Origin of the sequence: Streptomyces sp. NPDC058665, from assembly GCF_042714995.1 — a bacterium.
Classification (GTDB): Bacteria; Actinomycetota; Actinomycetes; order Streptomycetales; family Streptomycetaceae; genus Streptomyces.
Genome location: NZ_JBHXRX010000044.1, coordinates 1 through 57,671 on the forward strand (window position 1 = coordinate 1; position 57,671 = coordinate 57,671).

General features: G+C 69.7%; 44 protein-coding genes and 1 pseudogene. 18 read left to right on the forward strand and 27 right to left on the reverse strand.

Going from position 1 to position 57,671, the window contains the following annotated elements; genetic code table 11:
• Window positions 1-262 precede the first annotated feature (262 nt).
• A complete protein-coding gene (locus ACFWV8_RS25885; protein ID WP_384208070.1) occupies window positions 263-574 on the reverse strand; it encodes a hypothetical protein in 312 nt (103 codons plus the stop codon).
• A 283-nt stretch (window positions 575-857) separates the two neighbouring features.
• On the opposite strand from ACFWV8_RS25885, the gene ACFWV8_RS25890 reads away from it, so the two are divergent.
• The gene (locus ACFWV8_RS25890; RefSeq protein WP_384208076.1) at window positions 858-3,353 is read left to right on the forward strand and encodes a Helicase associated domain protein; all 2,496 of its coding nucleotides are present in this window, start codon (window positions 858-860) and stop codon (window positions 3,351-3,353) included.
• A 43-nt stretch (window positions 3,354-3,396) separates the two neighbouring features.
• Here ACFWV8_RS25890 and ACFWV8_RS25895 read toward each other — a convergent pair whose 3' ends face one another.
• The 5 genes from ACFWV8_RS25895 to ACFWV8_RS25915 all read right to left on the reverse strand — a co-directional run bounded on the left by ACFWV8_RS25895 (window position 3,397) and on the right by ACFWV8_RS25915 (window position 13,882).
• The gene (locus ACFWV8_RS25895; RefSeq protein ID WP_384208083.1) at window positions 3,397-3,798 is read right to left on the reverse strand and encodes a hypothetical protein; all 402 of its coding nucleotides are present in this window, start codon (window positions 3,796-3,798) and stop codon (window positions 3,397-3,399) included.
• A gap of 731 nt (window positions 3,799-4,529) precedes the next feature.
• Window positions 4,530-4,988 (reverse strand): hypothetical protein, encoded by a 459-nt coding sequence (locus ACFWV8_RS25900; protein ID WP_384208087.1) that lies wholly within the window; start codon window positions 4,986-4,988, stop codon window positions 4,530-4,532.
• A 778-nt stretch (window positions 4,989-5,766) separates the two neighbouring features.
• Window positions 5,767-12,132, reverse strand: a complete 6,366-nt coding sequence (locus ACFWV8_RS25905) for an SDR family NAD(P)-dependent oxidoreductase (protein ID WP_384208093.1) — start codon at window positions 12,130-12,132, stop codon at window positions 5,767-5,769.
• Between the two features lie 134 nt (window positions 12,133-12,266).
• On the reverse strand, window positions 12,267-13,592 hold the full coding sequence (locus ACFWV8_RS25910) for a beta-ketoacyl synthase N-terminal-like domain-containing protein (RefSeq protein WP_384208099.1): 1,326 nt from the start codon (window positions 13,590-13,592) through the stop codon (window positions 12,267-12,269).
• Window positions 13,593-13,672: 80 nt separating this feature from the next.
• Window positions 13,673-13,882: a DUF5988 family protein gene (locus ACFWV8_RS25915; RefSeq protein ID WP_384208102.1), complete on the reverse strand. Its 210-nt coding sequence runs from the start codon at window positions 13,880-13,882 to the stop codon at window positions 13,673-13,675.
• Window positions 13,883-15,133: 1,251 nt separating this feature from the next.
• Between ACFWV8_RS25915 and ACFWV8_RS25920 the strand changes: the two genes are divergently transcribed.
• Window positions 15,134-15,718, forward strand: coding sequence for an IPT/TIG domain-containing protein (locus ACFWV8_RS25920; protein WP_384208106.1), 585 nt, complete (start codon window positions 15,134-15,136; stop codon window positions 15,716-15,718).
• A 296-nt stretch (window positions 15,719-16,014) separates the two neighbouring features.
• On the opposite strand, the gene ACFWV8_RS25925 is transcribed toward ACFWV8_RS25920, so the two are convergent.
• Window positions 16,015-16,491, reverse strand: coding sequence for an ATP-binding protein (locus ACFWV8_RS25925; protein WP_384208111.1), 477 nt, complete (start codon window positions 16,489-16,491; stop codon window positions 16,015-16,017).
• Window positions 16,492-18,003: 1,512 nt separating this feature from the next.
• On the opposite strand from ACFWV8_RS25925, the gene ACFWV8_RS25930 reads away from it, so the two are divergent.
• From ACFWV8_RS25930 to ACFWV8_RS25950, 5 genes and pseudogenes are all read left to right on the forward strand, one after another.
• On the forward strand, window positions 18,004-19,125 hold the full coding sequence (locus ACFWV8_RS25930) for a bifunctional DNA primase/polymerase (RefSeq protein WP_384208115.1): 1,122 nt from the start codon (window positions 18,004-18,006) through the stop codon (window positions 19,123-19,125).
• Window positions 19,122-20,642, forward strand: coding sequence for a phage/plasmid primase, P4 family (locus ACFWV8_RS25935; RefSeq protein ID WP_384208119.1), 1,521 nt, complete (start codon window positions 19,122-19,124; stop codon window positions 20,640-20,642). Before ACFWV8_RS25930 ends, ACFWV8_RS25935 begins: the two co-directional genes overlap by 4 nt.
• Window positions 20,639-21,042: pseudogene (locus tag ACFWV8_RS25940) on the forward strand (DUF6009 family protein). The gene ACFWV8_RS25935 and the pseudogene ACFWV8_RS25940 overlap by 4 nt, the downstream one beginning before the upstream one ends.
• A 1,223-nt stretch (window positions 21,043-22,265) precedes the next feature.
• A complete protein-coding gene (locus ACFWV8_RS25945) occupies window positions 22,266-23,009 on the forward strand; it encodes an IPT/TIG domain-containing protein (RefSeq protein WP_384208122.1) in 744 nt (247 codons plus the stop codon).
• 212 nt (window positions 23,010-23,221) lie between these two features.
• The gene (locus tag ACFWV8_RS25950; protein ID WP_384208125.1) at window positions 23,222-23,620 is read left to right on the forward strand and encodes a DUF6221 family protein; all 399 of its coding nucleotides are present in this window, start codon (window positions 23,222-23,224) and stop codon (window positions 23,618-23,620) included.
• A 211-nt stretch (window positions 23,621-23,831) separates the two neighbouring features.
• On the opposite strand, the gene ACFWV8_RS25955 is transcribed toward ACFWV8_RS25950, so the two are convergent.
• From ACFWV8_RS25955 to ACFWV8_RS26030, 16 genes are all read right to left on the reverse strand, one after another.
• Window positions 23,832-25,349, reverse strand: a complete 1,518-nt coding sequence (locus tag ACFWV8_RS25955) for a GMC family oxidoreductase (protein WP_384208128.1) — start codon at window positions 25,347-25,349, stop codon at window positions 23,832-23,834.
• Window positions 25,346-26,857 (reverse strand): aldehyde dehydrogenase family protein, encoded by a 1,512-nt coding sequence (locus tag ACFWV8_RS25960; RefSeq protein WP_384208131.1) that lies wholly within the window; start codon window positions 26,855-26,857, stop codon window positions 25,346-25,348. Before ACFWV8_RS25960 ends, ACFWV8_RS25955 begins: the two co-directional genes overlap by 4 nt.
• Before the next feature lie 50 nt (window positions 26,858-26,907).
• Window positions 26,908-28,341, reverse strand: coding sequence for an aldehyde dehydrogenase family protein (locus ACFWV8_RS25965; protein WP_384208135.1), 1,434 nt, complete (start codon window positions 28,339-28,341; stop codon window positions 26,908-26,910).
• Complete coding sequence (locus tag ACFWV8_RS25970; RefSeq protein WP_384208138.1) at window positions 28,338-29,219, reverse strand: NAD(P)-dependent oxidoreductase; 882 nt, start codon at window positions 29,217-29,219, stop codon at window positions 28,338-28,340. Before ACFWV8_RS25970 ends, ACFWV8_RS25965 begins: the two co-directional genes overlap by 4 nt.
• Entirely contained in the window at window positions 29,216-29,602 is a 387-nt protein-coding gene (locus ACFWV8_RS25975) for a carboxymuconolactone decarboxylase family protein (protein WP_384208141.1), read from the reverse strand. The genes ACFWV8_RS25970 and ACFWV8_RS25975 overlap by 4 nt, the downstream gene beginning before the upstream one ends.
• A 29-nt stretch (window positions 29,603-29,631) precedes the next feature.
• Entirely contained in the window at window positions 29,632-30,519 is an 888-nt protein-coding gene (locus ACFWV8_RS25980; RefSeq protein ID WP_384208288.1) for an MBL fold metallo-hydrolase, read from the reverse strand.
• A gap of 14 nt (window positions 30,520-30,533) precedes the next feature.
• Window positions 30,534-31,682, reverse strand: a complete 1,149-nt coding sequence (locus ACFWV8_RS25985) for an FAD-dependent monooxygenase (protein WP_384208144.1) — start codon at window positions 31,680-31,682, stop codon at window positions 30,534-30,536.
• Window positions 31,683-31,708: 26 nt separating this feature from the next.
• A complete protein-coding gene (locus ACFWV8_RS25990; RefSeq protein ID WP_384208147.1) occupies window positions 31,709-32,233 on the reverse strand; it encodes a YbhB/YbcL family Raf kinase inhibitor-like protein in 525 nt (174 codons plus the stop codon).
• Between the two features lie 16 nt (window positions 32,234-32,249).
• Complete coding sequence (locus ACFWV8_RS25995) at window positions 32,250-32,942, reverse strand: cupin domain-containing protein (RefSeq protein ID WP_384208150.1); 693 nt, start codon at window positions 32,940-32,942, stop codon at window positions 32,250-32,252.
• A 26-nt stretch (window positions 32,943-32,968) separates the two neighbouring features.
• Complete coding sequence (locus ACFWV8_RS26000) at window positions 32,969-33,862, reverse strand: amidohydrolase family protein (protein WP_384208153.1); 894 nt, start codon at window positions 33,860-33,862, stop codon at window positions 32,969-32,971.
• Between the two features lie 3 nt (window positions 33,863-33,865).
• The gene (locus ACFWV8_RS26005; protein ID WP_384208156.1) at window positions 33,866-34,945 is read right to left on the reverse strand and encodes an ABC transporter permease; all 1,080 of its coding nucleotides are present in this window, start codon (window positions 34,943-34,945) and stop codon (window positions 33,866-33,868) included.
• 1 nt (window position 34,946) lies between these two features.
• Window positions 34,947-36,062: an ABC transporter permease gene (locus tag ACFWV8_RS26010; RefSeq protein WP_384208159.1), complete on the reverse strand. Its 1,116-nt coding sequence runs from the start codon at window positions 36,060-36,062 to the stop codon at window positions 34,947-34,949.
• Window positions 36,062-37,630, reverse strand: a complete 1,569-nt coding sequence (locus tag ACFWV8_RS26015; RefSeq protein WP_384208162.1) for an ABC transporter ATP-binding protein — start codon at window positions 37,628-37,630, stop codon at window positions 36,062-36,064. Before ACFWV8_RS26015 ends, ACFWV8_RS26010 begins: the two co-directional genes overlap by 1 nt.
• A 4-nt stretch (window positions 37,631-37,634) precedes the next feature.
• A complete protein-coding gene (locus ACFWV8_RS26020) occupies window positions 37,635-38,630 on the reverse strand; it encodes a BMP family protein (protein ID WP_384208165.1) in 996 nt (331 codons plus the stop codon).
• Between the two features lie 349 nt (window positions 38,631-38,979).
• Window positions 38,980-39,696: a GntR family transcriptional regulator gene (locus ACFWV8_RS26025; RefSeq protein ID WP_384208168.1), complete on the reverse strand. Its 717-nt coding sequence runs from the start codon at window positions 39,694-39,696 to the stop codon at window positions 38,980-38,982.
• A gap of 410 nt (window positions 39,697-40,106) precedes the next feature.
• Window positions 40,107-40,652, reverse strand: a complete 546-nt coding sequence (locus ACFWV8_RS26030; protein WP_384208170.1) for an HIT family protein — start codon at window positions 40,650-40,652, stop codon at window positions 40,107-40,109.
• A 78-nt stretch (window positions 40,653-40,730) separates the two neighbouring features.
• Here ACFWV8_RS26030 and ACFWV8_RS26035 point away from each other — a divergent pair, with 78 nt between their 5' ends.
• Window positions 40,731-41,900: a pentapeptide repeat-containing protein gene (locus ACFWV8_RS26035; RefSeq protein ID WP_384208173.1), complete on the forward strand. Its 1,170-nt coding sequence runs from the start codon at window positions 40,731-40,733 to the stop codon at window positions 41,898-41,900.
• A 428-nt stretch (window positions 41,901-42,328) separates the two neighbouring features.
• Here ACFWV8_RS26035 and rraA read toward each other — a convergent pair whose 3' ends face one another.
• Genes rraA through ACFWV8_RS26050 form a run of 3 tightly spaced genes read right to left on the reverse strand, consistent with a single transcriptional unit; the run spans window position 42,329 to window position 44,723 of the window.
• Window positions 42,329-42,805, reverse strand: coding sequence for a ribonuclease E activity regulator RraA (gene rraA / locus ACFWV8_RS26040; RefSeq protein ID WP_384208176.1), 477 nt, complete (start codon window positions 42,803-42,805; stop codon window positions 42,329-42,331).
• A 23-nt stretch (window positions 42,806-42,828) separates the two neighbouring features.
• A complete protein-coding gene (locus ACFWV8_RS26045) occupies window positions 42,829-44,010 on the reverse strand; it encodes an MFS transporter (RefSeq protein ID WP_384208179.1) in 1,182 nt (393 codons plus the stop codon).
• Window positions 44,011-44,027: 17 nt separating this feature from the next.
• Window positions 44,028-44,723: a GntR family transcriptional regulator gene (locus ACFWV8_RS26050; RefSeq protein ID WP_384208184.1), complete on the reverse strand. Its 696-nt coding sequence runs from the start codon at window positions 44,721-44,723 to the stop codon at window positions 44,028-44,030.
• A 285-nt stretch (window positions 44,724-45,008) separates the two neighbouring features.
• Between ACFWV8_RS26050 and ACFWV8_RS26055 the strand changes: the two genes are divergently transcribed.
• The 10 genes from ACFWV8_RS26055 to acnA all read left to right on the forward strand — a co-directional run bounded on the left by ACFWV8_RS26055 (window position 45,009) and on the right by acnA (window position 57,184).
• Window positions 45,009-46,175, forward strand: a complete 1,167-nt coding sequence (locus tag ACFWV8_RS26055) for an ABC transporter substrate-binding protein (protein ID WP_384208189.1) — start codon at window positions 45,009-45,011, stop codon at window positions 46,173-46,175.
• A gap of 47 nt (window positions 46,176-46,222) precedes the next feature.
• Window positions 46,223-47,998, forward strand: a complete 1,776-nt coding sequence (locus tag ACFWV8_RS26060; protein ID WP_384208195.1) for an ABC transporter permease — start codon at window positions 46,223-46,225, stop codon at window positions 47,996-47,998.
• Window positions 47,991-49,121, forward strand: coding sequence for an ABC transporter ATP-binding protein (locus tag ACFWV8_RS26065; RefSeq protein WP_384208200.1), 1,131 nt, complete (start codon window positions 47,991-47,993; stop codon window positions 49,119-49,121). Before ACFWV8_RS26060 ends, ACFWV8_RS26065 begins: the two co-directional genes overlap by 8 nt.
• Window positions 49,122-49,262: 141 nt before the next feature.
• Complete coding sequence (locus ACFWV8_RS26070) at window positions 49,263-50,360, forward strand: isocitrate/isopropylmalate dehydrogenase family protein (RefSeq protein WP_384208208.1); 1,098 nt, start codon at window positions 49,263-49,265, stop codon at window positions 50,358-50,360.
• A gap of 25 nt (window positions 50,361-50,385) precedes the next feature.
• The gene (locus tag ACFWV8_RS26075; RefSeq protein WP_384208214.1) at window positions 50,386-51,075 is read left to right on the forward strand and encodes a hypothetical protein; all 690 of its coding nucleotides are present in this window, start codon (window positions 50,386-50,388) and stop codon (window positions 51,073-51,075) included.
• The gene (gene otnK, locus ACFWV8_RS26080; protein WP_384208220.1) at window positions 51,072-52,355 is read left to right on the forward strand and encodes a 3-oxo-tetronate kinase; all 1,284 of its coding nucleotides are present in this window, start codon (window positions 51,072-51,074) and stop codon (window positions 52,353-52,355) included. Before ACFWV8_RS26075 ends, otnK begins: the two co-directional genes overlap by 4 nt.
• Window positions 52,352-53,002, forward strand: coding sequence for a 3-oxo-tetronate 4-phosphate decarboxylase (gene otnC, locus ACFWV8_RS26085; protein WP_384208227.1), 651 nt, complete (start codon window positions 52,352-52,354; stop codon window positions 53,000-53,002). The genes otnK and otnC overlap by 4 nt, the downstream gene beginning before the upstream one ends.
• On the forward strand, window positions 52,999-54,063 hold the full coding sequence (locus tag ACFWV8_RS26090; protein WP_384208232.1) for an Ldh family oxidoreductase: 1,065 nt from the start codon (window positions 52,999-53,001) through the stop codon (window positions 54,061-54,063). Before otnC ends, ACFWV8_RS26090 begins: the two co-directional genes overlap by 4 nt.
• A complete protein-coding gene (locus tag ACFWV8_RS26095; protein ID WP_384208237.1) occupies window positions 54,063-54,422 on the forward strand; it encodes a putative quinol monooxygenase in 360 nt (119 codons plus the stop codon). The genes ACFWV8_RS26090 and ACFWV8_RS26095 overlap by 1 nt, the downstream gene beginning before the upstream one ends.
• Window positions 54,419-57,184 carry an aconitate hydratase AcnA gene (gene acnA / locus ACFWV8_RS26100; protein ID WP_384208244.1) on the forward strand — a complete coding sequence of 922 codons (2,766 nt, stop codon included), beginning with the start codon at window positions 54,419-54,421 and terminating at the stop codon, window positions 57,182-57,184. The genes ACFWV8_RS26095 and acnA overlap by 4 nt, the downstream gene beginning before the upstream one ends.
• 104 nt (window positions 57,185-57,288) lie before the next feature.
• Here acnA and ACFWV8_RS26105 read toward each other — a convergent pair whose 3' ends face one another.
• On the reverse strand, window positions 57,289-57,561 hold the full coding sequence (locus tag ACFWV8_RS26105) for a DUF1876 domain-containing protein (RefSeq protein WP_384208250.1): 273 nt from the start codon (window positions 57,559-57,561) through the stop codon (window positions 57,289-57,291).
• Window positions 57,562-57,671: the final 110 nt, after the last annotated feature.

The following is a 57,671-nucleotide window of genomic DNA, read 5'->3' on the forward strand; positions in this document are numbered from 1 at the left end:
CCGACATATACACAAATAGTTTCGTCGGCCGCGTCAGAGGTGTATACGCGCTTCCCCGTGAACCCCGTTGCTTCGCAACGGGGTTGCCCCCGCTTCGCGGGGGCCGGCCCTTCGGGCCGTCAGATCCCGCGCTTCGCTTGGGATCTGGGGAAGGGACTGCGGGCGCTGCGCGCCCTTAAGGGCAGGTCCGCTTCGCTCCCCTGCCTGGGTCTTTCCGGCTTCGCCTCCAAGCCCGAACGGCCCGCTGCGCGGGCCTGGCTGGCTACTGGGTCGGCCGGTCCTTGTGACGGCGGTGGCCCGCAAGGACCGGCCACGAGTTGTGCTGCGGGTGGCCGCCGTCGCCCTCAACGACAAGCCGGTCCGTCCCGGGCTCCTCGGCTCCTTCGACCACCGTGACGTCGATCTCCCCATCACCGGTGGTGTCGAACTGGTAGACGTCCGCCTTGCCGTAGCCGGTCGTGTCTGTCATCCAGACATCAGGTTTTCCGTCACCGTTGGTGTCGGCACTGAGGACGACATGGTGCTCGTCCCCCTGGGTCGGAATCGCTTCTTCGGTACCCTCACTGGTTTCCATGACAGGCCGGTTGCCCCCGAAGGGTGGTTCGAAACCGTGTCGTACCGGGGGTTGCGTGAACTGGGTGCTTCAAAATATATGTGCGATAGATTCTGGAATGGGACACGGACGCCTGAAGAGGGAACGGTGGCCTATTTTCCGACCCTGCTGTATCACCTCCAGCTCACGCGGCGCACGGGCTGCCAGGCGGAATGCGTTGCCTTGTAATTCGTAACTGCCTCTGTTTCTCCGGACATTCGAGGTGACCTGTGAACATAAGTGCCAGAAGGAAGTGGGAGTGGAAGTGACGGCCAGAGAGCTGAGGCCTCATCAGCGTGAAGCGGTCGACGCGGTGCGCGGTTCGCTCGAATTCCCTGCAAGATCACGTGTGCCCGAGCGGGGCCTGCGTACACAAGTGATCATGGCGACCGGGTCCGGGAAGACACTCGTAGCGGTCCGCAGCGCGGAGGAGCTCCGTGCGGGCCGGGTGCTGGTGCTGGTGCCCTCGCTGGACCTGCTGGCCCAGACCGAGGCCGCGTGGCGGGAGGGGGGCCGCCGGGGGCCGATGATCGGGGTCTCCTCGCTGGGAGGTGAGGAGGCGGGTTTCCCGAACACTACGGACGTGGACGAGCTCGTGGAGTGGACCCGTGGCCTGGACAAGGTCACGGTCTACGCCACGTACGCGTCACTCGGGCTCGGCACTCTGGAGCGGGCACACGCCGCGGGGCTGGCGGCCTGGGACCTGATCGTCGTGGACGAAGCCCACCGCGTTTCGGGCCGGATCGGGAAGCCCTGGGCGGTCGTCCACGACAACCAGAAGATCCCGTCCCTGCGCCGCCTCTACATGACGGCCACACCCCGGCTGTGGCAGCTCGGGGACGAGGACGGGGCCGGCGCACCCGGCGAGCTGGTCGCGAGCATGGATGACGACCCCGAGGGCCCCTTCGGCAGCAGGGCGTTCACTTTGACGCTCTCGGCGGCCATCGACAGGGGAATCTGTGCCCCCTACCAGGTCGTATGTGTGGACGTCACCGACACCGCGCTCCAGGCCGCGCGGCTCCTGGGCGCCGAAGGCCGGTCAGCAGAGGTCCGCGGGGCGCGGCTCGCCGCTCTGCAGACCGCCCTGGTGAAGGCGTCCGCTGAGGAGGGTTTCCGGCGCACGCTGGTCTTCCATCACATGGTGAAGGAGGCGGAGGCTTTCGCGGCCGGCCTCCCCGACGTCGCCGCTCAACTGCACGCCAATGACCCCGAGCTGTACCCAAAGACCATCTGGGCCAACTGGCTCTGCGGCGACCACAAGCCGCTCCACCGCCGCCGCGTCCTGGACGAGTTCTCCAGGGGAATCGCTGCTGACGGCACGGTCGTGGAGAAGACGTTCCTCGGGTCCGTTCGCGTGCTCGGCGAAGGCATCGATACATCCCGCTGTGACTCCGTGTACTGGGCGGACGTCCGCGGCTCCATGCCCGACCTGGTCCAGGCCGTCGGCCGGGCACTCCGAACACAGCCCGGCGAGGGCAAGATGGCCTCGCTCGTGGTGCCGGTGCTGCTCGGACCCGGCGAGACGCCGGACAACATGCTCACCAGCCGAGCGTACGGCGGACTCGCCAAGCTCCTCGAGGCCCTGCGGGCCCACGATGCCAGAATCGTGGAAACCCTCGCGGAGCAGCAAGCCCCCAGCCGCTACAAGCCCGTCAACAAGGACGACAGCAGGAAGAGCACGGGCGGCACCGGGGGCGTCAGCGCCCCCGCCAAGGCCCTGCTGAAGTTCTCCACACCCCGCGACCCCGCCGCCCTCGCCGCGTTCATCAACCTCCGCGTCCTCAACCCCGAACACCAACACTGGCGGCGCGGCATCGAAGCCGCCGCCATCTACAACCGGCTCCACGGCGACCTGAAAGTGCCGTTCACCTACCGCGTGCCCGAGAGCGGGGACAAAGGCGAAGGCCAGGGGTGGCCGGCCTCCCTCGCCGCGTTTCCGCTGGGGCAATGGACCGCCGACGCCCGACGCTTCTACGCCCGCGGCGACATGGACGAAGACCGCATCACCCAGCTGGAGAAGCTGGGCATGATCTGGTCCCACTACGACGTCGCCTGGGAGGAAGGCCTGTCCGCAGCACGCGGATGGGCCGCCGAACACGGCCACCTCCTGACGCCGCTGGACGCCACGCACCAGGGATACCGGGTCGGTATCTGGTTGAAGAACGCGCGGGCCGCTGCCCGGAAGGCGCAGGAGAACGAGCAACGGCGTGCCGAGGGCCTGCCGGTTCAGTCGTCGGCCGGGGCGCTGTCGGACGAGCGGCACGAGCAGCTGGAGAACATCGACCCGTCCTGGTGCCCGAGCTGGCCGGTGACATGGCAGCGGTGCTTCCACCTGGTCCGGATGCATCTGGACGCCGGTGAGGCGCTGCCCACCGAGGCGGGCGACGTCGTGCGCCAGGGCGAGGATCTCGGGCGGTGGGTACGCTCGGTCCGGCTCGACTGGGATCAGCTCACCGCCGTGCAGCAGTGGATGTGCGAGCAGGTCCTCGGGATCGAACCCGCCAGCGAGGACGAGAAGCCGAAACCGCGCCGTACGCAGGCCGACAAATGGGCCATGAACTACCAGGCCGCCAAGCAGTTCTACGAGCGCGAGGGACACCTCCAGGTCCCGAGAAAACACCTCGAGCGGATCGTCGGCGAAGACCAGGAGGAACGTGAGCACAAGCTGGGGGCCTGGATCGGGAACCAGCGCAGCCGCGCCGCGACACTGACACCGGAACGGGTGGAACTACTGTCCGCGATCGGAATGCGGTGGTCCTGATGGTAGGCATCGTCGTCACCACGGCCGCCGCGCTCGCGGCCGGCTATCTGTCGGACTGGGGCGGCGCTGCGGGGAACGGGTAATCCGGGTCCTCGATGTACGGCGGGAGGTGGTGGCCGATCGGGTGCTGGGGCGTGTTGGTGACGTTGTCGATGGTGGCGGCGCCGCAGCTGACGTTTTTCAGGTCGAAGAGACCGTAGAGGTCGTGGTCGATGACCTGGGGGTAGGACCGGTCGGTGCGCTCGCAGCCGTCACGCGGGGAGTCGATGGGGTCGCCCGCGGCGCGGATGACCCCGGCGGTGTAGGAGTCTCCCAGGGCAACCCACTGGTAGTCCGCCGCGGCGGCGGCGGATTGAGCCCCGGCGAACTGCGCGGGGACAAGAGTGCCTGCGGCGAGGGCCGCGGCCGAGCCGGGCAGGGCCAGATGAGTGCGGAAGCGGGCCACGAATCCTCCATGGATACGGTATTGACGTCGTCTTGACCCTAAAGAGAGCGTCACTAAAAGCACTAGATCCAATACAGAAAGTCACATCCGAAGGGACAGATCTCTGTGGGTGACAGGGGTTCAGTGTCCCGACCACTCGCCTCCCGCAGGCGACCGCTCTGGTGCGGAACTTGCACAGCGCAAGAAGGTTCCTGATCGACGGCAGAATCCCGGCCGGACAGACGTCCTCGCGATGGCTGTCTTGTTCTCGATCACCAGCCTGCTCGACAGTGCGCGGGCGTTCAGGCGGTACCCGTGCTCGCGGCGGCGGTAACTTCGTGAGACCGAGGCCGACACGGCAGTGCCGTCATTTCTCTTCGGCATTTCCGAGCACGTTGATCACCTTCCGGAAACCGTCGACAAGCGCTGTCCCCAGTCATCAACGAAGCCAGCCACCGCGACCGGCCGGCCCCGGGCATCGCCGATTCGCCCCGGGTTCTGAGCGGGAGCAGGACCGGGCGACCCTGGGGAGCAGCTCGGTACGGCGTGTCAGGTGCAGGATTTCGCCTGCCGGCGCCACGGTGAGTGTCCGGCTGAGGCTGCGGGACGTTCGGGCAGCATCTTCTGCTTCTGCCGGTGCCGTCTGGCGGCTCTGACCGCGTAGTTCATCCGGCGCCGGGCGGCGGCCAGGGCGCGGATCCGGTCGGTGAACCCGGGTCCGGCAGGGGCGGTCCAGGGCTTCCGCCGCGTTTTTATCGGCGGTCGGCAGAGAGTGGAGGGATGTTGCCGGATGCTCGCAGCAGGCACCGTGCCGTGGCGTGGTCGCGGCCGGTGGTGTCGGCGGCGGTGGTGACGGACAGGTCGGCCAGGTGGTGCAGGACGGTCAGGTGGTAGTGGAGGGGCGACGCCGTTCGCAGTGGCAGGCGCGAGGTGCGACGGGCGATGTGTTCGGCGACGTGGTCCCAGGCGGTCGCGGTGGGGTTGGGGCTGCTCAGCAGGGTGGACCAGTGGACGGCGAGGCGGCCGAACGCGCCGCGTACGAGGTCGTCGCCGCCGGCGGGAGTGTGCGCGGCGGCGTAGGCGCGGTAGGCGCGCTCGTGGAGGGCGTGGAAGGCGCGGAACTCGGCGGGCAGGGTGATGTCAGGCCCGGTATCGGAAAGCGGGTACGGCCGTGGGCGGAGGGACGGTGGTGGGGCGATGGTTGCGGTCATCCGAACGCTCCGGGGTGGACGGTGCGGGTGGTCGGGCCCGGCGGGTGAATGCGTGCTGAGGGTGGGTTTGATGACGCGGTAGCCGCGTGCGGGTTCCACGGAGGGCGCGCTTCGGCGGAGTCTTCGCCGCAGGACAGGGTCGTGCTGCGGGTGGCCGTCCACGACGGCGTCCGTTCGCCGTTGAGGATGCGGGAGATGGACTCGACGCGGTTGCCGGGGGCGGAGTCTCGTACGTCTCGCCGCCGGCGCGCTGGAGGCGGGACAGGGCGCTGGTGAATGCGTGAGCGTTCTGCCGCCCTTTCGGGGTCATACGGGCAATCCTTCGTACATGCTTACGTCAGAGAAGGCGGTCGGTCCGGAAGGGCGCGGCGTCCGAGGAGGCGGAACACGGCCCCCTGAAGGCGTCTGCGGCGCGGCGGACAGCGAAGCGGGGTTCGGGGATGCCGCGCCGGCAGCGGGGGCAGGAGCTCTCCGGGGTGGTCAGCGCGAGGATCGCGACTCCCGGGACCGCTTCCGCGTCTCAGGGCAAAGATCAGGACAACACCGGCAACTGGCGTGGCAGTCAGCGGCCTTGCCGGGAAATTGGCCCGTTCCTCACGCGGCCTATGGGTTTCGGTCCCGCGTGTCGGAGGATCACCGCGTCGCGCCGACGCGGTGTGGCATCCGTACGGATGCCACACCGCTGCCTGGTCCCGGCTCATTGTTCCTGCCGCTTCGGGTGAGGGCCGGGGAGAGCGGGCCTCGAGAAGCGGATACCCACGCGTTCGTCCTGGCACGGTCACCCGCTTGAGATCGAGGGGTCGGCGCTCCGCAGTTCCAGGCCCATGCACTCGGCGAGGCCTGCGGCGAGTGCCGACAGCGTCGGGTGCTGCCAGACGAAGTTGCTGGCGAGTTCGACCCCGAGGTCGGATTCCAGACGGACCCGCAGTTCCATGGACAGCAGTGAGTCGAAACCCAGTGCTTTCAGGGGAGTCTGCGGGTCAAGGGTGGTGCTGCCCAGCCGGAGCACCCTGCGGATGTGATCGGCCAGGTAGGTCTCCAGAGCGGTGCGCCGGGCGGTGCCTGGCGCGAGACTCGTGAGACGGGCGTGGATGTCACGGGATTCTTCCGGTGGGTCCGCGGTGTGTCCGTCTCCCGGGGTGAGGAGGCTGAAGAAGGAGGACTGCTGCCCGGCGTGCGGGATCCAGGTGCTCGGTGCGCCGGGAATCACTCCGGTCTGGACGCGCCCGTGCGCGAGGAGCGAACGGAGCGCGCTCAGCCCCTTGTCGGTGGGGATGGTTTCGTAGCCCCGGCCGCTGAAGCCGGTCGCGACGCCGGTCTCGCCCCACGGTCCCCAGTTGACGGCGAGCGTGGGCTTGCCTTCGCGGCTCCGCCAGGCGGCGAAGGCGTCGAGCCAGGAGTTGGCTGCGGCGTACACGCCCTGCCCGGGGTTGCCCAGCAGCGAGGCCATCGAGGAGAAGACGACGAACCAGTCCAGGGTGTGCGCGGCTGTGGCGTTGTGCAGCCTCCACGCGCCGGTGACCTTGGGGTCCCACACCCGCGTGAGCTGGGAGTCGTCGACAGTGGTGATCGCGGCGTCCGCGAGGACCATGGCGCAGTGGATGACACCGCGCAAGGGTGTCTGATCCGCGGTGGCGGTTGTCACCAGGCGCTCGGCGGTGCCCGGCTCGGCGATGTCGCCCAGTACGACGGTGATCCGGGTGCCGCCGGCCGTGAGCTCCCTGATCGCGCGTTCGGCGTCGGGTGAGGGAGGGGTGCGGCCGTTGAGGACGATATGACTCGCGCCTTGTCCGGCCAGCCAGTGCGCGGTTGCCAGGCCGAGACCGCGCAGGCCGCCGGTGACGATGTAGGCGCCGTCGGCGTGGACGACCGGCGGCCCGTCGGGAAGGACCGCGGTGGTCTCGCCCCGGTCCGGGAGGGTGAGGACCAGCTTGCCGATGTGGCCCGCGCGGGCCATCAGGCGGAAGGCGTCGGTGGCTTGGGAGAGCGGATACGTGGTGCAGGGCAGCGGCTTCAGACGGCCTTCGGTGAACTCGGTGAGGACCTCACGCAGGACGGCCGCGAACGTATCGGGCCGGGTCCGCTGGAGTTCGATGAGATCAACGGTGCTCATGGTGATGTTGTGCCGGAAGGGAGCCAGCCCGACGGGGGCGTCGGACAGGATGTCGCGCACGCCCAGTTCGACGAAGCGGCCGAAGGGGCGCAGCGTCTCCAGCCCCGCGCGGATCGCCGCGCCGGAGAGCGAGTTGAGGACGACGTCGACGCCTTCGCCCGAAGTGGCGTCGCGGGTCTGCTCGGTGAAGTCCAGCGACCGGGAGTCCATCACCCGGCTGACCCCGTTGTCCCGCAGGTAGCGTCGCTTCTTCTCGCTGCCCGCGGTTGCCAGCACCTCGGCGCCGAGCAGCCGGGCGACGGCGATCGCGGCCAGCCCGGTGCCGCCGCTGGCCGAGTGGATCAGGACTCTTTCCCCGGCGCTCAGCCGGCCGACGTGGCGCAAGGCGTACCAGGCGGTGAGGAAGGCCGTGGGCAGTCCCGCCGCCGCGACGGGATCGAGCCCGTCCGGGACGGCGGCGACCGCGGTCGCGGGCACGGTGACGAACGAGGCGAAGGCGCCGCCCTCGAGGTGAACGGCGAGCACCGGGTCGCCGGCGCGCAGATGCGTGACGCCGGGGCCGACCGCGGTGACCACACCCGCGCACTCGAAGCCGATCCGGTACCGGATGTCGTGCTCGCCCGGCAGGAGGCCCATGGCCGTGAGGACGTCGCGGAAGTTGAGGCCCGCCGCCCGTACGCGCAGTTCTACTTCTCCCGGTCCTGGTGGCCGGCGCCCGGTCGCGGCGAGTTCGAGGCTGCCGAGGTCTCCGGGCCGGCCGGTCCGGAGGCTGAATCCGTCCACGCCGTGGCGCACGGTGCGGGTGGCGGCCGTGGCCTGTTCGGAGGCCTTCGGCGGGGCGTGATCGAGCCGTGCGACGTACCGGGTGGCATCTCGGAGGGCGACCTCGTCCTCATGGCCGTCGGCGAGCAGTTCCTCGGCCAGGCTCCGCAGGCCCGGATCGCCGTGACCGGTGTCCACCAGCGTGGCGCGCATCCGCGGGTGCTCGAACGCCAGGACGCGGATCACGCCGCGCAGGGCGCTCTGTCCCGGGTCCGCCTTCTCGCCGTCCGCTACCGCGCGCGCGTTCCGCGTGACCGCGTACAGGCGGGGGGATCCGCCGGTGCGGGCGACCGCCTGGGCGATACCGAGGATGCGCCGGGCGCGCCGCTGGGCGCCGGCGGTGGGGTCGTCCGCGGTGGGAGAGGTGCCGCAGAGCATCACCACGGAACGCGCGGGCGAGGGGCCGGCCAGGCGTGCGCCGACGCGGTCGCCGAAGGGACCGAGCTGCTCGTCGTCCAACGGCGGGTCCCACACATCGGTCCGGGCCCCGGCCTCCCGCAGGATCGCGGCCAGTGCCCCGGCGTCTCCGCCGCCCTCCCCGATGACGAGCCAGTCTCCCGGCGGGATCTGCCGGGAACCCTTTGGGCGCGGGGCCGGGTGCCAGCCCGCCTCAAGGAACCACTGGTCGGCGTTGTCGTCCTGACGGGGGTTTCGGAGTGCGAACCTCACGCCGTCGACAGCCATGACCGGTGTGCCCGACTCGTCCAGGAGGCGGGCGTGGCCCACGACGCTCTCGGCCGTGGTTTCGACGATCCGTGCGTGGCAGTACACAGCTGTCGCGGGATCGCCCAGGATCCGTACCGCCCGCATCCCGACGGGGAGGATCAGTCCCTGGTGTGCCCGGCCGGCTGTCCCGGCGGGTCCCGCCACCAGGAGTTGCAGGCAGAGGTCGACCAGGACGGGGTGAACGCGCAGGGACTGGTCCCCGGTCAGTGCGGGCGGCGGGACCTCTACACGGGCCCAGAAGGTCTCACGCCTGCGGGAGGTGTGCAGGCCGGTGATTCCGGTGAACGCCGGACCGTGCTCCAGTCCCCGGGAACGAAGGCCTGCGTAGAGGGTCGCGGGATCGAGGGGTACGTGGTGCCTGCGGGCGAGGGCGGCGAGGGACGGCGCACGGGTGTGTGCGGGTACGGAGAGGCGGCGCAGCACGGCGGAGGCGTACGTGACCCACTGTCCGTCGTCACCGCGTCCGAAGATCTCACAGGTGGCGTGATCCGGGGTGGTCATGGTGACGTTCGTGCGCAGATCGGTGTGCTCGGTCAGTCGCAGCATCTCCTGGAACGAGACGTCGGTGACCTCCACCTCGGCCGGGGAGGCGTCGAACACCTCGCAGGCGGTGGTCAGGGCGATGGCGTAGTGGGCGGCGCCGGGCAGTACCGGGGTGCCGTGGACCCGGTGGTCGGTCAGCCAGGGCATCGCCGTGGTGCCGGCGTCTCCTTGCCAGCAGTGACGCGGTTGCCCGCCGGGTACCTCGGTGCGGCTGCCCGGCAGTGCGGTGGCCGGGCGGGCGGTGTTCTGCTCCTCCGGGCCGCCCGGGCGGGCGGCATCCGCCCAGTGGCGCTTGCGGTCGAAGGTGATGGTGGGGACGTTCGCGAGGTCGGCCCCCGTGTACAGCGGTGACCAGTCGACGTTCACACCCGCGCAGTGCAGGGCCGCGAGCTGGGTGCGGAACGTGGTGGACTCGTCCTCGTCCCGGCGCAGCGTGGGCAGCACGACCGGTTCGCCGTCCAGGCCGCTCAGGTTCTGGGTGACGGTGCGGGTGACCACGGGATGTGGGGAGACCTCGACGTACACCAGGTTCCGGTCCGCGGCGGCCGTGGCCACCGCGGAGGAGAAGCGGACAGGGTTGCGCAGATTGGCGCACCAGTAGGCGGCGTCGAATTCCGGCGTCTCGTGCGGGTTCTCCAGCACGGTGGAGTAGAAGGGGATCCTGGGGCGCTGAGGCGTCAGGCGGGACAGGGCGGCGAGGAGTTCGGGAAGCAGCGGATCCACCTGTGGGCTGTGGGAGGCGACGTCCACCGCGATGGGCAGGGTCGGGATGCCGCGGGCCTGCCAGGCGGCGACGAGCCGTTCGACCTGGGCGGTGTCGCCGGCCACGACGGTGGAGTCCGGCGCGGCCAGGACGGCCACGGAGACGGACTCGGCGCCGTTCGCGGCGAGTTCGGCTTTCACCGCGGCCTGGTCCAGCCCTACGGTCGCCATGGCACCGGCTCCCGCGATCCGGGTGAGCAGCGCGGAGCGCCGGCAGATCACCTTGACGCCGTCTTCGAGCGACAGCGCCCCGGCGACGACGGCGGCCGCGACCTCTCCCATGGAGTGGCCGATGACACCGGCCGTCTCGACACCGTGGGCACGCCAGGTGGCGGCCAGCGCGATCTGCAGGGCGAACAGCACCGGCTGTACCTTGGCGCATTCCGTCACCTGTTCGCCGGCTCGTACCACGTCCAGTACCGAGAACGCGGCCTCGGCGGAGACGAGTTGATCGACTTCTGCCAGGGCCGCCGCGAAGGCCGGCTCCTGCCGCAGCAGTCCGCGTCCCATGCCCGGCCACTGCGAGCCCTGTCCGGAGAACACCCACACCGGCTGCCGGGAGACGGTGACACTCGCCGGCCCCGACACCACGGCCGGGTGTGCCTGGCCCGCTGCGAACGACCTCAGCGCGCCGACCGCGTCGTGCGTGGAACGGGCCACGACTCCCAGACGTCCCCGCCCCGGGCTGCGCCGCAGGGCCAGGGTGTGCGCGATGTCGCGCAGCGGCACCTTCGCGCCGTCGCCCTCCAGCCAGTCGGCCAGGCGCAGCGCCGCGGCCGGCAGCACGGCCGGGGATCCGGCGGGGACCAGGACCACCTCGGGTGCGTCCGGCGGGGTCTGTCGCTGACGTGGCAGGGGCGCGCTGCTGTCGAGGGGCGGTTGTTCCAGGATGACGTGGGCGTTGGTGCCGGAAAATCCGAAGGAGGAGACCGCGGCCAGTCGTGTCGCCGCTCGCACGGGCCACGGGGTCAGCTCGGTGGGTACGAAGAAGCGGGTCTTCTCCGCGGCGATGGCCGGATTCCAGCGGGTGAAGTTCACGTTGGGGGGGATGAGCCCGTGCTGGAGGCACAGAACGGTCTTGATCAGTCCGGTGATCCCGGCGGCGGGCTCCAGGTGGCCGAGATTGGTCTTCACCGACCCCAGAGCACACCGGCCGTGGCCGGTGCCGTACACCTGCGCCAGGCTGGCGAACTCGACCGGGTCGCCGACCGGGGTTCCGGTTCCGTGAGCCTCGATCAGCCCCATGTCCCGGGGGTCGGTCCCGGCGTACGAGAGGGCCTTCTCGAACAGGTCCCGCTGGGCGGTGGGAGAGGGAGCGGCCAGGCCGTCGGACCGGCCGTCCTGGTTCACCGCGGAGCCGCGGACCACGGCGAGTACGCGATCGCCGTCCCGTACGGCGTCGGCCAGGCGTTTGACGACGACGGCGCCGCAGCCTTCACCGCGGACGAAGCCGTCGGCGGCGGCGTCGAAGGTGTGGCAGCGTCCCGTCGGTGACAGCATTCCCATCCGGTCGAAGGACCGGGTGGTTCTGGCGCGGAGCATGAGCGTGACGCCGGCGGCGAGGGCGAGATCGCATTCGTTCTTCAGCAGTGCCTGGCAGGCCTGGTGAAAGGCGACGAGCGAGGACGAGCAGGCCGTGTCGAGTGCCACGCTGGGGCCGTGCAGGTCCAGGAGGTAGGAGATGCGGCCTGCGGCGACGCAGTGCCCGTTCGTCAGGATGGAGCCCTCCAGCTCCTGGGGCTGTCCGGCGAGCCGGTCCATGTAGTCGTGGTAACTCAGGCCGGCGAAGACCCCCGTCGGCGAGCCGGCCAGCTGATGCGGCGGCAGCCCGGCATGTTCCAACGCCTCCCAGACCACTTCCAGCAGCAGCCGGTGCTGGGGGTCGAGTACGTCCGCCTCACGACCGGAGACACCGAAGAAGTCCGCGTCGAAACTGGACACATCGGTCAGATAGCCGCCTCGCCGGGGCGGTGTGTTCCCGTCGGGAGGCCGTTCGGCGCCGTCGTGTGCCCAGAGTGCCTCGCGTCCCGGCGGCGGATTCCCGACCGCCTCCCGCCCCTCCACCAGCAGCTGCCACAGGGCTGCCGGGGAGTCGATGTCGCCGGGAAGACGGCAGCCCATGCCGATCACGGCGAGAGATTCCGTCGCCTGGCTGGAGGAATGCCTGTTTCGGCCCACGGGGGGTTCTCCTTGTTCGGTTCAGATACTCGGACGGGCGGGAGCATGCGGCCGAGTCGGTGATCCGGCGTCGCCGGTGCCGGCGGGGCCGGGCCGGCACCGGGGCGAGTCGAGAGCTGCTGGGGCGGCGGGCGTCAGGCGTCCGGGCTGCCCAGGAGGATCGCGCTCTTCACCCCGCCGACCTGGTAGTTGAAACTCAGTGCGTAGTCGAAGTCGAGAGGACGGGTGAGTACGCCGGGAACGGGATCGAAGGTGAGGTTGTCCGCGGGCTGCTCGCAGTTCGCGGTGGGGCACACCTCGCCGCGCTCCATCATGAGCAGCGTCAGAGCCACACCCAGACATCCCGCGGGCGCGCCGTTGTGTCCGAAGCAGCCTTCCTGAGAGGTCATCAGCAGGTCGCGTGCCGCGGATCCGTACAGTTCCTTGATGGCGTTCGCCTCGAAGGTGGTGACCACCACGTTGCCGTCGCTGCCGCCGTGGACATAGGGCACCTGGCCGATCTCCCAGCGGTCCCCGAGGCACCGGCGGACAGCGGCCACCAGTTCGCTGCCTGTCTCTTCGGACGCCAGGGGGTTGGCCAGCCCGTCCCGGGTCGTGGCCTGGGCGAGCACCTGACCGTACAGGTGGGCGCCGCGCCGGGCCGCGTGCTCCCGGCTCTCGATGATGAGGGTCGCTGATCCCTCGCCGTGGTTGATGCAGTCGGCACGCCGGTCGTACGGGCGCATGAGGGAGTCGAAGGACGGCAGCAGTTCGGGCATGTCGTCGGAGCGGATGGTGTCGTACGTCTTCTGCGCGCCCCGCAGCAGGCGCTGGATGTTGCGGATCAGTTTGACGCTGAAGATGTCCACGCCGGTCACGACGGCGATGTCGACCTCACCGCCGGCGATCATCCGCCGGGCGTTGCCGATCTGCACCGCGGACGACGCGCAGCCGCACGACACCGTGAAGTTGGGGCCTCTCGAGCGGGCCAGCGCCCCTTGGACCAGGGCGACGTCGGAGGGAGTGACGGCCTGTTCCGCCGCGACGAACAGCTCCAGCGCCTCCGCCACGGAGAGGGCTTCGGGGTCGGCCTGCAGCACGGCGAGATAGCTGTCGATGTTCGCGTCCACGCCGCCGCGCCCGGCCAGGATCGCCGCGTCGGTCAACTCGCCCGACTGAAGGTCCAGCTGGGCGTCCGAGCACGCCTCCGCCATGGACACCAGGCCGAACCTGTGTGCCGCGGTGTAGTGGCGGGAGAAGAAGGGAGGGATACCGGGGAGGCGTTCGTCGAACATCGCCTCCGACAGGTGTACGGAGCCGTAGTAGGCGTTGTCCCGCAGGAGGCAGGAGGCTCCTCTGGAGGCGACGTCCCACACATCGTCCGCGGTGAAGACGGGCCGCCCGTCGCCCGGGAGGCAGAACCCGATACCGGTGACCACGGCGTCCCGGGCTCGCCGGCCGGGGCCGCCCGACCCGCTCATGACGCACCTGCGCGCGGCGAAAAAGTCATCATTTTGACCCCTTCCGGATCGATCGATGGCCGGGAAGATTCGAGCAGGTTCTATTCGGCGATGTATGTGCGGTACGACCAGTGGTAGACCGGAAGAAGTTCGCCATCGCATTCGGCGTAGTCGTTCGAGAACTCAAAGTGCTCGTAGCCGTTCCCGCGGAGCACTTTCACCCGTGTTTCGCTTTCCAGTGATTCCACTTCCCAGGTCGGCGGGGAGCCGTCAGGACCCCCGCTGAGCATGACGCGAATCGGCTTCTGCATAGATTTCTCCAACCTGGGTGAATCGGCGCCGGCAGATCGGCAGGAGCGCCGGTCCGACAACTTCCACTCAGGATTTCTCGATCGGAATGGGAAATTCCGCCACCGGGGAACAGCGGGTTCCACAAGACCGCTGCTGGTCCGTGAACTCCCTCGCGTGGGCCGTCAGGGTCCGCGGAGTCGTAGCCGGCCCGGTGGCGGCACGTGCACCATCAGCGGTCGGACCTTCGCGCGAGGCAGCGTGTTGACCAGCACGTTTTCAGAGTGCGATGCCAGTAACCGGGCGCATACGGCCGGCAGAGTCAACGGCCGCCGGGCCGAGAGAGGACGGGCCCCCGATGAGGGAATGACGGTACGGGAAGCTCGCACGGTGCCCCCTGGGTGAGGTAATGCGAGCCACCTATTCCTGACCGAGGGGCGTCAATGCGACGAATGATTTCGATGCCGACCGTGACGGACCGGCCAGCTCTTCGGTGGATCGTCGATTGCCGCTCCCCCCGGAGAGGAGGGCGGCCCACCGGATTGGATTCAGATCGGTTATCCCATGGAGAGTTGTGCTCCCGCAATGAACCCGTCGGCAGTTCACCCATATGGCTCATTTTGCCGAATGAGGGAAATCCCTGTCGTGATCCTTATTGGAACTCACGGGATCGCCGCTCTCCGCATCGGGCTCGCGGCGATTTGGCGGCCGGGATGTCCTGGCGGAATAAATGGCGCGCGTGTCATTGGACGTTCACCCGATGGCCGGCCGCGAGGCGGGCTGCGGCCTGGGCCAAACGGGTGACCGGTCGTCACGGGGGTTGATGCCGGTTCCGTTCGTTGGGGTTACTGGAGTCGTTCAGCCGGTGGGTCGCCCAACCCTCTCCGGGGAGCCCGGCAGCCGGCCCACCCGTTTCGGCCTTCCCTTCTGGCAGGCCCCGGCGAGGAGAGCCACCGCCGCTGATCCCTCCGGAGAGCCACCACCTGGTGGGCGCCGCCGGCACCGGCCGGTACAGCGGCCCGCCTCGCCCGAGGCCGGGTGGTGGTGCCCGCGTCGCGGCTGATGCCGTCGCCACGGGTCTCCGTCGAGCCCTTCGTTCGAGGGACCGCCATCGCACACCACCGCCCTGCCGGTTTCCCGGGAGCCGAGCGGTTCTTCTCCCTCCCTCGGAACCCCACGGCGGGGACGAGGGAAATCCGCCGCCGGCCTCGGCCGGTCCCCGCACGGACCGAAACGGTCCGTCGTTCGCAGTCACTGTCACAGGAGGATCCATCATGTCCACACCCGTCATCTCGTCCGACCAGTCCCGGTCGGCCGCCCCGCTGCCCTTCCCCTTCGGCCCGCTGCTCCTCGCGGCCCTGCCCGGTTCCGGACCGGTCGCGGGCGGCAATACGGTTCAGCTCCTCGGGCTCGGCCTCGGCGGAGCCACCGGTGTCATGTTCGGCACCACGCCGGGCACCATCGTTTCGCAGGACCTGCTGGGACTGACTGTCACGGTGCTGGCACCCGCGCACGCCGCGGGTGTCGTGCCGGTCACCGTGACCAACAGCAGTGGCACAAGCAACTCGGTGCCCTACACCTACCTGGGCGCGCCCACGCCCACGCCTCCCACCGCCGTCAGCATCAACCCGGCCTCGGGCCCGGTCATCGGCGGCACCCCGTTCGTGATCACCGGCGCCAATCTGACCGGTGGCACCGTCACCTTCAACGGAGTCGCGGCCACCGTGGTGGGCGCCGACCCGACCGGGACCCTGCTGATCGGGATCGCCCCGGCCGGTGCCGCCACGGGCAACGTCCCTGTCGTGGTCACGACCGCGTACGGCTCCGCCACCGTCCCGGGCGGTTACACCTACCTCTGACCCGCGACACCTTCGCTCCGCCGCCACGTCGCACGCCGACTGGCCGGGGCTGAACAGCGCCGGTCCGCGGATTCCTTCCGCGGACCGGCGCCTGCTGGAATGAGGAGCGCTTCGGGTGGACCGGCCCGCTCGGCGGCAAAGTCGCCGAGGACGTGACGGCGCACCGCCTGGTGTGGAGCGCGCGCGGACCGCGTCCGGCCGCTTCGGATCGGCCGGCCCCGTGTCGTGTGACAACCCGCCTCTTCGAGCACGGGCAAAATGTACGGCTGGGTCACCGACCGGCGTCTGGAAGGTTTTCACCCGGTCAGTGAGATCCGGGCCCAGAATGTGCGGCCGCCGCCGTATTCCAGGCGGGTCCCCATGGCCTGGACCGACTGCGCGATCAGCACCAGTCCGCGGCCGTGCTCGTTGGCGCAGTCGACGTCATGCGGATGGGGAACGGACGCTGCTCCGCCCTCGTCCTGGACCTCCACGAGGAGCCAGCCATCGGTCTTCCGCAGGCGACTGGTGATCGAGATACTGCCCGTGTGAACGATGGCATTGGTCATCAGCTCCGAGAGCACGAGTAAGGCCGCGCCTCGGGCACTCTCGTTCGTGATGCCCTCGGAATCCATCCACAGCCGGGTCAGGTGGCGGCAGACCGGCACCGCTCGCTCCAGGGTCGGCACGCGGAACGAGGCCGGCTGTCTCGCAGGCCAGCCGTAGGCCAGATCCCTGGCCGACGCTGTCTTCGGCCACTGTTCGATCTCTCGGGGGGACAGCGCGAGCTGCACCCCCGACCGTGTAGTCGCCAGCATGGCTCTTCCTCTCGTCCTGAGCCGTGCTCAGGTGACGGGGAGGCGGGTTCGCGCTCCCGGAGGGGTGTGGCACAAGCCGTCGGCCGCGGCTCTTCCGGCACACCGATGTGCTCGCACGACGGGGACACCCTGTCGGGAGCGAGGCGGTGGAGGGTACGAAGCGGAGTGTTCGCCGCCCGTCGAGGCACGATGGGCCGGCGTACGAAGCGGTGGGGCGGGCCGCGCGCCCACCGCGGCGGCGGTCCCGGTCCGGGCCCGTCTCGACGGCTGACCGCCGGACGGCGGACGGCGGACGGCGGACGGCGGACGGCGGACGGCGGACGGCGGGTCACGGTCGCAGGGACAGTGCGGGCGCCGGGCCGAAGACACGGCCGTCCCGGCGGTGTCGGCATCTGGAGAGCAGCGTGAGCTGCTGGATATCCCCGCCGCTCGGTGTGTCGCCGCGTTGGCCGGAGCGGTCTCACCGTTGAGCACGGGAGTTCGGGGCCGGATGGTGGCCGTCGGGATTCTCGCCGGCTTCGGAGCCGGGGCAGAGACGACGACTGCGGATCGCCATGGGTGGGAAGCTCGCATGGTGCCCCCAAAAGAGGTCACATGGCCGCCGCGCCAGTCGGCACCGTACCGGCGCCGACTGGCGGATCCAAACCCCTCCCACGGGGGTGCCCATCGCGGCAGTCCCCACCCGGCGGCTCTCCAGGCTCTACCTCACGCCTGGGTAGCTACGGGATAAACGAGCGGCCGCTCCCCCGGAGAGGGTGGGCGGCCCACCGGTTTGGATAGTGAGAATTGTCTTCCCGTCGCGCATATGGCGGCAATAGAAATGACAGCCCATCACCCGTATGGCGCAGTTGTAACAATAAGCTTCCGCCCCTCCGGACGGGAGTTTGCCATCAGATGCCGGTATGAAGTGAACCGGCGTGCGCCCGTTCGCGGAGACGGAAAGAATCGGTTCCGCAGAGTTCACGCCTCGGCGAATCTCTTCGTCTGAATAGCCGTTTCCGAGAGGTGCCGGTACCGGCACCATCCGATTCGGTTGAGGAGTGCACCCTCACGCAGGGGAAGATCATCATAAAGTCGCGAACCGCCTGTCCACGATCGAGGCCGGACGGCTCCGCCGTGCACTGTGAGCAGGCGTGTTGTGCAACTCGCACTGCACGCAGGTGCGTTGCACAACCGACCGGGTGACTCCGATCGCCGCATTGCCGTGATCGTTTGACGCCCAGTTATGAAGTAGTGCAGCCTCACCGAAGTAATTGAAGTCACATGCCGGCGAGGGGCTTGGTCGTGGAGCTGACAAGAAGCGTCAGGATGCCCGTCTTCGTGTGGGGCGAAATCTCGCCAGCGGTGTCCGAATGTGGAATTGCCGCAGCCATTCTCCGGTGCGCCAGGTTAACGGACGGCCGGTGGCTCCTGTGCGATTTATGGGCGTCGACCCATCCCGACTAAAGATGGAATTTGAGTCGCTTCAGTCGCTGAAAGGAGTTGCGCATGGTTCCTGAGCTGCAGCTTTATGACAGCAAGTCAGGCCGGACCGCAGCGTCTCAACCCGCACCGCCGCCGGGCACTCTGCCGATCGCGCTGTGGTGCGCTCGGCAGGGCCGGCCGGTGCATCCGCTCGCCCCGCGCCGTAAGACACCCCCGGCCAATTGCCGCGACTGCCGACGTCCGGGCCACAGCCACCACCAGTGCCCGTGCATCCGGGGCGGCCACTGGTGCCACGGCTTCCATGCCGCGACCGTCGATGCCGACCGTCTCCGGGGCTGGTGGGCGCAACAGCCCGGCTTCGGGGTGGGCATCGCGTGCGGGCCGGCCGGTCTGGTCGTCGTGGATGTCGACGCCCACAAGACGCCGCTGCCCGACCGGGACCGGCTGCTGCCCGGTATTCCGATTCCGCCGTCGGTGTCCCTGCGGGGACTCGAGCACGGATTTCACAGCCTCGCACTCCTGGCGGCGCTGCGCGGCGCGGAAGACCCGGCCCGGGACGTCTCGACACTGCGGGTGCGCACTCCGTCCGGAGGGCCGCACATCTGGTACGCCGCAGGCCCGGGGCAGGCGTGGCGGTGTTCATCGGGCTCAAGTCCGGGCCGGGCGCCGGCCTGGCAAGTGGATGTGCGCGCCCATCGCGGCTACATCATCGCGCCCGGGACGAGGACAACCACCGGAGTCTGTCGGGCCCTTGGACCGGTACGCCGCCCGGCGGCGCTGCCGTCGTGGATCGCCGTGGAACTCGCCCGGACCGGCCACCGTCCGGCGCCACCCGCTCGTCGGAACGTCGCCCCGCGTGTGCCGCAGCGCGCCGGGGAGGCCGTCCCGGCGGTGGGCGGTGGCTCCCGCCTCGAGCAAGCGACTCTCGCCACCGTTCTGGCACCTGTCCTCGCCTGCGCCGCCGTGGCGGAGGGGGCAGGCTTCAACGACAAGCTCAACCGAGCCGCCTACACCGTGGGTGGCCTGGTCGCCGCGGGACATCTCGTGGCGGCGGAAGCAGAAGCGGCCCTCTTGGCAGCAGCGGTTCACATGCGCCCGGAGAAGGAAGACCGCGCGCGGCGAATCGTTCAGTCCGGGATGAATGCGGGCAGCCGCCGCCCTCTGAGGCTGGGAGACGGTGGGTGAATCACACACCGCGCCACGACGAAGGGCTGTTCGACCCTCAGGAGGTCGCGCGCAGGATTCTGCGCGATTCCCCGGCCGGCGTCGTCCCGGCGCAGCCCGCCAGGAAAGACGTGCAAGCGCTCACGCGGGCGACGGAGCACGGTCTGATTCCCGACAGCCTCAGCGACCGGGGCAACGCCAAACTGTTCGTCGCCCTGTACGGCCGGGACTTCAGACATGTGCCGGGCCTGGGCTGGTACCGGTGGTCGGGCTACCGGTGGGAGACCGACGAGGACGACACCGTGCTGTGGGCGGCCGGCGAGCTGGCCGAGAGGCTGGCGGAGACCGACCCGCACGGCCGGCACGCCGGGTCGGAGCTGCGCCGGTACCGGCGACGGGCTCTGTCGACGTCCGGAATGAAGGCCATACTGATGCAGGCCAAAGCTGCTCCGGGGATGGCTCTCAGCCCTTCACTGCTGGACGGGGACCCCTACGTGCTGTGCACACCGGAGGGAGTGGTCGACCTCAACACCGGTCTGGTCACCGCGCCGGATCCGGAGAGGCATTACCACTCGCGCGCCACGAGCGTCGAAGCGCGGCAGATGAGAACACCGCGCTGGCATCAGTTCCTTACCGACACCTTCGGCGACGACGCCGACGGCCGTCAGATGATCGACTTCCTGCACGAACTGCTGGGCTACTCGATCACCGGGGATGTCGGCGCGCAGATCATGCCGTTCCTGTACGGACAGGGGAAGAACGGCAAGAGCGTCCTTCTGGACGTCATGGTCAAACTCCTGGGTGACTATGCGGATTCCGCCCCGCCCGGATTTCTGATGGCGCGGCCGTTCGAAGGACACCCCACGGACCTCGCCGAGCTCCATGGCCGACGCATCATCGTCTGCTCCGAACTCAAGCCCGGCGACCGCTTCGACGAGTCCCGTGTCAAACTGCTGACCGGCGGGGACCGGATCAAGGCCCGCAGGATGCGGCAGGACTTCTTCAGTTTCACCCCCACCCACAAACTGTGGCTGCTGGGCAACCACCGCCCCGAGGTCGGCACGGGCGGCTACGCGTTCTGGCGCCGGATGAAGCTGATCCCTTTCCAGCGGATCGTCGCGGACGACCGGAAGGTCGACAACCTCGCCGGCGTCCTGGTCACGGAGGAAGGACCCGGCATCCTGTACTGGCTCGTCACCGGTGCCCGCCGATATCTCAACGGTCCCCGCGACCTGACGGGCCCCGCGCGGGTACGCACCGCCACCGACACGTACGCGGAGACCGAGGACCACATGGGCCGGTTCCTGGGCGAGTGCTGCACATTGGACCCCGCCATGCGCGCGGAACAGGCCCAGCTCTACAGCTACTACCGGAAGTGGTGCCAGCTGGAGAGCGCCCAACCGGTCTCCTCACGGGCGTTCGCCGCACGAGTACGTGAGACCGTCGGCATCGCCACACCCAAGAACATGATCCTTTCGAATCAACGCAAGTTCTACCCCGGTATCGGGCTGAACCCGGAATCGGGAGAGAACGCATGAGCGCCTTCATCGAGCCCGGCCAACTCGCTCACGAGAGCGACCTTGTCCGGCTCGAGGACACCGACGAACTGGAGTACGTCCGCCAGAGCCTCGACCGGCTCCCCACCCGCTTCGGGAAGCCCGCCTACCACCGCCACGGCCGCATGGTCGGCTATGCCGTCCTTGGCTCCACGGCCCGCTCCTCACGTGCCTCCGGCACCTTCCCGCGCCGCGTCTTCTGGCTTCTGCCCCACGACCGTGACGGGCAGCCCGACGGCCTCTGCGCCTCCGGCGCCCCGTCCGAGGCCGTCGACCCCCGCACCCTCGCCCCTCGCGTCAAGGGGTACAGAACGCAGCGCTCCGAGGGCGGGCCCCGTCCGACGCCATGCGTGAGCTCGGTATGACCCTTTCCAAGGCCTGACCGCAGCCCTCGGGAGGGCAGCGACCGAAGCCCACCGAGGAGTCAGTGACTCAGCCGCTCCTGTCGCGGGGCGACAGGACCGCAGGCCGGAGCGGTGATCGCGCGGAGGAGAGCGACGCAAGCGACGAAGCCCTGGACTATGACGCCATCCTGCGCGCCTGCGTGCGCGTCATAGACAGGGATCTTTGGTCGCTTCGGTCGCTGTCCGGTTCCCCGTACGGCTCCTGAACTCGCGTTTCTCGGACCACGCAGAGGGAGCGGCCCCCACTCGCCGGATCGCTTCGGCCCCTGTGCCGCGACGCCGGCCGGCCGCCGCGAGCGGTCCCCGGCAATCGGAAGGGCCGCCGTGGCGGCGAGGCGGCGAGATGTGCGGGGACGACGGAGCACGCGGTGGTACGTGACATGCCCCGGCTCACCGCGGGCGCTCTGCCATCCAGGTGACTTCCCGTCAGGGTTCTTGCTGGCGCATTCACCCCGGTGGACTACTGGTTAATCAAACCGGTGGGCCGCCCGTCTTCTCCGGGGGAGTGACAGTCGGCCTGCCTGTTCGCCCTGGTCCCGGGGCCCGGTCACGGCACAGCCGTGGTGGCCTGCGGCGGACTCCCCCACCAGAGGATGTGGACCGTCAGCGCCGTTCCTGGGCGCGGGCGGGTGCGGCGGCTCACGCAATCTCATGTGAGAGGCGCCATGCCAACTGTCCATGCTCTCCGGTCTGTACTCGTCGTCGCCGCTCTGGCGGCGGGGTTGGTCGCATTCCCGGCCGACGCGCACGCCGAGATCCCCGTACGGCGGGGCTGGGCACCGCTGTCACCCGCACCCCGTTGGCTCCGGCTTTCTGGATTCTGGAAGTCGACGGGACGCGAATGTTCCGGGGACCGACGGCCGGTTCAACCTGATCGCGGTCACCATCCGCGGAGGCAACGCCGTAGCCCCTTGGCCAGGCGGCGATATCGCGACTCGGGGCGGTGCGCTCCCACTGTCGTTCAGCACCGGTGCCGGCAACGCCGCCGTCACTCCGGCGCGGTCCTGCCGGCCGGGGACGTCAGCCGCACCCCCCGGACAACCACCCCCTCGCGCAGGGGTCCTGGCCGGGCGGGCTGACTGCCCTGCGGACAATCCGGCCCGGCCTACGCGCGAACCACGCGCTCACGGCGAACAGCCGCCTGTGCGCCGCTGGTTCTCCCTTCCCATCCACTACATCCTCATGAAGAAGGAGGCAGTCAATGCCTATCTCCCCCAACCAGGGATCCACCGGTGGCGGGACCACGGTCACCATCACCGGCACCGGTCTGAGCGGTGCCACGGCCGTGCACTTCGGTTCCAAGCTGGCCACCATCACCGCCAACACCGCCACCTCGGTCACGGTCACCGCCCCTTCCGGGAGCGGCACGGTCAACGTGACCGTGACCACCCCCGGCGGGACCAGCAACCCGCTGGCGTTCTTCTACGTCGGCGCGCCGTTCAAGGCCACCTTGAGCCCCGTCTCCGGCGTCACGGCGGGCGGAAACACCGTCACCATCACCGGCACCGGCCTGTCCACCGCCACCTCGGTGAGTTTCGGGACTCTCTCCGCGACTCCGTCCGTGGCCAGCGACAGCCAGCTGTCCGTCACCGTGCCCGCCGGCCTGGCGGCCGGATCGGTCGGCGTCAGCGTCACCACCGCGGGCGGCACCAACAACGGTCTGTCCTACACCTACGTCGACGGCCCGACCATCGGTGCCCCGGCTCCCGACTCCGGCCCGGTGTCCGGCGGAACCGCCGTGACCATCCCCGGCACCAGTCTCACCACCACGCAGTCGGTCACCTTCGGCGGTGTCCCGGCGCCGTTCGTGGTGATCAACGACACCACCGTCTCGGCGGTCTCCCCGCCGGGGGCTCTCGGTGCGGTGGATGTGGTCGTCACCACGAGCGGCGGCCTGGCCACCGAGGTCGGCGGCTTCACCTACATCGCCGGCCCCGGTATCTGATCCGACCCCGCAGACCGCCCGCCCGGGTGAGCGTTTCCCCCCCTCGCCGCCCGGGCGGGCTCCCGGGCCAGACGTCACGCAGACGAGCGCCGGCCGAGAACTCGCACCGCCCTGATGTTCGGCCCCGCTCCGGCCGCGTTCACCGGCGCCGTTCCACCTGACATCCGACGGGGCGCCACCCCTGCCCGTGACCATAGAGGAGCAGTTCCCGCATGAGAGAAAACGCCAAGTTGGTAGCTTTTTTGATGGCAGGCCTGGATATGGAAGCGCAGATCGCGAAGGGTGCGGGCGGAGACTTCTGGCGATGTCCGTCCGGGCTGCAGGGCGAAGTGCACGACCGCACGGGCGCCGTCGTGTTCAGTGTGCGCGAGCTCGGCTACGACCAGCACATCGCCCGCCAGAACCCGGCCCGTACACTCCGCCGCCTGGAGAGGAGCCGCGTCCTCCTCGACGAGTACGCGAAAGTAGCCGACATGGACACCGACCGCCCGGGAAACGACTTCCCGTCCGGACACGCCGTCGGGCTCGGATTCGCCGTCCGGCAGATGGCCGCGGAACACGCCGACCGTCTCGGCTACCAAGCCAAGTGGCTGCCCGGATTCATCCCATAGACCGGGCCAGGACATGAAAACCCTGACACCGTACCGGAGTTGACCGTCTCTCCCGGCCGGCGGGGCAGCACGCCGGTCCGGCAAGCAGCATGGCTCCTCGCCGCGACCCCGCGGGTGCGGCGCCGCACCCACGACACGGGCCGTCGAGCGCCGGTCCCCCGGAACAGGCTCGGAACGTCCCGTGCAGGAACGTCGCGACCGCAGGCCACCCTCATCCGGCTCCGATCAGGTCGGCCGCCTTCTCCGCGATCATCACGGCGGCAGCGTTGGTGTTGGTCGAGACGATCGTGGGCATCACCGACGCGTCGGCGACGTACAGGCCCTCCACGCCGTGCACTCGCAGCCTCGGGTCGACCACGGCCGTGGAGTCGACGCCCATCCGGCAGGTGCCCGCCGCGTGCCCGTAGGACTGCACCGCCTCGCGGACGAATGCTTCCACCGCCGCGTCGGACGCGCCCAGCAGGGCGTGCGGCCCGGCGCGCCAGGCGTCGAACGCCGGCATCATGCTCAGGTCGAGGGCCTGGCGCACTCCGGCGACCAGGGCACGCAGGTCATCGGGCTCACGCAGATAGCCGAAGTCGAGCACCGGTGCGACCGTCGGGTCGGCGCTGCGCAGGGTCAGCGTGCCGACGCTGGAAGGCCGCATGTGCCCGACGCCGAAGGTGAATCCGTTCTCAGGGACTCGCTGCCAGGGGTTCGCGAACGGCGCGTGGATGAACACGACCTGGAGGTCGACCGAGGCCCGTCCCGGTTCGCTGTCCAGCAGCAGGGTGACCTCACCGAGATTCCCCGACGGCGCCGGCAGCGGCCGCGCGGCCTCCACCGTCAACCCCGCCAAAATGATGTGATCGAGCAACCGCGCACCGACACCCGGACTGTCCGCCCGGACCCGCACCCCGACATCGGTGAGATGCTCGGCAGGACCGATCCCCGAAGCCATCAACAGATGCGGGGTGCCGATGGCGCCGGCGGCGAGCACCGTGCGCTGGGCCCGGACCTGGACCGGACGGCCGGCGCTGACCAGGTTGATCCCGAGGCAGCGCTCTTTGTCGAGGTCGATCCCCGTGACGAGCGCCGAGGTCATCAGGTCGAGGTTCGGACGCGCCAGTGCCGGGTCCAGGTATGCCGACGCGGTGGTCTGTCGGACGCCGTCGACGATCAGCAGGTCGTGACTGGCGGCACCCCGCAGTCGCGCGCCGTTGAGGTCCTTGACGACCGGGAATCCTGCCTGCTCGACCGCGTCGAGGTAGGCCCGCGAGAGCGGGTGCAGCGTCGGCGAAGGACCTGGACGCAGCGGTCCGGAGCCACCTCTGTGCGTCGGGTCGTCGCCGTGGTGCACCGAGGTCTCGCAGCGCTTGAAGTAGGGCAGCACGGACTCGTAGTCCCAGCCGGTGCAACCTTCGTGGGCCCAGGTGTCGAAGTCCGAGCGGTCGCCACGCAGGAAGGCCATCGCGTTGATGCTGCCCGTGCCGCCGACGATCCGGCCGCGCGGGATGTCATGGACGTGTCCCGTCTCGGCCTGGGCCTCGGACTCGTAAGCCCAGTCGACGTCGGTGCCACGCAGGCAGGGCCAGATCGGGGTCCGGGTGATCCGGTCGCTGGTGTCCTCGACGCCGGCCTCGACGAGGAGCACCCGTGTCGACGGGTTCTCGCTCAGCCGGGCGGCCAGCACGCAGCCGGCGGTCCCTGCCCCCACCACGACGACGTCGTAGTCGAGGATCGCGCTCACAGCGCGACCACGACGGTCTTCGTCTCGAGGTACTCATCGAGAGTCTCGCGGCAGGTCTCCCGGCCCCAGCCGGACTCCTTGGTGCCCCCGAAGGGCAGCGCGGAGTCGGCGGCCTGGTAGCAGTTCACCCAGACCTGGCCGGACTCGATCGCGGCAGCCATGCGGTGCGCGCGCGAGATGTCCTTGGTCCACACCGCGGCACCGAGTCCGAAGCGGGTGTTGTTCGCGAGGGCGAGCACCTCCTCCTCGGTGTCGAAGGCGACCGCGGAGACGACGGGACCGAAGATCTCCTCGTGCATGATGCGCGCTTCGGGGGCGGCATTGATGAGCACGGTCGGTTCGACGAAGTAGCCGCCGTCGTATCCCTGGCCGGTGGGCGCCTTGCCACCGGTGACCACCTCGGCGCCCTCGTCGATGCCGATCTTGATGTAGTCCAGGACCCGGTCCCGGTGCTCGGCCGAGATCAGCGGGCCCATCTGAGTGCCCTCGGCGGTGCCGCGTCCCAGCCGGATGGAGGCGGCGTGCTCGCCGAGGCGGCGTACCACCTCGTCGAAGACGCCGCGCTGCACGTAGAGACGGGAGCCGGCGATGCAGCTCTCCCCCTGCGTCGCGAAGGCCGCGGCGGCCGCGCCGGCGACGACGGCGTCGAGGTCGGCGTCGTCGAAGACGATGTTCGGCGACTTCCCGCCGAGCTCGAGCGAGACCCGCTTGAGGTTGTCGGCGGCCGCGCGGACGATGTCCTTGCCCGTCGGCACCGAGCCGGTGAAGGTGACCTTGTCCACGCCCCGGTGCCGCGAGAGCGCGGCGCCGGCGACCTCGCCGAGGCCGGTGACGTAGTTGATCACTCCCGGCGGGAAGCCCGCCTCCATGGTCAGCTGGGTCAGCGCCGCGATGGACAGCGGGGTCTGCTCGGCCGGCTTGACGACGATCGTGCAGCCGGTGGCCAGGGCGGGTGCCAGCTTCTTGACCGCCATCAGGAGAGGCAGGTTCCACGGCACGATCGCGGCGACGACGCCGACAGGCTCCTTCAGCGTGTAGGCGTGGAAGGTGCCGCCGTGGCCGGCCGGGTAGGAGACCGGTATGGTGTCGCCGGTGATCTTGGTGGCCCAGCCGGCGTAGTACCGCAGTACGTCGGCCGAGAAGGGGATGTCGAAGTAGCGCATCTCGTCCATGGGCTTGCCGCTGTCGACCGAGTCGATCGCCGAGAGTCGCTCGGCATCGCGCTCGACGAGATCGGCCAGCTTCCAGAGCAGCCGGCCGCGTACCTGCGGCGTCATCGTGCGCCACGGCCCCGCGGGGGCGAATGCGGCACGTGCCGCGGCCACCGCGGCGTCGACATCGGCCGGCTGCGCGGCAGGCACTTGGGCGATCACCCGGCCGTCGGCCGGGTCGTGGACGTCGAAGGTCTCACCGCCTTGGGCGGTGACCCATGCGCCACCGATGAACATCCGGGTGGCGGCGTCGATGTCCGCCTCGAGCTGGGGGGCGAAGAGGGAAATGGCAGCCATGACCGTTCCTGGTTGATGGGACGAACCGAACAAGGGCGAGGGCGAGTTGGTCAGGCTGGGGTGAGCCGGACGCTGATGCTCTTGACGTGGGAGTAGTGCAGCAGCGCCTCGATGCCCTTCTCCCGGCCGTAGCCGCTGAGCTTGTGGCCGCCGAAGGGCATCTGCACCGACTGGGTCGACCAGGAGTTGACGTAGACCTGGCCGGCCTCGATCGACTCCGCGACCCGGAAGGCACGGGAGATGTCCGCGGTGAAGACGCCACCGACGAGACCGAAGTCGGAGTCGTTCGCGATCGCGACCGCCTCGTCCTCGGTGTCGAACGGGATCACCGCGAGCACAGGCCCGAAGACCTCCTCACGGGCTACCGTCATGTCGTTGGTGACGCCGGTATAGACGGTCGGTTCGACGTAGAAACCGCCCTCCCGGCCCGGCACCGTGGCGACATGGCCACCGGTCACGGGGGTCGCGCCCTCCTCGGCGGCGACCCTGAAATAGCGCCGCACCGTCTCGTACTGGTCGCGGGTGATCATCGGACCGAGGTTCTCCCCAGGCCGTACGGCGGCAGCGACCCGGGCGACCGCCCCGACGAACGTGTCGTGCACGGAACGCTCGACCAGCAGGCGGGTGCCGGAGGAGCACACCTGTCCGGCGTTGGTGACGAACGCACGCACGGTCTCGCTCGCCGCGAACTCCAGGTCGGCATCGGCGAAGACGATGTTGGCCGACTTGCCGCCGAGCTCGAGAGTGAGCGGCAGTACCCGGTCGGCGGCGATCCGCCCGATCTCCTGGCCGACCCGCACGGAACCGGTGAAGGCCACCTTGCGGACCAGGGGGTGTTCGACGATCGCGGTGCCGACCTCGCTGCCGCGGCCGAGTACGACGTTGAACACCCCGTCGGGCAGGCCCACCTCGGTGGCGATCCGGGCCAGCTCGAGCGTCGTACGCGACGTGGATTCGGCCGGCTTGGCGACGATGGTGTTGCCGGCGGCCAGCGCCGGTGCACACGCCCGTGCCGCCTGATTGATCGGCAGGTTCCACGGAGTGATCACCCCGATCACTCCGAACGGCTCACGACGGGTGTAGACGTGCAGATCAGGCTGGATGTCGAGGACGTCACCGGCCGGCAGGTTGACCAGACCGGCGTAGAACTCGAAGTAGTCGGCGCTGCCTCGGACCTCGGCCGCCGACAGCACCAGCGGCTTGCCGGTGTCGGCGGACTCGAGTTCGGCAAGCCGGCCGACATCGGCGCGCAGCCGGTCCGCGACGGCCGTGAGCAGCCGGCCGCGGTCCATCGAGGCGAACCGGCGCCAGCCGGGGGCCGCCGCGGCAGCCGCGCGGACGGCCAGGTCGACATCGGCCGCGGTGCCGAGGCCGGTCTCGGGTCCGGCGCCACCGGTGGCGGGGTTCTCGCCGGGTCGCGAGGTGGCCGCGGCCACCGTCTTCCCGTCGATCCAGTGCGTCAGCACCGCATCGTTCTCGCTCAACGCTGTGCTCCGATCAGCTCGTACATCTGGGTATGGTCGGTCTCCGCGGAGACCGCGGCGGCGATCCGGCTCCACTGTCGGGCCACCTCGTGGGCGACCTCGGCCTCCTGGTGGAGGTCGTCGGCCAGGTCGACGGCGATGCCGACGTCCTTGGCCATCAGATGGAGAGCGAAGCCGGACCCGAAGGTGCCGCTCGTCATGAACTGGATGACCTTGTTCTCACTGGTGTTGGAGCGGCCCGAGGAACTGTTCAACACCTCGGTCATGGTCTCCGGGGCGATCCCGAACCGCTCCCCCAGCTGGAGCGCCTCGACCGTGACCGAGATGGTCGCGGCCGAAACGAGATTGTTCAGCGCCTTGGCGGCGTGGCCCGAACCGACCGGTCCGACCACGATCACCGTGGACGCGAGCGGCTCGAAGACCGGCACCAGCCGGTCGAGATCGGACCGCTCCCCTCCGGCCATCACGGCCAGCTTCCCGGCGACGGCACCGCGAACCCCACCGGAAACGGGCGCGTCCACGAAGCGCAGGCCTGCTGCGGTCAGCCGGGCGGCCAGCGCCCGGGTACGCGTCGGTACCGAGGAACTCATGTCCACGACGAGCGTTCCGGGTCGCAGTACGGCGGCGACACCGTCGGTCTCAAGCACGGCCTCGACGACCGCGCTGTTGGGGACCATCAGCACCAGCGCGTCGACCTCGCCGAACGACGACGGACCCGTCGCGGCGGCGGTACCGGGGTGCTCCTGAACGAAGCCGGCGACCGCCTGTTCGTCGAGATCGCCGACGACGAGGGCGAAGCCGGCCCGGTGCAGCAGGGAGGCCATCGGCGTACCCATCTTCCCCAGGCCGATGAAGCCCAGGGTTCGCAGTTCGCTCATTTCGACTCGGTGTCCATCTGGGCGATGACCTCGGCGGCGAGACGGAAGGCCTCGAGAGCAGCGGGACCGCCGCAGTAGAAGGCGGTCTGCATGAGGACCTCCTTGATCTGCTCGACGGTGACGCCGTTGTTGATCGCGCCACGGACGTGCGCCTGGAACTCGTGGCCGCGGTTAAGGGCGGTGATCATCGCGAGGTTGACGAGGCTGCGCTCCTGCAGCGTCAGGCCGGGGCGGTTCCAGATGTCTCCCCAGCAGTACTGGGTGACGTACTCCTGCAGGTCGCGGGAGAAGTCGGTGGCCGCGGCCAACGAAGCATCCACGTGCGCGTCGCCGAGCACCTTCCGGCGCATGACGATGCCCTGGTCGTACAGGTCCTGGTTCATGGGTCCCTTCCGGGGGTGGGTACGGAATTTCAGATCCGGGCCAGGTCGGCCCAGTCGGTGATGACGAACACGCCGGCGTCAGCGGCGACGCGGCAGGCGGAGTGGCCGCCGAAGTGACCGGGGAAGACGAGCAGGTTGCGCTCGCTCGCCTCGGCCAGGAGCCGGCGCCGCTGGGCGCGCGCCTGGACCGGGTCCTCGCAGAAGCAGCTGTTCACGTCCGGTGCGGCGACCTGCACCGGTGAGTGCAGGATGTCGCCGACGAACAACGCACCCTGCCCTCGCGACTCGATCCGCAGGATCGCGCAGCCCGGCGTGTGGCCCGGCGTGGCCTCGAGCACCAGGTCGTCGTCCAGCCGGTGGCGACCGCTCCAGAGGCGGACGAGGCCCGCCTCGTGGACCGGAGCGACGCTGTCCTCGTAGACGTTCTGGTTGCCGTCGCCGGGTTCCCTCGGGTGCAGCAAGGGGTTCCAGAACTCGAAGTCCTCCGAGGTCATCAGGTACTCCGCGTTGGGGAACGTCGGGACCCAGGAACGGCCGTCGAGGCGGGTGTTCCAGCCGACGTGGTCGACGTGGAGGTGCGTGTTGACGACCACATCGATGTCGTCCGGCGCGACCCCGGCCGCGGCAAGGTTCTCCAGGTACCCGGTGCGGTGGTGACCGTACACGGAGGCGTACGGCCGTTCCTTGTCGTTGCCGGCACCCGTGTCGAGGAGGATCAGGCGCCCCTGGCTGCGGATCAGCCAGGAGTGCAGCACCGAACGCAAGGTGCCCGTGCCCGCGTCGAAGAAGTCCGGCGAGAGCCAGTCGGCGTTGTCGTGCCAGTAGGACGGGTCGCTGTCCGGGAACATCTTCGCCGGGACCGCGGGGCTCGGCCCGGCGTACTCCTGGATTCGGATGATCTCGACATCGCCGATCATCACGGTGTCCGTGGTCACGGCCGCGCCCCTTCCGGCACCGGATACAGAGCGAGTACGTCGGGTCCCGCGGCGGAGAGTTCGAAGTTGGCGGTCTCCATCACTTCGGCGGAGAAGCCGTTGCCCTTCGCCATCGTGCGGGTCTCGGCCATGAAGGCACTGCGGGCCTGCGCGGCATCCGACATCGGGCGCTCGCGTTCCTCCCAGACGGCAAGGGCCTCGGTGATGTCGTCGTACCGGTCGAGCGTGTGCGCCAGCTCGACGGCATTGACGATGCCGACGCTGGCGCCCTGACCGAGTGCCGGGCACATCGCGTGGGCGGCATCACCGACGAGGACGACGCGGTTGTCGGACCACGGCGTCACCTTGTTGGTCTGGTAGGCGTCGTGACGTCCGCCGGTGGCCGCACCGGCGAGCTCGATCGCGCCGGCCAGATGCGGGAAACGCTCGGACCACACCTCGACGTCGATCGGAATCCGTGAGGCACGCTCATTGGCGGTCGAGGCCATCATGCCCATGTAGATCGTGTCCGGCCCGGTCGGGATGAACAGGATCCGCATGGCATCCGGCTCGAGGGTCCAGAAGTCGATGACCCGGTCCCACTCCTCGCCCTTGAACTCGTCGGGCCGCGGGATCAGCACCCGGCAGACGCCGTCCTGGTACTTCTTCCGCTCCTGCACCAGGGCGGGCAGCGAATTACGGACAGCCGAGCCGGCACCGTCGGTGGCGACCACCAGGTCCGCCTCGAGCCGGCTCCCGTCCTCGAGCACCAATACGCCGGCCGGCTCGGCGGCTACCGCCTTCGAACCAGCCACGATCTCGACACCGGCCTCACGGGCGGCATCGGTCAGCAGGGCGTGCAGCTCGGGGCGGGTGATCGCCCAGTACGGGAAGCCCGGGATCTCCTCGGACACGAGTTCACCGCCCAGGCTGGTGTTGTAGGAGCCGGGCAGGACACCCCGCTCGCGGATCGTCGCGGCGACGCCGATCACCTCGAGCGCGAGCATCGCGTTGCGCCACAACAGGATGCCGGCGCCGAAATCGCGCAGCTCGTCGTTCTGTTCGTGCAGGCGGACGCTCCATCCCTTGCGGGCGAGGGCGATGCTGACGGTCAGCCCGGCGAAACCGGCGCCGGCGACTTCAGCGTGACGGGCCTGGTCACTCATGGTTCTCCCCTCGGACGCGATCGTGCTCATTCGGAATCCACCCAGCCCGTGAGGCTGCCGCGGGCAAGAGTGTGGAAGTGCAGGTTGAAACCGAGCACGGTCGGCGTCAGGTCGGCCGGGATCTCCAGCTGCGCCACGTCGACGGCGTGCACGATGAAGACATAGCGGTGGCGTCCGGAGCCCGCCGGCGGGTTGGGGCCGACGTACTGCGGGAGGCGGACGTCGTTGGGCAGCGTCACCGCGCCGGCGGGCATGTCGGCGGATCCGGGGGCACCCGCACCGGTCGGCAGCTCGGTGGTCGTCACCGGGATGTTGAAGACCGCCCAGTGCATGAAGCCGATGCCGGTCGGGGCGTCGGGATCGTAGCAGGTGATCGCGAAGCTCCTGGTCTCCGCGGGGAAGTCCGACCACGACAGCTGCGGGCTGGCGTCGGTGCCGCCGATGGCCGGGTCGCGGAACGCGACGGGCACCTCCGCCCCGTGGACAAGGCCGGTGCTGGTGACGGTGAGTGCGGGCGCCGGGGTGACGGCTGCGTACGGGTCGTCGGTCATGGGGTTCTCTCCTGGATCAACGGGCGGGGGTGGAGATGACGTCGAAGGTGCGCAGCGGCTCGGTGACGCGCAGGGTGCCGGACCAGCCGTCGGGGAGGCCGACGGTGGCACCGCTGGTCAGCTCGACCTGCGAGCCGTCGGCGCTTTCGAGGACGGCGATGCCGGAGAGCACGTAGACGAAGCGGGCTCGTCCGCGCATCTCTTCGGTGTGCTCGCCGACCTCGGTGGTGCGCAGGAGGGCGGTACCGTCGGGGCCGTCGGAGACGACGCCGTCCTGGGCGACCTCGTCGGTCGAAACGAAGGTGCACTTCTGCACGCCTTCGCGGTACGGCGGCACCGGCGTCGTGTGCACGTAGACCTTGCGCACCGTCTTGGTGATCTTCCAGCGGCCCTTCCAGCCGAAGGGGAGGATCAGGATCGAGTGGGCGGTGAGTTCGTGCTCGGTGCCGTCCTCGTCGACGATCGAGCCGCCGCCCTCGAGCAGGTACATGAACGAACCGCGGCGGTCCTTGTGGCGTGGGTAGACACCGGCATCACAGGCCCACACCGCGAAGAAGCCGTTGTCGTCGTCGAGGAGCACGTCCTCGTAGGCGAATTCGGCTCCGCTGACGATCGGCTCCATCGAGATCTCCACCGGGAGCGGTCCGGAGAACACCGCGTCGGCGTTCCGGAAGGGCGCCGCGACGGGAGCGTTCGTGCCGTCTGACATCGTCATTCTTTCCTCGTGGGGATGGATCAGGACCTGGTCGGGGCCAGGTCGGGAGCGGTCTCGGTCACCGGGTCGGTGATGCCGAGGAGTTCGAACGCGGGTCGGTGCAGGAGGTCGTGCAGTTCCTCGTCGGTGATGGCGGTGTAGCCGTGACGCTGAGTCTGTGCGACCACCTTGTGCAGGCCGTCGACGGCGGACTCGGCACTCACCATGGGTGAATCGCTGCCGAAGAGGACCCTGTGCAGGACGCCGTACTCCTTGGCGGCGACGAGCGCGTTGGCCAGCACGGTCGGGCGGCTGGGGATCGCGGAGGTGTCGGCGTACACGTTGGCGTGGCGACGCATCACCGTGACGGTCTCGTAGATCCACGGGTGGCCCATGTGTGCGATCACGATGCGTAGGTCGGGGAAGGCGATCGCAACATCGTCGAGGAGCAGGGCGACGGAGTCGGCGAGCCGGCCGGCGCTGGCGAAGATCGCGCCCTGATGGATCATCACCGGCAGGCCGAGTCGCTCGGCGGTCTTGAAGACCCGCAGGGTGAGCGGGTGCAGCGGCGAGGTGCCCTGGTAGATCGGCCCGAGCTTGATGCCCTGGAGGCCGAGCTCGGCGTGGCAACGCTCGATCTCGTCGCAGGCGTCGTGGCGGGTGGGGTCGACCGACATGAAGCCGACGGTGTGGCCGCCCACCCTGCGGACGAAGTCGGCGATTGCGTCATTCGGTACGACGATCCCCGACGCGAAGGCCTGGAGACCGAAGACGATCGTCCGCTCGGCGGGTGCCACCCGATGGATGTAGGACTCCAGCGTAACCCGGTCGATCTCCTCCTCCGAGAGCTTGCGGTTCACCCGCTGCAGTCCGTCGGACCACGGCGAGCCCTGGTGGTCGGGGGTCCAGAAGTGCGTGTGCACATCGGTGATCACAGCTCAGGTCTCACTTCGCAGGTAGGGGATCGTCAGGGCGGTCGGCGCCTGGTTCCGGGTGTTCCCGGCGGTGGCCAGCGCGACGAGCGCGAGGACGTAGGGCATCGCCAGCCACAGCGGGACCGGCAGGGTTGTCTTCGGTGCGGCGACCGCGGTGACCACCAGGGCGATCAGTACGACGCCGATGAAGGCGTCGCCCCTGGTGAGCCGGATACCGGCCCGGACCCGGGCGCGCTGCGCCAGGACGACGACCACGATCAGGGCGGCCGCGATCCAGACCTCGCGCGGGATCTCCCCCAGTGCCTGCAGCCGGAGCTGGGTGGCATCGGTGACCGCGAAGATCGTCACGGCCAGGCCGACCCCGCCCAGACGCCAGCGGCTGAAGAGCACCGCGGCCAGGGCGAGGTAGCCACGGCCACCGGTCATCGACTCGCGGAAGACACCGACATCGCCGATCGAGAGGTAGGCGCCGGCCAGTCCGGCGCAGCCCGCCGAGAACACGGTCGCCGCCCAGCGCAGGCCGCGCACGCTGACACCGGCCGCGTCGGCGGCGATCGGCGTCTCGCCCACCGCCTTGAGGTTCACGCCCCAGGTCGTGCGCGTCATCGCCAGCGCGACGAGTACGACGACGACCGCGGTGACGTAGATGAACACGTCCTGGTTGAAGAGCGCCTGGCCGACCACCGGCAGGTGTTCGAGGACGGGGATGCCGTGGCGCTGCATCGGCACGAGGGTCTTCGGATCTTTGATCGCATCGCTGTTGAGGAAGGTCGTGATGCCGTAGCCGAGCAGGCCGATCGCGATGCCCGAAACGATCTGGTCGACCTTGGCCTCGATGGCGAGCACGGACATCAGGACACCGAAGAGCAGTGCACCCGCCAGGCCTCCGAGGAAGGAGACGAACATGTTGCCGGTGCCGGTCATCGTCCAGTAGGCGGCGAAGGCGCCGGTGAGCATGACGCCCTCGAGGCCGACATTGATCACGCCCGCCTTCTCGGAGACGAGTTCGCCCGTGGCGGCCAGCAGGATCGGTGCGGCGATGGTCACCGCGGAGACGAGGAAGGCGACGTCGAAGATCCCCATGTCAGACCCTTTCCGCGATCGGTGCCGGGTCGGCATCCTTCGCGTTGGATTCGGGCGCCGGAGACAGCGCGGTGGCGGCGCGTCGCGACACCCGGCGCTGGAGCAGCACCGCGGCGACGAGGACGAGGACGATCACGGCACCCTGCAGCACCGAGGCCATGGAGCTCGGTACGTCGAGCTGGGCCTGTAGTGCGGTCCCGCCGACATTGAGGGAGGAGAAGGCGATCGCGGCGATCGGTGCCGCGGCCGCCGAGTTGCGCGCGAGCAGTGCGACCGCGATGCCGTTGAAGCCGACATTGGCCTCGAAGCCGTCGCTCATCCACGGAGTCGATCCGGCGAAGAGAAGGGCGGCCCCGGCCACGCCGGCGAAGCCACCGGAGATCAGGATCGCCTTCACGCCCTCACGCACCGGGTCGACACCGGACCAGCGGGCGGCATCACGATTGCCACCGGCCACCCGGAGACGGAAGCCGAAGACGGTCCGGCTGAGCACGATGACCACGAGGATCGCGCAGATCGGGAGCAGGATCACGTCGTACGAGAGGGTCCGACCGGCGATGCCGTCGTACGCGGGCCACAATGTGGAGTCCGGGAAGGTCTTCGACTGCGGCTGCCCGTCGAGCGAACCCTGCAGCGGACCACGCACCAACCAGGCGGCGATCTGCACCGCGACCAGGTTGAGCAGCAGCGAGGAGACGATCTCGAGCACGCCCCGCGACGCCCACAGCCACGCGGTCAAGGCGGCCCACAGCATGCCGCCGAGGGCGCCGGCGGCAACGGTCGCGAGTACGGCGAGGGGCACCGGCAGACCACCGCACTGGAGGCCGACCGCGGTCGCTGCCGAGCCACCGATGATCACCTGCCCGGGGAAACCGACGTGCAGGCGACCGGCCCGCGTGGCGACGATCCAGCCGAGGGCGACCAGCAGGAGCGGAACACTCTGGGTGAGCGTCGTACCGAGGTTGACGCTCTGGCCGAAGGTGCCGTCCCAGAAGACCGACAGTGCGTCGCCGGGCGAGACCCCGATCGCGGCGACCATCGCGGCGGCGAGCGCGATCGCGCCGACCACCACTGCGAGCTGGGCCCCGATCCGGGTCAGTAGGTCCTTCCCGATCATCACTCCGCCTCCGACGACGTCATCAGGGCGCCCAACTGGGCGCGAGTGGCGGACCTGCCGGGGACGGTCCCGCGGATCCGGCCGTGGGCGAGCACGGCGATCCGGTCCGAGAGCGACATCACCTCGTCGAGGTCCATGGAGATCAGCAGTACGGCGCCCCCGGCCTCGCGGTGCTCGACCAGGCGGCGGTAGACGAAGTCCGTGGCCCGTACGTCGAGGCCGCGTACCGGCTGTGCCGCGATGAGCAGTGACGGACCGGACGAGAGTTCCCGGGCGAGCACCGCTTTCTGCTGGTTGCCGCCCGACATGCGTGCGATCGGGAGCACCTCGCTCTCGGCACGGATGTCGTACTCGGCCATCAGTGCGCGGGCGTGCTCGCGGGCGGCAGCGGTGCGGAGAACACCTCGCTGGGCGAGGGGTTCGGTGCGCAGCGCGCGCAGGCCGATGTTCTCCCACAGGGTCATGTCGGCGACGATCGCGACGTGGTGACGGTCCTCGGGGATCAGCGCACCGCCGCGGTGGTAGAACTCCTCCGGCGAGCGCGCGGTGAAGGCGGAGCCGCCCAGGTCGACCTCGCCGGACAGCGCCGGACGCAGGCCCATCACGGCCTCGACCAGTTCGGCCTGACCGCTGCCGGCCACACCGGCGATGCCGAGGATCTCCCCGGCGCGGACCTCGAGAGAGACCTCATCGAGAGCACGCGGCCCCTGCGGTACGCCGGGATCGCGCGCCACTGTGAGCTCGCGGACCGACAGCACCGCGGGACCGGGCTCCTGCGGTTCGGGCCGGGGGCGTTCGGCAACCGGCTCGCCGACCATGAGCTCGACCAGCCGGTCGGGCGTGGCATCGGCGATACGGCCGCTCCCGGCCACCGCGCCACGACGCAGCACGGTCCAGCGGTCGGCGGTCGCGAAGACCTCCGAGAGCTTGTGGGAGATGAGGATGATCGCGTGACCGTCGTCGGCGAGCCGCCGCATGAGGCGGGCCAGCTCGTCCCACTCCCCCGGGCTGAGCGCGGCGCTCGGCTCGTCGAAGATGAGGATCCGGGCACCGCCGCACAGCAACTTGACGATCTCCAGTCGCTGCCGTTCGCCGACGGCCGCATCGCCGACCAGCTGGTCGGGGGTGATCCGCAGACCCGTCGCCGCGGCCACCTCGTCCGCTTTCCGACGGGCGGCGGCAGCACCATTGCGCCACGGCACCGGCGAGGGTGCGATCACGAGGTTCTCCAGCTCGGTGAGCGTGGGGACCAGGGTGAAGTGCTGGTGGACCATCCCGATCCCAGCACGGAGTGCGTGCTGCGGCTTGCGGAAACGGACCGGCTCGCCGGACACCTCCACCTGTCCCTCGTCTGGGTCGTACAGACCCGTCACGATGCGCATCAGCGTGGTCTTCCCGGCCCCGTTCTCGCCGAGGAGGGCGTGGATCTCGCCCCAGGCGACGTCGAGGTCGACAGCATCGTTGGCGACGAAAGCTCCGAAGCGCTTGGTCACCGAGCGCAGCCGCAGTGCGGGGGCGCTGCCCTGCGACGCCTGGGCGTCCGGGCCGGGATCGAGGATGGTCGTCATCGGATCAGCGCTGCTCGAACTTGTAGCTCGGCTTGGGCAGCAGTACGCCCTTGTCCGCGGTGATCTCACCGTCGACGATCTGCTTGGTCACCTTCTGCGCAAGAGCCTTCTCCGCGGCACTGCCCTTGGCGGGGCAGAACTCGAAGCGGAGCGCACCCGAGGCGAGTCCGTAGCTGATCGCACCCGGGGGCAGCTTGTCCGTCGCGGCGTCGGTGACGGCACTCTGCAGGATGTCTGCCCACGAGACGACACCGGAGCCGATGATGTTCGGGCTGGAGTCGCAGTGCGTGGCGAAGACGTCGTACACGCCGGCGGCGGGCTTGCCGGCATCGGCGGCTTGGTAGACGCCCTCGGAACCGGAGTCCAGGTCGGAAAGGATCTGGTCGACGCCGTTGGCCATCATCGCCTCGGCGGCCTGCTTGGCCTTGCCGACGTCGTTGTAGTCACCGGTGTAGGTCTGGACGACCTTGGTGGCCGGGTTGTCGATCTTGGCACCCTGGACCATGCCGTGGTACCAGGCGGTCGAGGCCGGGACCTGCAGGCCGGCGATCATGCCGAGCTTCTTGGAGTGCGAGTGCATCGAGGCGACCGCGCCGGCCACGATGGCGTTGTGCCCGACGGCGGTGGTCACGGAGGTGACGTTCTCGGCGTACTGGTCGAGGTCGGAAGCGACCAGGATGAAGCGCACCTTCGGGTACTTCGGTGCGACGACCGCGACCGACTTGTTCAGCGAGGCGCCGTCCGCGATGACGATGTCGTTCTTGGCCGCCAGCGACTCGAGGCCCTGGGTCTGTTCCTGGGAGTTGGCGGCATTGTCGACGACGGACGAGAGCTTGAGGTCCGCGTTCTTCGCGATCGCGGCGTTGACGCCGGCGAGGCTGAACTGGGTGAAGCCCCCGTCATTGCGCGGCGCCTGGGCCAGGAAGCCAACGGTCTTCTTGCCGGAGTCGGCGGAACTGCCGACGTTGCCGGAGGAACTACTGCCACACGCGGTCAGCATCACTGGTATGGCAGTAACCACCGCAGCGAGCGCGATCTTGTTTCGCATCCGAGGGGCCCTTTCGTCGGCCGGGATTTCAAGCTGGTCACGATTGCCGGTGCGATCCGAGGCATCACTGGTATGTCAGTACCGAGCGTGGTTGACGCCTGGGTTTTCGTATCGTGGGACGCACTCTGCGGTTCTGCCATACCAGCTGTCAAGGGAATCGCAGAAAGAAACCCAAAGGCAACGTGGGCGTATACGAAGGAGGCTTGGAGCCGCGTGGGCGAGCGGCCCGGGTTAACGTGACATGTCAAGCATGAGGAGGCATGGAGCCACGTGCCCGGGCGGCCTTGGTCAGCATGACATGTCAGGCGCGATCGGTCGGCTCGGGACCGGTCGGCTCGGGACCGCCGAACTTCGTGCTGACCTCTTCCTGGAGCTCGAGCCGACCCCGCCGGACGTGCTCGCGCATGGCCGTCTCGGCCTCATCCGCGCTGTGCGCGTGCAGGGCGCGGACGATCTCGCGATGCTCGGCGAGGGAGCGCTCCATGCGGCCTTCACGGCGGGTCACGATCGAGGAGAGCAGGCCGCGATGCAGGTACTGGATCAACAACCGGTAGTGGTCACTGAGGCGCTCGTTGGACGCGCCGGCCACGATCAGGCCGTGGAATTCCGCATCAGCGCTGGTGTAGCCATCCGAGTTCGCGACACGGACGTGCTCCGCCATGGCGGCGATCGTCTGGTCGATCCGATCGAGGAAGTTGTTGTTCGCCCTGGCGGCACACAGCCGCGCGGCCATGCCCTCGACGGCCTCGCGCACCTCGAACAGATCGAGGATCTCCGCGCGGGAGACCGAGCGTACGAACGTGCCGCGGCGCTGCTCGATCGCGACGAAGCCCTCCCGCTCGAGCTCCTTCAACGCCTCGCGGACCGGCATCCGGCTGACACCGAAACGGGTCGCCAGACGCGCCTCCGAGAGCCGCTCCCCCGGCGGAACCGCGCCTGTGACGATGTCACTGCGCAACAGATGGAGGATTGTCTCCCTCTTCGAGCTCTCGCGGGTCGGGGCAGGGTCGGTGTCCACTCAGGGTCCGTTCGTCAGGGGGAGATCCGGGTCCACGAGAGGCCGGCGAGCGGCCTCCGCCTTCCTAGTATGGTAGCCGTCGCCCACAATTCGGCGCCCAGCCACCAGTGATGATCGGGCCGCCCTGGGGAATCGCACCCCCCGGGCCCCCACAGAGTGGAGTAGGCCGCCGACGAGGTGCCGCGGCTCTGGTTCTCGATGCGGACCCGCCGGGCCGGAGACCACCAGGAGCGCTCGGCGCACAAGGCGTCGACGATGTTGCCGATCATCTTCTCCGGCGACATGCCGTCCGCGGCTTGCTTGGCGCCCCCGGCGTCATCGCGCCAGTGCGTGCTTCTCATCTCCGGTTCTGAGTAGCGTCCACGCCAGTGGTCACCCATACGCCGCCTCAATCTTGGCGATCAGGCTGGTCAACCGCCCCCGAGGCGGGAACCCCGCATGCCGGCCCTGAGGCGCTCAACGAGTTCGGCGGCGTCGGCCTCACCACCCCGCGGAGCCTGTGGCCACTCGTCAACACGTGTCCACCAATATTGCCGGGGCGTGCCGGGATACCGTGGCAAGAGGTGAAGGTGCAGGTGGGACACCTGGTCCCCGATCACGGCCGCGTACACGTGCTCGGCACCCGCAACCTCTCGGAGAGTCCGGGCGGCCGCAGAGCTCCTGCGCCCGATACGCCCAGCTTCCTCATCAGTGAGATCGGCAAGCCCGGCAGCGTGTCGACGCGGCTCCACCAGCAGGTGTCCCAGATAGATCGTTCCCGACTGTCCAGGGGCCCGCGGAGACAGATGGGAAACCACCACAAGGTCGTCCTCATGGACCGACCCGCCGGGCATCAGCGTGGCATCTCTGTGCTTGTCGCAGACGAAGCAGTCCGCCACCTGCCGATCCTCACGTGTCATGGCTCCCAGAGTGGCTGATCCTGCCGGCTGCGTCTGCACTTCTGCCCACTCCAACATCCGCCCGCCCCTCCCACAGCGCCGTATCGCGGGCACCGGCTGTGCAACCGCCGGTATGTCTGAACAGTCCACAGGGATGTGAATCCGAACTCCCGCCCGCGCGGCGGCTTACAGCTGTGGCCGGTCGGCCCCGTCCTGGCCCTCACCTTCATCACGGCGACAACCGTGGCCGCCGCAGTGTTCTTCGCCGGGTGGGACCTGATGGATGTCCAAGAGCTCAAACCGGAGCAGCAACTCACCTCTTCGACACTGTTCGACCTGGTGAAACTGGCCTTCGGCGTTGTCGCCGGGGCCGGCGCGCTCGTCGCCCTGGTCGTGGCCTACCGGCGCCAGCGCGTCGACGAGGACGGCGCACTGCGTGAGGCCACCCGTCTGCACACCGAGCGCTTCACCTCCGCCGTCTCCCAGCTCGGTGACACCTCGGCCGCCGTACGTCTGGGCGGTGTGCACGCCCTGGCCGGCCTCGCCGACGACGCGCCCACCCGCGAGCTGCGCCAGACGTGCATCGACGTCCTCTGCGCCTACCTCCGCCTCCCCTACACCGCCAAAGCCGACATCCCTTCCGGCGACACGGAGGAATGGCATGCCTACCTGTCGCTGCGGCAGGTCAGACATACGGTCATCCGCCTCATCCGCGACCACCTCCGCCACGAGACCGACCACTCCCGATCCTGGCAAGGCCACGACTTCGACTTCACCGACGTGGTCTTCGACGGCGGCGACTTGGACGGCGCCGTATTCAGCAGCGGCACCCTCCAGTTCAGCAACGCGGTATTCAGTACCGGCGCCATTGACTTCGACAACACCACCTTCGGCGGCGCCACGGTCTACTTCGACAACACCACCTTCGACGGCGCCAACGTCACATTCCGCGGCGCCACGTTCAGCGACGGCGTCGTCGACTTCGAAGGCGCAGCGTTCAACAGGGACCACGTCAGTTTCGGCGCAGCAAGGTTCAGCGGCGGCAAGGTCAGCTTCGTTGCCGCGGACTTCAACGGCGGCACCGTCAACTTCATCGGGGCGAAGTTCTGCGGCTCCGCTGTCGACTTCCAGGGCGCGTCGTTCGCCGGCGGCACGGTCGACTTCGGGAGGGCTACGTTCGAGGGCGGCACCGTCGCCTTCGACAACGCGGCCTTCACGGGAGGCATCCTTGATCTTTCACACGCGAGGGGGTCAATCCCGTCAGGCCTTCCGCTGTCGAGTGAGCTTGCACCGGCAGGCGTAAGACTGCCCCCTGCATGGGACTAGGGCGACGGATCACCTGCACAGGCTGAACAGCTCCGGCCGGACAGCGAACGTCCTCACTGTGAATCGCAGCTGGCCCGCCCGCTGCGATCGTTCGACCGTAGCGGGCGGGCTTGACACGTCCGGGCGAGTCAGCTGGTGCGCGCCTGTCGTGACGGCATCATCCGAAGGCCCGCCATCATGCCCGTCAACGACCCGCCCTGGTAGGAGAGTCGTTGACGGCTTGAGCATGCGGCGCCACCCGTACGGATGGGTGGTCCAGCCCTCGCGGGAGAACCGCCCGGGGCCCCCTGCGGCCCAGCCGTACCGCCGCGTTCGCGGCGACTTCGGTCCGGCCGGCCTCGACACCGCGGCATTCGCGGCGATCGCTCCTCCGCCACCCCGAACCGGGGTGGGGTTCGACGAGGTCGTTCGGCGAATGCCCGCGGAGGTCAGGCGGGCAGCAGGACCACACCGTCCTCGTCGCTCACGATCCGGGCGCCCGGCGTGAAGACCACGCCGCCGAAAGCCACCGGTACGTCGACCTCGCCCACGCCGTCCTTGCGGCTCTTGCGGGGGTTGGTGCCGAGCGACTTGACCCCGATGTCGATACGGGCGACCGCCGCCGCGTCGCGGATCGCACCGTGGATGATGACGCCCTCCCAGCCGTTGGACGCGGCGAGTTCGGCCATCCTGTCACCGAGCATCGCGCAGTGCAGGGATCCGCCGGCGTCGACGACAGCGACCCTGCCATGGCCGGGCTGGGCGAGGACCCCTTTCAGCAGGGCGTTGTCCTCGTGGCTGCGTACTGTCACCACAGTTCCCTGGAAGCGGGCGCGTCCGCCGTACTGCCGGAACTGCGTGTCGCACGAGGCCAGTTCCTCGCCGTGCTCGTCGTACAGGTCCGCGGTGGGCGTGAACTCGGTCATGTGGGAACCCTTTCCTTGCCTTGCTAGGGAGTTGAGGGAGGTGACTGGGTGATACCGCGGGCCGCGGTGCCCGCGGCGGCGAGTGCGACGGCCGTGGCCACGAGTACGCCTGGGGCTCCGGCACCGACGGCCAGGGCGCCGGCGGCGGACGGGACCACGGTCTGACCGAGCCGGTTGCCGGTGAGGCGGAGCGACATCGCCCGCCCGCGCAGTCCAGGGGGTGTCGCCTCGGCGAGCCACGACATCGTCAGCGGCTGGCCCGTGCCGAGGCCGAAGCCCATGGCCACCACGAGTGGGGCGAGCAGCCACACCGGCCCCGGCAGGGCGACGAGCGCCGTGCCCAGGGCGGCCAGCACGATGCTTCCGGTCAGCAACCGGCCGCGGCCCAGCCGCCGTACGAGTCGGCCGAGGAACAGCCGCGAGACCATCGACGCCGCGGCCCGTACGGCCAGCAGCGCACCGATCGTGCCCGCGGCGATGTCGCGCTCCGCGCCGAGGACGGGCAGGTAGACGATGGTGATGTCGACCGCCGCCAGGACGACGCAGCTCACCGTCAGGGCGCGGACCAGACCGGGCCGGCGCAGGAGATCGCGGACCGTGCCCGCGTGCTGCTCCTTCCCGCCTGCCTCCGCCCGGCCGCCGGGGACGAGGAACGAGGTGACGGAGAGGACCGCGGCCAGGGCGAGCGATCCGGTGAAGATGGCCCCGGTGTCGGGGAGTGTCCGCGAGCCGCCGAAGAAGACGATGAGCAGCGGGCCGAGTGCCTGCCCGGCCGACGCGACGAAGGTGTAGTGCCCGAACGCCGTGTCGTACCCGGCCCGTGGTGTCCGGTTGGCAACCAACGCCTGCTGCCCCACGACGGAGCCCAGATGGCCGGTGCCGAGCAGCACGCTGCCCGCGACGACGCCCCACACCTCGTGCGCGACCAGCACGAAGCACAGCACCGACAGGAGCGTCAGAAGACCTCCCAGCAGCATGACCGCGCGCTCACCGAAGCGGTCGGCGGCGTGACCGGCGGGGACCGCCAGTACGAGCGGTACGAGCGCGAAACTCGCCCCGAGAGCGCCGAGCCAGGACGCGGGGACGTCCAGTTCGATGGCCCGGTAGACCGCGGTCGGCCGCAGTACGAACGTGACGGCCTGGACCAGGAAGGTGTGCGCGTACAGCGGCGCCAGGAGCCGCGTCGCCGGTGGCAGTATGCCCATGCTTTTTCTGTCGGGGTTCAGGTCAGCTGCGGGACCGGCTGCCCCGGCTCCGCGCCGAGACGTGTGGCCGCCCGTGCGCCGAGCGAGGTGCTGATGTGCCGGCGCATCACCGTGGCGGCTTCGACGCCGTCACCCCGGGCCACGGCGTCGACGAGCGCGTGGTGCTCGTGGTCCTTCTGGTCCCGCTCCTCCTGGGTACGGACCACCTCCAGGCCCAACCGCCGGTATCGGTCCGCCTTGTCCCACAGGCTGTCGAGCGTCGAGATGAGGAGATCGTTGTGGGACGCCCGGTAGACGGCCTGATGGAAGGCGCGATGGGCACCCAGGTCGGACGTCGTGGGGTTGCTCTGCAGCGGTTTGACGTCCGTCGCCAGCTTGCGGATACGGCGGATGTCCTCCTTCGTCCGGCGCTCCGCGGCCAGCGCCGCGGCCAGCGGATCGAGCGAGAGCCGGATCTCCAGGAGGTCTCGCGCCTCCTCGGCGGTGAGCGAGGCGACCCGGGCGTCGCGGTGCGCGTCGAGTTCGACCAGGCCCTCGGACTTCAGCCGCCGCAGAGCCTCGCGCAGAGGAGTGGTGCTGATACCGATGGTGCGCGCCAGTCCGGCCTGCTGAAGGACGGCACCGGGCTCGAACTCGCCGGAGAGGATGCCTTCGCGGATACGGGTGTAGGCGAAGTCGCTCTTGGTCGCGTACACCCCGGCGGGTTCGGACATGTCAGTCGGCCTCTCTTCGTGAGTTCGCTATAACCTACCGCGAAATATGGCTCCTGTCTTGAGGGTTGGATGTTCGCCCAAGCCGCCCTCCATGAGCCGGCCCACACCGGCGCAGCTGCTGTCCGGGCTCGGAAAGAGACTGTTCAGACCCGCAGTTGACGGTATCCGACATGACCCCAGGACCCCGGAGTCACATCCGATCACGACCTGACCCTTGACTGTCATAGGTTATAACCTCCAGGGTGAGGGCCGTCACCACCCGTGCCGTCGTCTGAGGAGCGGCCCATGAAGTCAATCCAGTCCCGTTGCGGGACCCACCAGCGGGGACGCCTCTCCCTTGTGGTCGCCGGCACGGTCGCGCTCGCGGCCCTGACCGCCTGCGGCGGCGGGGGCGGCAGCGCGGCCGAGAAGCCGAAGGAGAACCCGATCAAGGCCGGCCAGGTGCCGGACCACTACCCCGCCGAATACACCGACTTGATCGAAGAAGCCGAGAAGGAGGGCGGCACGCTGACGATCTACTCCAACACCTCGGAGGAGAACTGGGCGCCTGTCTTCCGCGACTTCAGGAAGAAGTACGGCTTCGTCAAGAAGATCTCCGCGAACGACCTGGACAGCGACGAGGTGTTCCAGAAGGTCCTCAGCGAGCAGGCCACGGGTACCTCGCCGGTCGACCTGGCGGTGTCCAACGCCGCCAGCGCCTGGGCGACCTTCGCGGCCCGCCCCGGGACGCTGGCACCGTACGAGTCGCCGGAGCTGTCGAAGCTGCCGGAGTTCGCGAAGCTGCTGCCCAATGTCTACGCGATGTCGATGGACCCGCAGCTGATCGCGTACAACACCACGCTCATGGAAGCACCGAAGGGCATCCACGACCTGGCCGAGAAGGTCGCGGAGGACCCGAAGAAGTTCAGCGACAAGATCACGGTCCGCGACCCGGAGAGTTCGTTCGGGTTCACGGTCACCCGTGCGTACACCGAAGCGCTCCCGACCGCCTGGGACGACTTCGCGAAGCTGCTGCCCGAGACCCGCCCTGAGACCTCGTCGGGCACTCAGATGGAGAAGATCCTCGCCGGTGAGTACATGGCCGGGTTCTTCATCAGCGGCGGCCCCGCCTTCCCCGTGGTCGAGGACAGCGACGGACTGGTCGACGTCCTGTACCCCGAGGAGGGCACCGTCGTCCTGCCGCGCGGCGTCGGACTGGCCGCCGACGCCCCGCACCCCGCGACGGCGAAGCTCTTCATCGACTTCCTGCTCTCCGACGAGGGCCAGCGCTCGGTCGCCGAGGGTGGGCTGTCGTCGTACCGGGACGGCATCTCCGGCCCCGGCCTCCACACCTACCAGGAGTTGGTCGCCGAGGTCGGCGAGGACAAGGCCATCCAGGTCCCGTACACCGAGGTCCCGAAGGCCGAGTCCGAAGCGTGGCTGAAGCGCTTCGACGGCCTCGTCGGCAAGTAGCCCCCTCCCTAGACGCACTGACGACCGCACGATCGGAGCGACCGGACATGACCACCTTGACCAGCAGCCCTCCCCAGCCGCCACCGCGGCAGGAGGCGGAGCCCGAGTTCAGGCCACCCCGTTACCGGCGCCCCCTGGGCATCGGGCGTGACACGGCCGTGCACTACGCGGTGCTGGCCCTGCTGGCCTTGTTCGTGCTGGCTCCGATCGTGCCGACCCTGATCCAGTCGATCCGCTCGGTCCCCCTGTACGAGTCGGGCGGAGTCTTCACGCTCGACGGCTACCGGAGCCTCTTCACCGACGCGGGGTTCGGCCAAGTGGTGTGGAACACGCTCCTCTTCGCCTCGCTGACGACCTTCCTCTCGCTGGTGATCGCGGTGCCCATGGCCGTCGTGGTCGTACGGACGAGACTGCCGGGCGGGCGCCTGATCGCGGGGGCGATGCAGTGGCCGTTCTTCATCTCCTCCCTGATCCTCGGCTTCGGCTGGATCATCATGTACGGCCCCGCCGGGTTCGTGAGCACCCAGTTCCGCGAGGTGTTCGGCGGCGTGCCCTGGAACCTCTACTCCATCCCCGGCATGGCGGTCACCGAGGCGGTCGCACTCGCTCCCATCGCCTATGTGTTCTGCGCGAACGCGCTGCGCCAGTCCGACGCCTCGCTGGAGTCGGCGGCGCAGGTCTGCGGAGCGGGACCGCTGCGCATCCTCGGGCAGGTGATCATCCCCATGCTCCGGCCGCCGATGGTCTACAGCTCGATCCTCGTCTTCTCCATGTCCGTGGAGACCCTGAGCGTGCCCCTGCTCTACGGGCAGCCGGTGGGCATCGACGTCTTCTCCACGTTCCTGTACCGCAACGGCCTGCAGTCCGTGAATCCCGACTACTCGGTCCTCGGCGCCGCATCGGTGGTCATCCTCTGCGTCACAGTGAGCCTGGTCGCCGTCCAGGCGAAGCTCCTGAAGGACGCCGCCCGGTTCGTCTCGGTCCGAGGCAAGGCGACGCGCCCCCGTCCGCTGGACCTGGGGTGGCTGAAGTGGGTGAGCGTCACCGTCATCCTCTGCTACGTGGTCTTCGGCGCGCTGGTGCCGATCCTGGGCCTGGTCTTCCGCTCCTTCACCCTGATCTTCACGCCGCTGCGCAACCCGTTCGACTTCCTGACCACGAAGAACTACGAGACCATCACCGCCTACGACTCCTACGTGCAGTCGATCTGGAACAGCATCACCGTCGCCGGCGTCGGCGCCGTACTGATCAGCGTCCTCGCGGTGTTCGCGGTCATGGTCTCCCGGCGTTCGACCTTCCGGTACGCCCGCACCATCGAGTACCTCGCCCTGATCCCGCAGTCGGTCCCCGGCATCATCATCGGCATCGGCTTCTTCTGGGCCTTCGCCTACGCTCCGTTCGGGCTCGACAGCCTGCTCCCGGGCACGCTCGCCGCGCTGATCGTCGCCTTCGGGCTGCGCGCCCTGCCCAGCGCCTTCGGCTCGGTCGCCCCCTCGACGTTGCAGATCGGGACCGAGCTCGACAACGCCGCCCGCGTCGCCGGCGCCGACTGGGTCACGACGTTCTTCCGGGTCCTGCGTGCCCTCATCACCCCGGCCTTCGTGGGCGCCATGATCCTCACCTTCGTCATCATGCTGAAGGAGTACTCCCCGGCGGTCTTCCTCAGCTCGGCCGACAACAACGTCATGGGCACGACGATGCTTGAGCTCTGGGCCCAGGGCAGCACCGGCTCCGTCGCGGCACTCGCCACCATTCAGATCGCCATCACCGCGACGTTCGTCGCGCTCGCGGGCCTGCTCATGAGAGGGAAGCACCATGCCTGAACTCGCCGTCACGCACCTCAAGAAGACCTTCGGTGACAGCACCGTCCTGCACGACAACACCTTCACCATCAGGGACGGCGAGTTCTTCACCCTTCTGGGACCGAGCGGCTGCGGCAAGTCCACGACCCTGAACTGCGTGGCCGGGCTGGAACAGCCGACGGGCGGATCCATCACGGTCGGCGGCACCGTGTTCGTGGACGTGGACAAGCGGGTGTTCCTCCCGCCGGAGGAGCGCAACCTCGGCATGGTCTTCCAGTCGTACGCCCTGTGGCCGCACATGACCGTCGCCAGGAACCTCGCGATGCCGCTGAACATCCGTAAGGTGCCCAGGGAGAAGCAGAAGACGCTCATCGACGAGGCGCTGGACAAGGTCGGCCTCGCGGGCCTCGCCGGCCGCTACCCGCACCAGCTATCGGGCGGCCAGCAGCAGCGCGTCGCGCTTGCCCGTGCGCTGGTCTACTCGCCGACGATGCTGCTGCTGGACGAGCCGCTGTCCAACCTCGACGCGAAGCTGCGTGAGCAGGCCCGCGCCTGGCTCAAGCGGCTCCAGGAAGAGCTCGGGATCACCACCGTCTACGTCACCCACGACCAGGAAGAGGCACTGGCCCTCAGCGACCGCATCGCCGTCATGTCGGGCGGCCACATGCTCCAGATCGCCGACCCTCACACCATCTACGAGCGTCCGGCCACCGCGGAGGTCGCGGCCTTCGTCGGCCGCTGCAACTTCCTTCAGGGGACGGTCGAGGAGTCCACGGGCGAACGCCACCGCGTCCGCCTCGACTGCGACGGAGAGGTCGTCACGCTCACGGCGCCGGAGGTGGCGACCTCGCGGGGACAAGTCGTCACGGTCGCCGTCCGGCCGGAGAGCCTTGAGGTCGTCGCCGCCGACGCCGACGTATCCGGCGTCAACCGGCTCAGCACCGAGGTGCTGACCTCGTCGTACGTCGGCTCCCGCTACGCGTACGACGTCAGGCTCGGCAGCCAGGCCGTCCAGGTCGAGAGCCACCGGCCCGGTCTCTCCGGCCGGGTGCATCTGGTCTTCAAGCCGGGGGCCGCGCTCCTCTACCCCGAGGAGGTCAGGCTCAGCCAGGAGGAGCAGGACCTTCTGACGGTCGGCTCCTGACGCGCACGACGCGTCGCCCCCGCCACTGCCGCATTCATGCGGGGGACGCCCCCCGGACCCGCAGCCGGACAAGCAGGTCAGCCGTGGACGCCGGCCCGAACATCGCGCGGCACACCTCACCGAATCCGAAAGGCACCGCCCGTGACCACCTCCAGCTCCTCCTCCCGTACCTTCCGCCTCGGCGTCCTCAACGGCGACGGTATCGGCCCTGAGATCGTCCCGGCCTCGGTCGCCGTCGTCGATGCCGCCGTGACCGCCGCGGGAGGCGCGCCGATCGCGTGGCACGAGCTCCCGCTCGGCTTCTCCGCCATCGAGGAGCACGGCAGCCACACGCCGGCGAGCACGCTCAAGGCGCTGGAAGACCTCGACGGCTGGCTGCTCGGCCCGCATGACAGCGCCGCGTACCCGGAGCCCTACCGGAGTCAGCTGAACCCGAGCGGAACGATCAGGAAGCACTTCGGGCTGTTCGCCAACATCCGGCCCGCCAAGGCCTTCGAAGGCGGCAACGCCGTCGTGCCAGGCACTGACCTCGTCATCGCCCGGGAGAACACCGAGGGCTTCTACGCCGACCGCAACACCTACCGCGGCACCGGCGAGATGATGCCCACCCCCGACGTGGCGATCATGCACGGCATCATCACCCGGGCCGGGACGGAGAAGATCGCGCACGCGGCGTTCCAGCTGGCCCGCCGCCGTCGCCGCAAGGTCACGATCGTGCACAAGGCCAACGTGCTGAAGCTGACCACGGGACTCTTCCGCGACGTCTGCCGCGAGGTCGGCCGGCAGTATCCCGAGGTGGAGGTCGACGACTTCCACATCGACGCGATGACCGTACATCTGGTGCGCAGGGCCGACGAGTTCGACGTTCTCGTCACGGAGAACATGTTCGGCGACATCCTCTCCGACCTGGCCGGGGAGATCGCGGGCTCGCTGGGCATCGCACCGTCCGTCAACTCGTCCGACACCCACGCCATGGCCCAGGCGGCCCACGGCTCGGCCCCCGACATCGCCGGCCAGGACAAGGCCAACCCGATCGCGATGATCCTTTCCAGCGCCATGCTGCTGGAGTGGCTCGGCGCGCGGCACGACGACGCCCACCTCACCGACGCCGCACGCCGGATGGAGGACGGCGTCGCACGGACGGTCCGCGGCGGCATGGCGACCCGGGACCTCGGCGGGACGGCCGGCTGCGGTCAGTTCACAGCGGCGGTCGTCGATGCCATCCGATCAGGACGCTGACGTTCGAGTGGGAGGAAGTGAAGTCATGAACAGCCCTGGACCCGTGGTGGCGGTCATCCACGCCACCCCGGCGACCATACGTCCCGTCACCGACGCCTACGCGGACAGCTTCCCGGCGGCCGACGTGTGGCACCTCCTGGACGACAGGCTCGTCAAGGACGCCGACCGCGCGGGAGGCCTCACGCCCGAGCTGGCGGAGCGCATGCACACGCTCATCCGCTACGCCCTCGGTGCGGGCGCGGACGCGGTGCAGCTGGCCTGCTCGATGTATGGGCCGGTCGTCGACCAGGTGACGGCGGACGTGCCGGTACTCGCTTCCGACCAGGCGATGTTCGACGAGGTCGTGAATCTGGCGCCGCGTCACGTCGTCGTACTGGCCTCCCTGGCCCCGGCGGCCAAGGACAGCGAGGCGCGGCTGCGCGAGGCCCTGGCGGACAACGGCCGGTCCGGCACGGTACGGGCGATGGTGGCGCCCGGCGCCGCGGCGGCCACGTCGGCCGGGGACATCGAGGCGCTGCGCGGCGCGATGACCGAGGCCGCGCGGAGCCTCGACAAGTCCGTGGACGTCATCGCCTTCGCCCAGTACTCGCTCGCTCCGGCGGCCGCCGCGGTCGCGGAGGCGGTCGGGGCCACCGTGGTGACCGGGCCCCATCTGGCGGCCTCGACCCTGGCGGAGTTGCTGGGCGGTACGCCGGCACGCGGGGGGCGCTCGTGATCGCCCTGGGTTGCGTCGCCGACGACTTCACCGGCGCGACCGACGTGGCGGCGGCGCTGCGGCGGAACGGGATGAGCGTCACGCTGCTGTTCGGTCTGCCCGACGAGGCGAGCCCGCCGCCGGAGACGGATTCGGTCGTGGTCGCCCTGAAGACCCGCACCGTCCCCGCGGGCGACGCGGTGTCGCAGGCACGCGCGGTACTGGCGTGGCTGCTCCGGGCGGGAGTCGGGACCGTCTACTTCAAGTACTGCTCGACCTTCGACTCGACGGACGAGGGCAACATCGGGCCGGTCACGGATGCCCTGCTGCACGCGATGGGCGAGTCGCTCGCCGTCGTCTGCCCGGCGTCACCGGAACACGGCCGGACCACCTACCAGGGGCACCACTTCGTCGATGACCGGCTGCTGTCCGACTCCCCGATGCGGCACCATCCGCTGACGCCGATGACGGACCCGGACCTGCGCCGGGTGCTGTCTCGTCAGACGGACGGAGCCGTCGGGCACCTCCCGCTGACCGTCGTCCGGCACGGAAGCGAGGCGGTGGCCGCGGCCCTGAAGGGGGCGCGCGCCGACGGCTTCCGGCACGTCGTGGCCGACGCGCTGAGCGAGGAGGATCTGCTGGCGATCGCCGCCGGCTCGGGTGGGACGCGGCTGCTGACCGGGGGAGCCGGCCTCGCCGGCGCGCTGGGGGCGTCGAAGCGTACGCGGGCGCCCGCCCGTTCACAGAACCTGAGCCTCCCGTCGGGGCCGGGGATCGCCCTGGCCGGGTCCTGCTCGACGGCCACGCTGGCCCAGGTCGCCGCGGCCAGCGAGGTGCTCCCGTCGTACCGGCTGGCCCCCGAAACGACTCCCGATCCCGATGAGTTGATCGAGGACGCCCGCACCTGGCTCCGGCAGAACCGGAGCGAGCCCCACCTCCTCGTGTACTCGTCCGCCGGACCCGACGAACGCTCCCGCGCGCGAACCGCGTTGGGGCCGCGTACGCCGCAGATCCTGGAACAGACACTCGCCGAACTCGCGCGTGAGGCCGTGGCGCTCGGGGCCGCCCGGGTCGTCGTCGCCGGCGGGGAGACGTCGGGAGCCGTGGTGCGGGCGCTCGGGGTCGGGAGCGTCGCCGTCGCGCACGAGGAGGACCGGGGGGTTCCCTGGTGCCTTGCGAACGTGGCGGGGAGGTCCGTCGCGCTGCTGCTCAAGTCGGGCAACTTCGGCGGCGAGGACCTGCTGGTCCGCGCGCTACGGGGGGCCGCCGGCCCGAGTACGCCGGTGAAGGAGCGCCGATGACCCTCACTCCCGACCTGTTGGGAGGCCGCGCCGCGCACGACATCGTCGCCTTGGGCGCTTCCCTCTTCGCCCGATCGCTCGCGTTCGGCCGTACCGGGAACATCAGCGTGCGGAAGGGCGAGCACATACTGGTGACCCCCACCGGAGTCAGCCTCGGCGCACTGCACGCCGACCGGCTGTCGGTCATCGACCTGGCCGGACGGCACCAGCAGGGTGCCACGCCCTCCAAGGAGGCGTTCCTCCACGCGGCTATCCACCGGATGCGTCCGGACACGGGTGCCGTCGTCCACCTGCACAGCACGCACGCGGTCGCGGTGTCGTGTCTGGAGCACCCGGACCCCGCCGACGTACTCCCCCCGCTGACCGCTTACTACGCCATGCGCGTCGGCCGGGTCCCCCTGCTGCCCTACCACGCACCCGGCGACACCTCGCTGGAAGAACTGGCCGAGGCGACGGCCGCGGCCCACCGGTGCTTCCTGATCGCCAACCACGGCTCCGTCGCCGCGGGTGCGGACCTGGCGTCGGCCGCCGACGCGGCCGAGGAACTCGAAGAGACCGCACGCCTGTTCCTTCTGCTGCGCGGCCTTGACATCCGTCCCCTCACCCCGTCCCAGGTGAGCGAACTCAACCGGAGGTTTCCGGCATGACCACCCTCGTAGACCCCCAGCGGCTCATCCGGTTCGGCTCAGAGGTCCTGGCCTCACTCGACGTGCCCGCAGCCGATGCCGGGCTGGTCGCCGACAGCCTGGTGACCGCCGACCTCTGGGGCCACCCGTCGCACGGAGTGCTCCGCCTCCCGTGGTACGCCGCCAGACTCCGCTCCGGGGCCGTGCGCGCCCGTACCCGGCCCGTCCTGGTGACCGACAGCGGCGCCATCGCCGTACTCGACGGCCGCGACGGCATCGGGCAGGTCGTCGCCGACCTCGCGACCCGGGACGCGGTCGACCGGGCTCAGACCCACGGGGTGGGCGTGGTCGCCGTACGCAACAGCAACCACTTCGGTACGGCGGCCTATTGGACGCGCCGCATGGCGGACCGCGGCTGTGTCGGGATCCTCACCACCAACGGGAGCCCGGCGATGGCACCGTGGGGCGGCACACGCAAGACCGTCGGCGCGAACCCGTGGTCGGTGGCCACCCCCGGCGGCCAGCACCCGCCGGTCGTCCTCGACATCGCCAACACGGGTGTCGCCCGGGGGAAGATCTACGCGGCGGCGCAGCGCGGCGAGCGGATACCCGACACGTGGGCGTTCGACGAGCACGGGGTGCCGACCACTGATCCGGAGGTCGCGGTCCACGGGCTGCTGGCACCGATGGCCGGACACAAGGGGTACGGGATCTCGTTCGTCATGGACGTCCTGTCGGGCGTGCTCACCGGCAGCGGTTACGGCACCGACGTCGCCGGTCCCTACGTCCCCGACCTGCCAAGCCGGTGCGGCCACCTGGTGCTGGCCCTGCGTATCGATGCCCTGATGCCCGACGAGGAGTTCGCGGCCCGCGTCGACGACCTCATCGTCCGGACGAAAGCCGTGCCGACGGCGCCCGATGTCGCCGAGATCCTCTACCCGGGCGAGCCCGAGGTCCGTGCGGAACGCGACGGGGCGACGGCGGGAGTGCGGCTGCCGGACAGAGCGGTCAGTGAGCTGAGCGAGCTGGGGACGTCATGCGGAGTGCCGTTCGAGGACACCGTCCTGACCGGGGCGGTGTGATGTTCACGGTGTTCGTGACGCTCACCGTGAAGCCCGAACTGGTCGACGACTTCCTCGAAGGCATCCACGTGAACGCGCGGGCGAGTCTGCGCGACGAGCCCGGCTGCCTCCGCTTCGACGTGCACCGCAGCACCGAGAAGGCCAACGTCTTCCACCTGTACGAGATCTACGCCGATGAGCGGTCCTTCCGGGTGTCCCACCGGCGGGCCCCGCACTACACCGCCTGGCGGGCCGTGGCCGAGCGGTACGTGGAGCCGGGCGGACATGTGAACACCTTCGGCGCCCCGGCATTCCCCGACGACATCACCGAGAACCACCGTCGCCCCGCGAGGCACCGAGATCCCGAGAGCCACCGATGAGCCGACCGAGCCAGATCCGCGCGCTGAACACCTTCGGCACCGAGGGAGTGCTGCGAGTCGGGGGCGACACCGCGTACCGCATCCACGACCTCAGCCGCCTGGATGTTCCGGCCCTCCCGTACAGCCTGCGGGTCGTCCTGGAGAACCTGCTGCGCCACGAGAACGGCCGCCGCGTCACCGCCGATCAGGTGCGGGCCCTGCTCGACTGGGGCACGGGACCGGACCACGCGCGGTCGGTGGACCTCAGCCCGTCGCGGGTGTTCCTCCACGACACCAACGGAGTCCCCGCGCTCGCCGACCTCGCGGCGATGCGGGACGCGGCGGCCGCGCTGGGGGCGGACCCCGCCCGCGTCAATCCGCACATTCCGGCCGAGCTGGTCGTCGACCACTCCGTGATCGCCGATGTGTTCGGCACTCCGGACGCGATCGTCCGTAACGTCGACATCGAGTACGGCCGGAACGCCGAGCGCTACCGCTTCCTGAAGTGGGGCCGGCAGGCGCTCAGGGACTTCGACGTCGTCCCGCCCGGAACCGGGATCATGCACCAGGTCAATGTCGAATACCTGGCCCGCGTGGTGACCACAGAGGAGGGCTGGGCGTTCCCCGACGTCTGCCTGGGCACCGACTCCCACACCACCATGGTCAACGGGCTGGGTGTGCTGGGCTGGGGCATCGGCGGCATCGAGGCGGAGGCGGTGATGCTGGGCGAGTCGCTGTCCATGCTGTTGCCGCGCGTCGTCGGCTTCCGGCTGTACGGGGAGCTGCCGGAGGGAGCCACCGCCACCGACCTGGTCCTCACCATCACCGAGCAGCTGCGCGCACACGGCGTCGTGGGGAAGTTCGTGGAGTTCTACGGCCCGGGTGTCGGCGCCACGGCACTCCCCGACCGGCTGACGATCGCCAATATGAGCCCGGAGTTCGGCTCCACCTGTGCCTACTTCCCGATCGACGCGGAAACCCTGCGCTATCTGCGCTTCACCGGCCGGCCCGCGGCGGTCGTGGAGCTGGTCGAGGCGTACGCCAAGCGGCAGGGGCTGTGGCTCGACCCGGAGCACACCCCGGCGTACTCCGAGTACGTCGAGCTCGACCTCGGCACCATCGTCCCGTCGCTCGCCGGCCCGCGCCGCCCGCAGGACCGGGTACCGCTCACAGCGGCGAAGCGGGACTTCCGCAAGGCCCTCCCCGGCATCCTGGAGGTGGCGGACGACGGCATCCGCACGAAGGCGGACACTCGCCTCCTCCCGCGAACGGGGCAGCCCGGGGCGGTCCCGGGCCGCCCACGCCGTGAGGTCGCCGTCGGCCTGGGGAGCGGCGCCTTCACTCTCGACCACGGCGCCGTCGCGATCGCCGCCATCACCTCGTGCACGAACACCTCGAACCCGTCAGTCATGGTCGCGGCGGGGCTGCTCGCGAAGCGGGCGGTGGAGCGGGGGCTGCGGAGCAAGCCCTGGGTGAAGACGAGCCTCTCGCCCGGCTCGACGGTCGTCACCGACTATCTGAACGACGCGGGCCTGACGCCGTATCTGGAGAAGCTCGGCTTCCATCTCACCGGGTACGGGTGCATGACCTGCATCGGCGCCTCCGGTCCGCTGATCCCGGCCGTGAGCGACGCGGTCCGCGAGCACGACCTCGCGGTGGTGTCGGTGCTCTCGGGGAACCGCAATTTCGACGGTCGGATCAACCCCGACGTGCGGATGAACTACCTGGCGTCGCCGCCACTGGTGGTCGCGTACGCGCTGGCCGGGACAATGGACATCGACCTCGTCAAGGACCCTCTCGGAACGGACGCGGACGGACGTCCGGTGCTCCTACGGGATCTGTGGCCTTCAGGACGCGAGGTGCGGGCCGCCATCGAATCCACCGTCGACGCCGCCATGTTCGAGCGCGCCTACGCGACCGTCTTCGCCGGCGACGCGCGCTGGCGCGGGCTGGCCGCGGCGGAAGGGGAGACCTTCGCATGGGACGACGCCTCCACGTATCTGCGCCGCCCTCCCTACCTGGACGGTTTGACGCCCGAGCCGGATTCGGTGCGGGACATACGCGGGGCGCGGGTGCTGGTCAGGCTCGGCGACTCGGTCACCACCGACCACATCTCACCAGCGGGTGCCATCCCACCGCACACCCCCGCCGGCCGCTACCTCACCGAGCGCGGCGTCGAACGCTTCCAGCTCAACACCTACGCCTCGCGCCGCGGAAACCACGAAGTGATGACGCGCGGCACCTTCGCCAACGTGCGCCTGCGCAACCAGCTGGTCGTCGGCATGGAGGGGGGCTTCACCCGCGACTTCGTGACGGGCGAGGTCACCACTGTGTACGACGCCGCGGTCGCGTACCAGGCGGCCGGCGTGCCGTTGGTGGTCGTGGCCGGGAGGGAGTACGGCACCGGATCCTCGCGCGACTGGGCCGCCAAGGGACCCGCGCTCCTGGGCGTAAAGGCGGTGCTGGCCGAGTCGTTCGAACGGATCCACCGCTCCAACCTCATCGGGATGGGCGTGCTGCCGCTGCAGTTCCTCGACGGCCAGAGCGCCGACTCCCTGGGACTCAGGGGAACGGAGACGATCACGATCACCGGCCTGGAGCGGCTCAACGGCCACCAAGTCCCCGACACCGTCGACGTGCGGGCGGATGACCTCCGCTTCGAGATGCGCGTGCGCCTCGACACGGCACGGGAGGCGGACTACTACCGCCACGGCGGAATCACCCGCTACGTCGTGCGCAACGTCCTCCGCGAGGCGGAAGGACATCCGCACCGGACCCGATAGCCGGGTCGAGACCATCCCGGTCGCCGTGCCGCGGCAAGCCGTAGGGGCGACGGCGCGGCCCCGGGGCCCCCGCGGCGCAGCCGCGAGCCGGACCAGCCGGGCCCTCAGTGGTTGATCGGGTGGGAGTGACGGCCCGTCGTCTCGTCGATCTCCGCGTGCGCCTTCTGCAGGAGCTGCGACCCAAGGTCCGCCAGAGCCCGCGCACCCGCGATCTCCTCCCCCACCCGCAGCTGCTCGGGGTCACTCGGGTGACGCAACGCGTAACCCCGTCCCCTCAGCTCCGAACCGTCGGTAAGTCTGACCAGCGCCGCGGCGGAGGTGCGGCTGCCCTCCTCAGTGAACTCCAGCTCCACGTGCCATCCGACGAGCGTGGACATGATGAACCACCTCCAGGTCATCCCCCGTGCCGTACAACGTGAAAAGCCCCTGCTTCCAGCCTGCGCCCGGCCCAGCCCCAGAGCCACCCGAACCGGCGTGAGCGCCGTGA

What these genes read in the sequence shown, in the direction of transcription:
- ACFWV8_RS26095 (WP_384208237.1), top strand. Translation starts at nt 54,063, where the DNA reads ATGTTCACGGTGTTCGTGACGCTCACCGTGAAGCCCGAACTGGTCGAC.
- acnA (WP_384208244.1), top strand. Translation starts at nt 54,419, where the DNA reads ATGAGCCGACCGAGCCAGATCCGCGCGCTGAACACCTTCGGCACCGAG.
- ACFWV8_RS25885 (WP_384208070.1), bottom strand. Translation starts at nt 574, where the DNA reads ATGGAAACCAGTGAGGGTACCGAAGAAGCGATTCCGACCCAGGGGGAC.
- ACFWV8_RS25920 (WP_384208106.1), top strand. Translation starts at nt 15,134, where the DNA reads ATGTCCACACCCGTCATCTCGTCCGACCAGTCCCGGTCGGCCGCCCCG.
- ACFWV8_RS26010 (WP_384208159.1), bottom strand. Translation starts at nt 36,062, where the DNA reads ATGATCGGGAAGGACCTACTGACCCGGATCGGGGCCCAGCTCGCAGTG.
- ACFWV8_RS25930 (WP_384208115.1), top strand. Translation starts at nt 18,004, where the DNA reads ATGGTTCCTGAGCTGCAGCTTTATGACAGCAAGTCAGGCCGGACCGCA.
- ACFWV8_RS26020 (WP_384208165.1), bottom strand. Translation starts at nt 38,630, where the DNA reads ATGCTGACCGCGTGTGGCAGTAGTTCCTCCGGCAACGTCGGCAGTTCC.
- ACFWV8_RS26105 (WP_384208250.1), bottom strand. Translation starts at nt 57,561, where the DNA reads ATGTCCACGCTCGTCGGATGGCACGTGGAGCTGGAGTTCACTGAGGAG.
- ACFWV8_RS26030 (WP_384208170.1), bottom strand. Translation starts at nt 40,652, where the DNA reads ATGTTGGAGTGGGCAGAAGTGCAGACGCAGCCGGCAGGATCAGCCACT.
- ACFWV8_RS26055 (WP_384208189.1), top strand. Translation starts at nt 45,009, where the DNA reads ATGAAGTCAATCCAGTCCCGTTGCGGGACCCACCAGCGGGGACGCCTC.
- otnC (WP_384208227.1), top strand. Translation starts at nt 52,352, where the DNA reads ATGACCCTCACTCCCGACCTGTTGGGAGGCCGCGCCGCGCACGACATC.
- ACFWV8_RS25970 (WP_384208138.1), bottom strand. Translation starts at nt 29,219, where the DNA reads ATGAGCGAACTGCGAACCCTGGGCTTCATCGGCCTGGGGAAGATGGGT.
- ACFWV8_RS25975 (WP_384208141.1), bottom strand. Translation starts at nt 29,602, where the DNA reads ATGAACCAGGACCTGTACGACCAGGGCATCGTCATGCGCCGGAAGGTG.
- ACFWV8_RS26015 (WP_384208162.1), bottom strand. Translation starts at nt 37,630, where the DNA reads ATGACGACCATCCTCGATCCCGGCCCGGACGCCCAGGCGTCGCAGGGC.
- ACFWV8_RS25985 (WP_384208144.1), bottom strand. Translation starts at nt 31,682, where the DNA reads ATGAGTGACCAGGCCCGTCACGCTGAAGTCGCCGGCGCCGGTTTCGCC.
- ACFWV8_RS25995 (WP_384208150.1), bottom strand. Translation starts at nt 32,942, where the DNA reads ATGTCAGACGGCACGAACGCTCCCGTCGCGGCGCCCTTCCGGAACGCC.
- ACFWV8_RS26065 (WP_384208200.1), top strand. Translation starts at nt 47,991, where the DNA reads ATGCCTGAACTCGCCGTCACGCACCTCAAGAAGACCTTCGGTGACAGC.
- ACFWV8_RS25990 (WP_384208147.1), bottom strand. Translation starts at nt 32,233, where the DNA reads ATGACCGACGACCCGTACGCAGCCGTCACCCCGGCGCCCGCACTCACC.
- rraA (WP_384208176.1), bottom strand. Translation starts at nt 42,805, where the DNA reads ATGACCGAGTTCACGCCCACCGCGGACCTGTACGACGAGCACGGCGAG.
- ACFWV8_RS25950 (WP_384208125.1), top strand. Translation starts at nt 23,222, where the DNA reads ATGAGAGAAAACGCCAAGTTGGTAGCTTTTTTGATGGCAGGCCTGGAT.
- ACFWV8_RS26075 (WP_384208214.1), top strand. Translation starts at nt 50,386, where the DNA reads ATGAACAGCCCTGGACCCGTGGTGGCGGTCATCCACGCCACCCCGGCG.
- ACFWV8_RS26050 (WP_384208184.1), bottom strand. Translation starts at nt 44,723, where the DNA reads ATGTCCGAACCCGCCGGGGTGTACGCGACCAAGAGCGACTTCGCCTAC.
- ACFWV8_RS26090 (WP_384208232.1), top strand. Translation starts at nt 52,999, where the DNA reads ATGACCACCCTCGTAGACCCCCAGCGGCTCATCCGGTTCGGCTCAGAG.
- ACFWV8_RS25980 (WP_384208288.1), bottom strand. Translation starts at nt 30,519, where the DNA reads ATGATCGGCGATGTCGAGATCATCCGAATCCAGGAGTACGCCGGGCCG.
- ACFWV8_RS26045 (WP_384208179.1), bottom strand. Translation starts at nt 44,010, where the DNA reads ATGGGCATACTGCCACCGGCGACGCGGCTCCTGGCGCCGCTGTACGCG.
- ACFWV8_RS25915 (WP_384208102.1), bottom strand. Translation starts at nt 13,882, where the DNA reads ATGCAGAAGCCGATTCGCGTCATGCTCAGCGGGGGTCCTGACGGCTCC.
- ACFWV8_RS25960 (WP_384208131.1), bottom strand. Translation starts at nt 26,857, where the DNA reads ATGGCTGCCATTTCCCTCTTCGCCCCCCAGCTCGAGGCGGACATCGAC.
- ACFWV8_RS26005 (WP_384208156.1), bottom strand. Translation starts at nt 34,945, where the DNA reads ATGGGGATCTTCGACGTCGCCTTCCTCGTCTCCGCGGTGACCATCGCC.
- ACFWV8_RS26060 (WP_384208195.1), top strand. Translation starts at nt 46,223, where the DNA reads ATGACCACCTTGACCAGCAGCCCTCCCCAGCCGCCACCGCGGCAGGAG.
- ACFWV8_RS25945 (WP_384208122.1), top strand. Translation starts at nt 22,266, where the DNA reads ATGCCTATCTCCCCCAACCAGGGATCCACCGGTGGCGGGACCACGGTC.
- ACFWV8_RS25910 (WP_384208099.1), bottom strand. Translation starts at nt 13,592, where the DNA reads ATGAGCGGGTCGGGCGGCCCCGGCCGGCGAGCCCGGGACGCCGTGGTC.
- ACFWV8_RS25900 (WP_384208087.1), bottom strand. Translation starts at nt 4,988, where the DNA reads ATGACCGCAACCATCGCCCCACCACCGTCCCTCCGCCCACGGCCGTAC.